At 39.4% G+C, this 42,358-nt stretch carries 36 protein-coding genes and 1 pseudogene (1 of these 37 only partly in view); 23 read left to right on the forward strand and 14 right to left on the reverse strand.

The window, feature by feature from the left end:
• The 3 genes in view from L1967_RS01320 to L1967_RS01330 are tightly spaced (at most 5 nt apart) and all read right to left on the reverse strand, a layout consistent with a single transcriptional unit that may run on beyond the window.
• Nucleotides 1-40: the beginning of a conjugal transfer protein TraD gene (locus tag L1967_RS01320; protein ID WP_249599905.1), read on the reverse strand. 593 nt of this gene lie to the left of the window's left edge; only the first 40 of its 633 coding nucleotides appear in the window; it begins with the start codon at nucleotides 38-40; its stop codon lies beyond the left edge, outside the window.
• 2 nt (nucleotides 41-42) lie between these two features.
• Nucleotides 43-465, reverse strand: a complete 423-nt coding sequence (locus tag L1967_RS01325) for a DUF3408 domain-containing protein (protein ID WP_249599906.1) — start codon at nucleotides 463-465, stop codon at nucleotides 43-45.
• Between the two features lie 5 nt (nucleotides 466-470).
• Nucleotides 471-1,238, reverse strand: a complete 768-nt coding sequence (locus tag L1967_RS01330; protein WP_249599907.1) for a ParA family protein — start codon at nucleotides 1,236-1,238, stop codon at nucleotides 471-473.
• Between the two features lie 230 nt (nucleotides 1,239-1,468).
• Between L1967_RS01330 and L1967_RS01335 the strand changes: the two genes are divergently transcribed.
• From L1967_RS01335 to L1967_RS01355, 5 genes are all read left to right on the forward strand, one after another.
• Nucleotides 1,469-1,720 carry a hypothetical protein gene (locus L1967_RS01335; protein WP_249599908.1) on the forward strand — a complete coding sequence of 84 codons (252 nt, stop codon included), beginning with the start codon at nucleotides 1,469-1,471 and terminating at the stop codon, nucleotides 1,718-1,720.
• A 272-nt stretch (nucleotides 1,721-1,992) separates the two neighbouring features.
• On the forward strand, nucleotides 1,993-2,436 hold the full coding sequence (mobA, locus tag L1967_RS01340) for a conjugal transfer protein MobA (protein ID WP_249599909.1): 444 nt from the start codon (nucleotides 1,993-1,995) through the stop codon (nucleotides 2,434-2,436).
• Nucleotides 2,433-3,737 carry a conjugal transfer protein MobB gene (mobB, locus tag L1967_RS01345; protein ID WP_249599910.1) on the forward strand — a complete coding sequence of 435 codons (1,305 nt, stop codon included), beginning with the start codon at nucleotides 2,433-2,435 and terminating at the stop codon, nucleotides 3,735-3,737. The genes mobA and mobB overlap by 4 nt, the downstream gene beginning before the upstream one ends.
• Before the next feature lie 219 nt (nucleotides 3,738-3,956).
• On the forward strand, nucleotides 3,957-4,586 hold the full coding sequence (locus L1967_RS01350; protein WP_249599911.1) for a cation efflux transmembrane domain-containing protein: 630 nt from the start codon (nucleotides 3,957-3,959) through the stop codon (nucleotides 4,584-4,586).
• A gap of 104 nt (nucleotides 4,587-4,690) precedes the next feature.
• Nucleotides 4,691-5,218 carry a sigma-70 family RNA polymerase sigma factor gene (locus L1967_RS01355; protein WP_249599912.1) on the forward strand — a complete coding sequence of 176 codons (528 nt, stop codon included), beginning with the start codon at nucleotides 4,691-4,693 and terminating at the stop codon, nucleotides 5,216-5,218.
• Between the two features lie 54 nt (nucleotides 5,219-5,272).
• Here the strand turns inward: L1967_RS01355 and L1967_RS22355 are convergent, their stop codons facing one another.
• Both L1967_RS22355 and L1967_RS22360 read right to left on the reverse strand, forming a co-directional pair.
• Entirely contained in the window at nucleotides 5,273-6,229 is a 957-nt protein-coding gene (locus L1967_RS22355) for a TonB-dependent receptor plug domain-containing protein (protein ID WP_338063500.1), read from the reverse strand.
• Nucleotides 6,230-6,338: 109 nt separating this feature from the next.
• Entirely contained in the window at nucleotides 6,339-7,424 is a 1,086-nt protein-coding gene (locus tag L1967_RS22360; protein ID WP_338063501.1) for a TonB-dependent receptor, read from the reverse strand.
• Between the two features lie 347 nt (nucleotides 7,425-7,771).
• Here L1967_RS22360 and mobC point away from each other — a divergent pair, with 347 nt between their 5' ends.
• From mobC to L1967_RS01415, 11 genes are all read left to right on the forward strand, one after another.
• Nucleotides 7,772-9,781 carry a conjugal transfer protein MobC gene (gene mobC / locus L1967_RS01365; protein ID WP_249599913.1) on the forward strand — a complete coding sequence of 670 codons (2,010 nt, stop codon included), beginning with the start codon at nucleotides 7,772-7,774 and terminating at the stop codon, nucleotides 9,779-9,781.
• 241 nt (nucleotides 9,782-10,022) lie between these two features.
• Nucleotides 10,023-10,595 carry a Crp/Fnr family transcriptional regulator gene (locus tag L1967_RS01370; RefSeq protein ID WP_249599914.1) on the forward strand — a complete coding sequence of 191 codons (573 nt, stop codon included), beginning with the start codon at nucleotides 10,023-10,025 and terminating at the stop codon, nucleotides 10,593-10,595.
• 71 nt (nucleotides 10,596-10,666) lie between these two features.
• Nucleotides 10,667-11,392 carry a siderophore-interacting protein gene (locus L1967_RS01375; RefSeq protein WP_249599915.1) on the forward strand — a complete coding sequence of 242 codons (726 nt, stop codon included), beginning with the start codon at nucleotides 10,667-10,669 and terminating at the stop codon, nucleotides 11,390-11,392.
• Nucleotides 11,393-11,667: 275 nt separating this feature from the next.
• Nucleotides 11,668-12,549 (forward strand): helix-turn-helix domain-containing protein, encoded by an 882-nt coding sequence (locus tag L1967_RS01380; protein WP_249599916.1) that lies wholly within the window; start codon nucleotides 11,668-11,670, stop codon nucleotides 12,547-12,549.
• 8 nt (nucleotides 12,550-12,557) lie between these two features.
• A complete protein-coding gene (locus tag L1967_RS01385) occupies nucleotides 12,558-13,196 on the forward strand; it encodes a DUF2652 domain-containing protein (RefSeq protein WP_249599917.1) in 639 nt (212 codons plus the stop codon).
• Between the two features lie 115 nt (nucleotides 13,197-13,311).
• Nucleotides 13,312-14,634, forward strand: a complete 1,323-nt coding sequence (locus L1967_RS01390; RefSeq protein ID WP_249599918.1) for a TolC family protein — start codon at nucleotides 13,312-13,314, stop codon at nucleotides 14,632-14,634.
• A gap of 22 nt (nucleotides 14,635-14,656) precedes the next feature.
• A complete protein-coding gene (locus L1967_RS01395) occupies nucleotides 14,657-15,700 on the forward strand; it encodes an HlyD family secretion protein (RefSeq protein WP_249599919.1) in 1,044 nt (347 codons plus the stop codon).
• 1 nt (nucleotide 15,701) lies between these two features.
• Nucleotides 15,702-17,297 carry an MFS transporter gene (locus tag L1967_RS01400; protein WP_249599920.1) on the forward strand — a complete coding sequence of 532 codons (1,596 nt, stop codon included), beginning with the start codon at nucleotides 15,702-15,704 and terminating at the stop codon, nucleotides 17,295-17,297.
• Nucleotides 17,294-17,893, forward strand: a complete 600-nt coding sequence (locus tag L1967_RS01405) for a TetR/AcrR family transcriptional regulator (RefSeq protein ID WP_249599921.1) — start codon at nucleotides 17,294-17,296, stop codon at nucleotides 17,891-17,893. The genes L1967_RS01400 and L1967_RS01405 overlap by 4 nt, the downstream gene beginning before the upstream one ends.
• 116 nt (nucleotides 17,894-18,009) lie before the next feature.
• On the forward strand, nucleotides 18,010-18,603 hold the full coding sequence (locus tag L1967_RS01410; RefSeq protein WP_249599922.1) for a TetR/AcrR family transcriptional regulator: 594 nt from the start codon (nucleotides 18,010-18,012) through the stop codon (nucleotides 18,601-18,603).
• A gap of 689 nt (nucleotides 18,604-19,292) precedes the next feature.
• Nucleotides 19,293-20,120, forward strand: a complete 828-nt coding sequence (locus L1967_RS01415; RefSeq protein ID WP_249599923.1) for an RteC domain-containing protein — start codon at nucleotides 19,293-19,295, stop codon at nucleotides 20,118-20,120.
• A 145-nt stretch (nucleotides 20,121-20,265) separates the two neighbouring features.
• On the opposite strand, the gene L1967_RS01420 is transcribed toward L1967_RS01415, so the two are convergent.
• Both L1967_RS01420 and L1967_RS01425 read right to left on the reverse strand, forming a co-directional pair.
• Nucleotides 20,266-25,689: an N-6 DNA methylase gene (locus L1967_RS01420; protein ID WP_249599924.1), complete on the reverse strand. Its 5,424-nt coding sequence runs from the start codon at nucleotides 25,687-25,689 to the stop codon at nucleotides 20,266-20,268.
• A complete protein-coding gene (locus L1967_RS01425) occupies nucleotides 25,676-26,113 on the reverse strand; it encodes a DUF1896 domain-containing protein (RefSeq protein ID WP_249599925.1) in 438 nt (145 codons plus the stop codon). Before L1967_RS01425 ends, L1967_RS01420 begins: the two co-directional genes overlap by 14 nt.
• 240 nt (nucleotides 26,114-26,353) lie before the next feature.
• Between L1967_RS01425 and L1967_RS01430 the strand changes: the two genes are divergently transcribed.
• The 5 genes from L1967_RS01430 to L1967_RS22370 all read left to right on the forward strand — a co-directional run bounded on the left by L1967_RS01430 (nucleotide 26,354) and on the right by L1967_RS22370 (nucleotide 29,983).
• Nucleotides 26,354-26,923, forward strand: a complete 570-nt coding sequence (locus tag L1967_RS01430; RefSeq protein ID WP_249599926.1) for a Crp/Fnr family transcriptional regulator — start codon at nucleotides 26,354-26,356, stop codon at nucleotides 26,921-26,923.
• A gap of 80 nt (nucleotides 26,924-27,003) precedes the next feature.
• A complete protein-coding gene (locus L1967_RS01435) occupies nucleotides 27,004-27,978 on the forward strand; it encodes an aldo/keto reductase (protein ID WP_249599927.1) in 975 nt (324 codons plus the stop codon).
• A 250-nt stretch (nucleotides 27,979-28,228) separates the two neighbouring features.
• Nucleotides 28,229-29,062 carry an SDR family NAD(P)-dependent oxidoreductase gene (locus L1967_RS01440; protein WP_249599928.1) on the forward strand — a complete coding sequence of 278 codons (834 nt, stop codon included), beginning with the start codon at nucleotides 28,229-28,231 and terminating at the stop codon, nucleotides 29,060-29,062.
• Nucleotides 29,004-29,531: a hypothetical protein gene (locus L1967_RS22365; protein ID WP_338063502.1), complete on the forward strand. Its 528-nt coding sequence runs from the start codon at nucleotides 29,004-29,006 to the stop codon at nucleotides 29,529-29,531. The genes L1967_RS01440 and L1967_RS22365 overlap by 59 nt, the downstream gene beginning before the upstream one ends.
• Nucleotides 29,532-29,623: 92 nt before the next feature.
• Complete coding sequence (locus L1967_RS22370; RefSeq protein ID WP_338063503.1) at nucleotides 29,624-29,983, forward strand: helix-turn-helix domain-containing protein; 360 nt, start codon at nucleotides 29,624-29,626, stop codon at nucleotides 29,981-29,983.
• A gap of 44 nt (nucleotides 29,984-30,027) precedes the next feature.
• Here L1967_RS22370 and L1967_RS01450 read toward each other — a convergent pair whose 3' ends face one another.
• The 6 genes from L1967_RS01450 to L1967_RS01475 all read right to left on the reverse strand — a co-directional run bounded on the left by L1967_RS01450 (nucleotide 30,028) and on the right by L1967_RS01475 (nucleotide 36,317).
• Nucleotides 30,028-30,909, reverse strand: a complete 882-nt coding sequence (locus L1967_RS01450; protein WP_249599929.1) for an ORF6N domain-containing protein — start codon at nucleotides 30,907-30,909, stop codon at nucleotides 30,028-30,030.
• On the reverse strand, nucleotides 30,909-32,993 hold the full coding sequence (locus tag L1967_RS01455; RefSeq protein WP_249599930.1) for a type IA DNA topoisomerase: 2,085 nt from the start codon (nucleotides 32,991-32,993) through the stop codon (nucleotides 30,909-30,911). Before L1967_RS01455 ends, L1967_RS01450 begins: the two co-directional genes overlap by 1 nt.
• 6 nt (nucleotides 32,994-32,999) lie before the next feature.
• Nucleotides 33,000-34,448: a DUF3945 domain-containing protein gene (locus L1967_RS01460; protein WP_249599931.1), complete on the reverse strand. Its 1,449-nt coding sequence runs from the start codon at nucleotides 34,446-34,448 to the stop codon at nucleotides 33,000-33,002.
• A gap of 87 nt (nucleotides 34,449-34,535) precedes the next feature.
• Entirely contained in the window at nucleotides 34,536-34,844 is a 309-nt protein-coding gene (locus tag L1967_RS01465; RefSeq protein ID WP_249599932.1) for a helix-turn-helix domain-containing protein, read from the reverse strand.
• 11 nt (nucleotides 34,845-34,855) lie between these two features.
• Nucleotides 34,856-35,209: a helix-turn-helix domain-containing protein gene (locus tag L1967_RS01470; RefSeq protein ID WP_249599933.1), complete on the reverse strand. Its 354-nt coding sequence runs from the start codon at nucleotides 35,207-35,209 to the stop codon at nucleotides 34,856-34,858.
• 262 nt (nucleotides 35,210-35,471) lie between these two features.
• The gene (locus L1967_RS01475) at nucleotides 35,472-36,317 is read right to left on the reverse strand and encodes an RteC domain-containing protein (protein WP_249599934.1); all 846 of its coding nucleotides are present in this window, start codon (nucleotides 36,315-36,317) and stop codon (nucleotides 35,472-35,474) included.
• Nucleotides 36,318-36,877: 560 nt separating this feature from the next.
• Here L1967_RS01475 and L1967_RS01480 point away from each other — a divergent pair.
• Both L1967_RS01480 and L1967_RS01485 read left to right on the forward strand, forming a co-directional pair.
• Entirely contained in the window at nucleotides 36,878-40,009 is a 3,132-nt protein-coding gene (locus L1967_RS01480; RefSeq protein ID WP_249599935.1) for a SusC/RagA family TonB-linked outer membrane protein, read from the forward strand.
• Nucleotides 39,999-41,654 (forward strand): RagB/SusD family nutrient uptake outer membrane protein, encoded by a 1,656-nt coding sequence (locus tag L1967_RS01485; protein ID WP_476756502.1) that lies wholly within the window; start codon nucleotides 39,999-40,001, stop codon nucleotides 41,652-41,654. The genes L1967_RS01480 and L1967_RS01485 overlap by 11 nt, the downstream gene beginning before the upstream one ends.
• A gap of 166 nt (nucleotides 41,655-41,820) precedes the next feature.
• On the opposite strand, the pseudogene L1967_RS01490 reads toward L1967_RS01485, so the two are convergent.
• A pseudogene (locus tag L1967_RS01490) lies at nucleotides 41,821-42,248 on the reverse strand (ribonuclease HII); the annotation flags it as partial.
• Nucleotides 42,249-42,358 lie beyond the last annotated feature (110 nt).

Raw genomic sequence — 42,358 nt, forward strand, 5'->3', positions numbered from 1 at the left:
CAATGACGATGATAAGGCATATTACAATCAATGTTTCCATAGCTAGAAAAGGGGTTTAAAATTCTCATTGAAATCATCGGTAATGGCTTTTTCAAACTGCTCAAAATGGTGTTCGAGAATATTGTCAAGATAGGCGTACAGCGGTATCTTATCCTTACCTATAACCCGTACGATTCGGGAAAGCCGTTCGTGGTATTCCTGCCGGATGTAGATACTTTTGTCGCCCCGGCGTGTCATGGAATGGCTGTAGAGAAAACGCTCGCCATAGCTCACATCGGATGTCCTCTTTTGCCGGTTTCTTCCTTTTGTCAAAGGCTTTTCAGTTACTGGTTTTTCCGCAGGCTCTTCTGTCGGCTTTTTAGGAACTTCCTTCTGCTCCGGTTTCTTTGTTTCGCCTGCCATGATTGACATCAGATATGCCTCGTCTATCGGGGCATTTTTCTTATTCTTATTCTCATTCTCCATACCGGTTATAGTTTGACGGTTTTTAAAAATTCGTTCATAAATATATCCAGGCCGCAGGTACTCATCAACCTTACGTCAGGAGGCAATAATGTGGAGCGAAAGACTGTTTTTCTCGTAATTTCGCTTTCCTTGCGAAACCGCTTGCTGTCCGAGATACGGGCCTCCATTACTTGCAGCCCGACCTCTTTGATAATATCACCATAGGTTTTGTATAAATGGGATTTTTCCCGGCCATCTACCTGGTTCCAGAACAATCGAATGGTCTCTATGGAAGTCTGCCCCTGTTTCATCAATACATTGGTCAGGACATCGGTAAAGCTCAATGTGCTTTCCATAACTACACGGTCTGCCGTAATGGGCGAAAAGATATGTTGCATTCCGGCCAGGGTATTCAGCAAACCCGAGGTGTTTACTGTTCCCGGCAGGTCAAAAAAGACCACGTCCAAAGGAACGGTAGAAGATTGCAAAAATGCTACTGCTTCCTTTAACGCATTGTCCGCCCTGCTTTGTAATACCGGATACGCTTTCTTGTTAATGGTCGTGAACTGACGATGGGCCAATTTCTTTAAAGCCTCATTCTGCATGATGGCTTTCATATCCCTGTCCCTCATCTGCGAAAGGCTGTGCTGCGGGTAATCGCAGTCGAAGACGGCTACATTATACCCCATGCGGTAATGCATGATACTGGCCACAAGGGTCGTAAAAGTGCTTTTGCCCACGCCTCCTTTTTGGCTGGAAAAAGCGATGAAGCGGGTTTTGTTTTTTGTTTCCATTTCAAATCTGTTTTTAAGGTTTTACTTCTTTTGATTTCCTGCCAGCCTTCAAGCTGGCGATTTCTATAGACGGTCTGCTGTCCTTCACGGTGCAACGCAATCACTCCTGCAGGCATGCCTAATAGCCTTTTGGCAGACCTGCTACCTTTCCGACCATCGGGCAGGCACTCTTCCAATCAGCCGTGCCATCATTCCTGCCGTCTGTCCGGCGTTCCGGTTTTCACGCAAACATGGTCGATGGCCTGCCGTTTATCCTGCCGGAGAACAAAACAGCCGGATGGCTTTCACGCTGCCGGGCATTCCAGCTTTCCTGCAATCCTGCGTTCCTGCCTTCAGGATTGAAAGAGGGTGTGAACGTATGCATACAGGCTTGCCTGATTGCCGATACAAAGGAGCAGGTTATTTTATTGCACTGTTTTAATGTGGTAATCAATGGCACTCCGTGGCAGTCTTTGGCCATGTGCAACACTGCATTGCTTTGAAAAAGCTGTCCTTACTTTGTAATGGCTTGAATGCAAAAGGTTAATGGAGATATTATTTTGGATAGCACACAACAAACGGAATGGCTTGAAGCCGTTTTTTCTGCTTTATCCAATCCGTCCCGCAGGGCGGATTTTCTGTTCACCCGAACAGAGCAAGTTGTGTTTTGAGGCACTCGAAACGTATTCCGTGCCCCAAAACAACTTGCCCTTGCAGGGAGCCGGAAAACACCCTCCGAAGTCGGGGTTTTGTTGAATATTAAAATGGATTTGTGATGAAGGAACAACAGAAAAAGAAACAGCACAAAGGTGGACGGAAGCCCATCGCAAACCCGAGCATCCACCGTTATGTTTTTCGTCTTACGGACGAGGAAAATGCCAAATTCCTTTCGCTTTTTAATGCATCGGGAGCGGATAACAAAGCACAGTTTATTACTTCCATACTCTTTCAGAGGCCGATCAAAAGTGTGAAAGTGGACATGGCCGCAATGGATTACTATACCAGATTGACCACTTTCTTTGGTCAGTTCAGGGCAGTTGGGGTCAATTATAACCAGGTAGTGAAGATACTCTACCGTAATTTTTCGGAAAAGAAAGCCGCTGCCTACCTCTTTAAACTGGAAAAACAAACAGCAGTATTGGCCAACTTGTGTCGTAAAATCATGGAGTTGACACAGGAGTTTGAAGCCAAACACCTCAGCAGAAAGGATGAAAAATGATAGCAAAAATTGGTCACGGGGCTAATATGACAGGTGCACTTTCCTACAACCAGCTTAAAGTGGATAAGGAAAACGGACAGGTGCTGGCTACCCAAAGGATTATGGAAACACCGGATGGCAGTTATTCGGTGGCACAGTTGCATCGTTCTTTTGAGCCTTACCTTATGGCCAATAAAAGAACGGAGAAGCCGGTATTGCACATATCGCTGAACCCAGATCCTGCGGATAAGGTCAGTGATGCACAGTTTATAAAAATGGCTCAGGAGTATATGGAACGTATGGGCTATGGTGAACAACCCTATATCGTTTTTAAGCACACTGATATTGAACGAACCCATATCCATATTGTATCGACCTGCGTTGACCGTTATGGGAAAAAGATCTCCGACAGCTATGAGAAGTTTCGATCTATGGATGCTTGCCGGGCATTGGAACAAGAATATAAGCTAGTACCTGCAACGGAAAAGCAACATACAGGAAACGGGCAGGTATTCCGTCCGGTGGATTACAGAACCGTAGATATCAAGAGCCAAATGGCCTCGGTGGTACGGCACCTGCCTAAGTACTACCAATACCCAAGCCTGGGAGCATACAATGCGTTGCTTTCACTTTTCAACATCACGGCTGAGGAAGTCAAAGGGGAATTGCACGGACAACCGAAAAACGGACTTGTATATTTTGCCCTGAACGAACAAGTTGAAAAAGCGAGCAATCCTTTTAAGGCATCACGTTTCGGCAAATATGCTGGACTGGACGAACTCCAAAAACATTTTGCAGCCGCTAAGGAGCAAATGAAAGCCAATCCTGCAAGAGCAGTCCTTAAAAACACCATTGAAGCAGCGATGCATATAGCCACCGACGAAACTGATTTTAAAAAACAACTGATGGAACAGGGCATCAATACCGTGGTACGGCGCAACGATGCGGGGCGTATTTATGGTATGACCTTTATAGACCATGAAAGCCGTACCGTTTGGAACGGCTCACAACTGGGTAAAAATCTTTCTGCCAACGTCTTTAATGATTGGTGGAAGAAACGAGCGGTCGGGCAACGTCAGGAAGCTGAAAAAACAATGGCACAAAATACATTACCGACTGAAAGTAACAGCAACTTTGTAGAGCAAGAAAAAACCCATAGACTTTTTGACTTCTTGAATGAAGCACAGCCGATAGATGATTTCGGATGGATAGACGGATTGGGCGGGCTCTTGCCGGAAGCTCAGGGCGAGGATTACGAGGAATTGGATTTTGCTAATAGGATGAAGAAAAAGAAGAAACACAAACCTGGTCGCCAAAATTAATATCCTTTTAGCGCGGCTTTTGGATACTCTTCGGTACCTACGCGGCTAATTGTCTGAAAATCGGTAAGGTCAAAAGCCTAAGAAGTCATCTTGTCTGATTATTGCCAAACCAAGTCTTTTAAAATCACATTTTTTTGTATCCTTTTAATGGTGTTCCAGTCTATTTTATGAACTCAAAATCATACAGTAATAATTCTAAAAAAGAATAAAGAAATACATATGATGGATAACAAAAATCTATACAAAATAGCTTTTGGCCTGGCAGTATTTACGATAGTTTACAATATTGCGGAAGGTCTAATTTCGACATATCTCGGATTTGAAGATGAAAGCCTGGTACTTTTTGGCTTCGGATCCGATAGTTTTATAGAGGTTATTTCAGGATTTGGAATAGCCCATATGATTGTAAGAATTCAGAATTATCCCCATAGTAAACGAGATGATTTCGAACGAACAGCATTAAGAATCACAGGAAGTGCGTTTTATATTTTGGTTTTTGGGCTTGTTATTACCAGTATTTACAATATTTGGACAGGACACAAACCATTGACCACCTTCTGGGGAGTAGTTATTTCAATAATTTCAATCCTAATAATGTGGATCTTGGTGGTTTGGAAAAGAAGCGTTGGAAAACAACTTAATTCTGTACCGATTTTGGCCGATGCGAATTGTACCTTGGTCTGTGTATATATGTCCATAATCCTTCTTGTAAGCAGCGGTATTTATGAGTTGTTCGGAATTCCATACATCGACAGTATCGGAACTCTTGGTCTTTCCTATTTTGCTTTTAAAGAAGGTCAGGAATGTTTTGAAAAAGCAAAAAGTGACAAAAATTGCTGTTGTGACTGAATAAAATTCAACATCAATGATTGGGAGCAATCACATTACACGCGATTGTAGCAAACCACAATGAAGCCATTTCTGATTATCTATCCTTTTTTTACTTTTGTAAAATGGAAAAAGAGCAACTATGGGACATATTCAGGGATGAGGTTTACTTCTTTATTTTAAAAAAAGTAAAGGACAGCCAGGCCGCAAAAGATATACTGCAAAATGTGTTCTTAAAAGTTCATTCTTATTATAATACCCTACGGGATAAACAAAAATTAAGGTCGTGGGTTTTTCAGATTACTCGAAATGAAATTGCCGATTACTACAAAGACGAAAGCCGGTATGTGGAAATACAACATAAAGAAAAACAAGCTTTAGTTGATGTATATGAAGATGTTTGTTGCCTGAATTTTTTTATGAATAATTTACCTTCACCCTATAAAGAGGCAATAGAATTGGTGTATGTAGAAGGAATGAAACAGCACGAAGCTGCGGAAGATCTCGGAATAAGCCTTGCCAATATGAAAGCCAGGGTACGGCGTGGAAAAACAATGTTGGCAGTAAAATTAAAAAGGTGCTGCCGGTACGAGATAGATGAAAACGGAAAACTGGTAGGGGAGGCCAATTGTGCAAGATGTAACAGTATGTAAAATAATTTCAAACCAAAGCTCCTATATAAAAATAGAGGCTTTATGGAGTGATGATTATAGCATCAATTTAAACCCACCATTAATGACAAAACCATCCACAGGGACATAAATATCACGAAATTGTGGGTTATCAATACTTCCGGTATAAATAGTATCGAACCGTGTCTGACGGGTGTCCAGCATATTCTCCAGGTTAAGGAACAACGAAAAGTGTTCGCCCAGTTTTTTTTCAGACATAATTCCCGCAATCCAATAGGCTTTTCCGGTGGCACCATCATTTAATTTTTGCGGGCTGTAATAATAAGCTTCCAGGCCTACCCAAAAATTTTCGTGCTTTTCATACATCAATACATTGTTCAACCGGTGCCTGGCTACCAAGGGGTATCGTGACGAACCATCTCCGTAATGCTGTTTTACATCGGCATACGTATAGCCTATAAAAAGTTTAAAATCCCCATATCCCCATTTCATATTAGCCTCTAATCCCTGAGTGTCTATATATCCGTTGGGTTGTATAAAACGGTAGTTACCGTTATCATTTTGGGATAATAGCAACGGGTCATTGATCCGGGTGTAAAACAATAGGGCATTGGTGGATAGGCTTAACGCTCCCGATATGGGCCAACGGTAATTGATGTCGAAGTTGATCCCCGTAGATCGTTCTGCCTTGCTCTCGGAAACATTTAGAGGAAGTACGTTACGAAATTGTAGCCGCTCTGTATCTTCTGTAAACACGGTTGGGGTTTTATAGCCTAACCCTCCACCGGTGCGGAAAGTAAGTAAATCCGTGGGTTCGTATAATAAAGAAAACCTGGGGAGGATATACGTACCGTAATCGGTCTGATAATCGCCACGAAGACCGGTTTCCAAGGTCCATTTTTCCGCAATATTCCAGGTGTTTTGTATAAAAGCTCCAATAGTGGCATTGGAAAAACTTAAATCCTGATCGGGATCACCTTGGGATTGGTTAAAATTCTCTGTCCAAAGATTAAGTCCTCCAATCCATTCCATTTTTTCATTGGAGGTGGAAATATTGGCTTCTGAAAAAGAAGACACCTGTTTACCACCAAAGGTATAATCGGGAATACCAATACTCCGGTCAAAAAGGCTTACACTGTTTTTAAGCTAATTTATGCGTAGCAATCAACTGCGTGGAAAACCGGTCGGTATTGTTCTTTTCAAAATATCCTGTGTTGCTCTTTTCTTCTACATAGTCCATATTCCCGCCAAGGCGATTTTCCGTAACATAATTAAAACCGACCTGTACTTCTGTTTTATCCAGGTAAAGAAATAGCTTGGGGTTTAAGGTGAAACGTTCAAAATCGGGGATGGCGGTCAGGCCTATATCTGCCGGATCGTAGGCAGTTCCCTTATTGTACGAAGCAAAAACCGTGGTACCTACCTTTCCGTATTTCTCGGCATAAAAACCGCTAACATCCAATCCTAGGGCAGATGTCCCGTTCACCATAAAGTTAAGTTGACGGTTATCTTCCGGGGTTCTTGAAATCAGGTTGACCAATCCTGCGATGGCCCCGCCTCCGTAAAGCGTGGATGAAGAACCTTTAATAACTTCCACCTGTTTGAGGTCTAAAGGGGCAATCTGCATCAAACTCAATCCTCCCGAATATCCCGAATATAAAGGTAAACCGTCCCGTAAAAGTTGGGTGTATTTACCATCTAGCCCCTGTATTCTTATACTCGAATTATAACTGGTGGCAGAAGTTTGCTGTGTCTGTATTCCGGTACTTTCGTTAAGTAGCATCCGTATGTCGCCAGGTTTCATATTCCCTTTTTCGGCCAGTTCTTCCCCTGCAATAAATTCGACACGGGTAGGAATGTCCTCAATAGTTCGGGTACTTCGTGTAGAAGTAATTACCACTTCATCCATTTCTTCACTGGATGGGGTCAGGTAAATGATCAAAGGCTGTTGTTGTTCGGTCAATGGAAACGCTTTTTGTAATTTCAGGGTTTGGTAACCTATATACTGGATGTTTATGGTATATTTTCCGTCGGGAATCTCGGAAAGGGATACAAAACCATTCCTATCGGTAGCCGCCCCTTTTTCCAATTGAGGAATATATACGGAAACACCAAATAGCGGTTCCCTGGTGTTTGAGTCTTTAATGGTGGCTCTAAAAGTATGTTGTGCGAATGTAAGCCCATATATGCATAAGCATAGTATTCCGGTTATGTAAAATTTTACCATAATAAATGATCCAGTTTTTAAATTTTACCAAGTAGACTGGAATATCATTGAAAGGATACAAAAAACAACTGATCGATGAAGTTAGACAAATAATATAGTTGGTACATGGATTGTACTTATTTGTAATTGTTTTGTTTATTATGCCCAAAAGCAATAAAAAGGTATTGTTAAATTTGGAAAAATTCCTTCCTGTAACCTCATTTGTTATCCAGATCCATCCCAAACTATTTGATATTTAGAATAGCTAGCCAGTCAAATACTGCCACTAAAAGCCATCTGGCTCCGCTATTGGTAAGCCACTATAGATAGCCGCTAAATTCACCAGCATCACATCAATTTATTGAGATATGCAGGGAGAAGACGATCTAAGGGGATTGGCCAAAATAATGGCTTTTATGCGTGCCGTAAGTATTCTTTTGGTACTGATGCACTTCTATTGGTTTTGTTACGGGTTCTTCGCCGAACGTGGTTGGACACTGGAGACTATAGGCAAGATACTTACCAGTTTTAACCGTACGGCAGGGCTATTCTCAAACACACTTTACACTAAAATTTTTGCACTTGTATTACTGGCGTTAAGTTGTTTGGGTACAAAAGGTGTAAAGAATGAAAAGATAACTTGGCCTAAGATTTACACCGCCCTGGTCATTGGGTTTTTGCTGTTCTTTCTGAATACTCCATTGTTAAAATTATCGACTAGGATTGGGATTACGACATTGCTTTACATCCTGACGACCTCGTTAGGTTATATTGCTTTAATGGTTGCCGGAGTGTGGATGAGCCGACTGCTCCATAACAATTTGATGGATGATGTTTTCAATAACGAGAATGAAAGTTTCCAACAGGAAACCCGACTGATGCAAAATGAATATTCCGTTAATCTCCCCACCAGGTTTTATTACAAGAACAAATGGAACAATGGCTGGATTAATGTGGTCAATCCTTTTAGGGCTTCAATCGTTTTGGGAACGCCGGGTTCCGGTAAATCATACGCTATCATCAACAATTATATCAAACAGCATATTGAGAAAGGGTTCAGCATGTACATCTATGATTTCAAGTTTGATGACCTTTCTACCATTGCCTACAACCACCTGCTAAAGCACACCCATAAGTACAAAGTAAAGCCCAAATTTTATATCATCAATTTTGATGATCCGAGACGAAGCCACAGATGCAACCCGCTTAATCCCGACTTTATGACGGATATATCGGATGCCTACGAAGCTGCCTATACCATTATGTTGAACCTCAACCGTAGCTGGATACAGAAGCAGGGCGACTTCTTTGTAGAAAGCCCTATTATACTGCTGGCCGCTATTATATGGTATCTTAAAATCTACGAAAACGGCAGGTATTGCACCTTTCCCCATGCCATTGAATTGCTGAATAAAAAATATGCAGATGTATTCACTATCCTTACTTCATACCCCGAACTGGAAAACTATTTATCTCCTTTTATGGATGCGTGGCAAGGCGGAGCGCAAGACCAGTTACAGGGGCAGATCGCATCGGCCAAGATTCCTTTATCAAGAATGATTAGCCCGCAATTGTATTGGGTCATGACCGGGGATGATTTTTCGCTGGACATCAACAACCCGGCAGCGCCTAAGATATTATGCGTTGGTAACAATCCCGACCGTCAGAATATTTATTCGGCTGCATTAGGGTTATATAATTCAAGGATTGTCAAACTCATCAACAAAAAAGGGCAGTTAAAAAGCTCTGTTATCATTGATGAGTTGCCTACGATCTACTTCCGGGGACTGGATAACCTTATCGCTACTGCGAGAAGTAACAAAGTAGCAGTTTGTTTGGGATTTCAGGATTTTTCACAATTGACAAGGGATTACGGGGATAAAGAGAGCAAGGTCATCCAAAATACAGTGGGCAATATTTTTTCCGGTCAGGTGGTTGGTGAGACGGCAAAAAGCCTTTCGGAACGGTTTGGTAAGGTGTTACAGAAAAGACAGAGCATGACCATTAACCGCAATGATAAATCCACCTCCATTTCCACACAAATGGACAGCCTGATCCCCGCTTCCAAAATCTCAACGCTTACCCAGGGGATGTTTGTGGGTGCGGTATCTGACAATTTTGACGAACGAATCGAGCAAAAAATATTTCATGCGGAGATTGTGGTAGATAATGATAAGGTTTCTGCTGAAACCAAAGCATACAAGAAAATACCGCAGATATTATCCTTTACCAATAAAAGCGGTGAAGACAATATGAAGCAGGAAATTGAAGCCAATTACAAGCGGGTAAAGCTGAACATTGTGAGGATTATCGAAAGTGAAATAGAGCGCATCAAAAACGACCCTGACTTACAGCATTTGGTGCAACAAGAAAAATAGTATTTATATGCGTTTTGTCCACTAAATTAAGGCAAAATAGGATATATTATATGAAAATAAAAGTAAATTTACATATCTATATTAATGTAAGTTATGAGACTTACCATACCTGTTTGGCAATTGAAAGGTAATATATCAAGCGTTCCTGGTTTCACCCTATCAATTTCGTAAAGGTTTTAAATCGCAAAGTTCTATAAAAAGATAATAAAGGGTTATACGACCGTAGATGTACGTGAAAAGAATGATAGATAAACTTAAAACTGTATTGAAAATATTCGCTGATTTTGACGAGGATGAACTTGACAAAATAGTAGTCTACTTTAAACAAAAAGCTTTCAAAAAAAACACCATCTTGTTGAAAGAGGGTATTATTTGCAATAAATTTTATTTCATTTATAAAGGCTGTGTAAGAATATTTTTCATAGATAAAAACGGATATGAAAAAACGAGGTATATAATGCTTGACAACCATATGAACTTGGGAACTGCTTTAACAAGCTTTATTTCACAAAATCCATCCATTGAATATATAGAAACCCTTGAAGATACGGAAATATTAGCCATCGATCATTCTGATTTTTATCATCTGAATAATGAAATGCTTAATTGGAGATTGTTTTACCAGCGAATTTTGGAAATGGCTTATTCTTTTCAAAGCAGTAGGATTGAACATTTGGTAACACTTACCGCCAAACAACGATACAACAATGTACTGAAAGAAAGTCCTTTCTTAATCCAACGTCTTTCAAACAGGATATTGGCTTCATATCTTGATATTCGTGAGGAAACATTGAGCCGACTGAAATCCAAATAAGACGATTTTGACCTATGTCAAAGGAAAATGCGATTTATTAAAGCATCTTTGCATAAATATATTTTATAACTATGGGGATAGTTGAAAACTTGCTGAAAACCATACTTCAAGAGGCAACAATTGAGAATAAAACAAAACTTTCCGATTCGGTATACCACATCCGGATAAAGAGCGAAAGTATAAAAAATGCTGATTTTACTCCAGGGTACTTTTTACGCTTGGGCATTGGTATTGATAAAAAGGAGCTTTCCTTAAAAGACAAAGTAAGGAGTTACAGTGTTTGGAATATTAACAAAAATACCGGATGTATTGACCTTGCGGTAGCGACACACAGCAAAGGAATCGGGGCTGAATGGGCAGAACATTGTAAAGTGGGTGACCAGATATATTTTAAGTGGAAAAAAGGTAATTTCATTGTTGATGACAACGCAGACAGCTATCTGATGATTGGCGACCTGTCGGCATTATCTCACCTCTATATTATAAACCGAGATCTTCCAAAGGATAAAAAAGTTGAAAGTATTTTATACAGCGAAAAATTAAACGAGTTGTTTGAAGACATTAACGGGACAAAACCCTTTGATTTTTATGAAATGCCTCAAAACCCTTACGAAGAAATTATTAATAGGGTTAAACAAATTGTTCCGAAAATGACAGGAAGTAAAATGGTGTATATAGGCGGGGACAGTAGAATATGTGTGGCATTAAACCAGTATTTCAGGAAGGAGCTGAATTGGGTAACCAAAAATGTAAAGACAAAACCTTTCTGGAACCCGGACAAAAAAGGACTTGAATAACAGGAATCTTTCATAAGCCAAATGGTTTTATAAGTAGGACAACACATTCCTGTTTCAGTTTATATTTTAACATTTTAGAGAACGTAGTTTTTATTGCTGTCCACAATAAAAACTACGTTCTTTTTTATTTAGATATTGATATAAGTTCTCTAATCAATTTTTCTTGCCATAAAAATATGTGAATAGTCCATTAAATAAGGTTATTTTTTGTATTTATTTATTAATTTATTAGTGAATTTTGCACTAATAAATTAATAAATAAAAGGCCTTAAGAAATGAAAAATATCATTCCCAGAAGCCAATTAAAAGAAGAGGAAGTTCCCGGCATCCGTGTAGATAGAATAAATGATGCATATATAAAAGCCGTCATTGATAAGATAAGTGAAGCGCATCGTAGCGACCATTATATATGTATCCTTTTAAAAACGGGAAAAGCGGAGTTACTTGTCGATTTTAAAAAAGTAAAACTCCGTACCAATGAATTGCTGTTTTTGTACCCCGATCAGGTTAAAAGTGTTATCTCTTTTATAGATAGTGATGGGTGGATATTGTTCTTTCACAGATCTTTAATAGACCACCAGTCAAATCTGGCATTTGAGGAATCCCTGTACCAAGGTTCCATCAGTACATTGACAACTACACAGGAAAAATGGTTTTTTAATGCTTTTGAATTGCTCTATGCCACTATTAAATCAAAGGAAATGTTGTCATTTCGGCGACTTGCAGTGGAGTCATTGTTAAATGCCTGTATTTACATGGTTTCTTCCATATACAACTCCAATATGCAACTGGATATGAAAAAATATTCGGTCAGGAGGATGGATATCACCAGGACGTTTCAAAAATTATTGTTGCTTAAATATAAAACGGTAAAAGCACCAGCGGAATATGCAGAGATGATGAACATTTCCCTGGGATATTTAAACGATACAGTAAAAATGGTAACTGGGCAGAATGTATCTAATTGCATTCAACAAATCACTATTAAGGAAGCACAAAGGCTTTTGTACCATTCTACATTAAGCGTTAAGGAAATTGCTGAAAAAGTAGGATACGATGACCCTCAATATTTTAGTAGGATTTTTTCAAAGATTACCCGCGATTCTCCTGGAAGCTTTCGAAAAAAGGCACATAAATTAATTTATTTACCCACTTAAGAAAAAGGATGATGATAAAAGCCGAAAAAGAAAATGTAAATAAAGCCTTGATTTTCATCCCTGATATTGGTGGGTTTACAGGATTTAACCATCATACGGATATAATAATTGGCAAGGAAATATTGACAGAACTGCTTCAATCCATCATTGACAGTAATTTTCTGAACCTGAAAATTTCGGAAATAGAAGGAGATGCCATTCTTTTTTACAAATATGGCAAGGCACCCAATATTATAACCATCTTAAACCAATATGAAAATATGCTTATCAATTTTAAAACCAGGTTACATGAAATTAATTTGCGGTATAAGAGCCACTTAGACCTGGCTTTAAAGCTCATTGTTGATTACGGAGATGTTATTGAATACAACATAAACGGGTTTAGAAAAATATATGGAGAAGTAATTACTGAGGCTCATCTCTTGCTGAAAAATTCAATTAAATGTAAAAATTATGCCCTTTTTACCGAAAAGGTATTATGTGTTTCAAAGTTTATTGGTAACGAACAGATCTTACCTAAATGGATAACACGGAAAGAAGCTTATATCAAAAGAAAGGATATGAACGACCTCCATATCCTGTACTACGAATTTGACATTGACCATTATAACATCGGTAGGTTAAGAGATATGAGTGATTATACTTAAAATACTGTAATACAACATTTTATATTAAAAATAGAGGATTCCACCTCGATGTGGACAGGTATTCTATGCCTGTATTCCCAAATAGAATATATAACAATAAAATTATTATAGATAGATGAAATTAATAAAAATAATGTTCCTTTTCTTCTGTGTCATAAGCTTTCGGGCTTTTGGGCAGGTGGCAAACAAAGATACCCTTTCTTTGTCTTTTTTAGATGCCATTGAAATCGGGGCGAAAGAAAATACCTCTGTAAATGCACTGAAGATAGAGGAATCAGCAACCCAAAATGAACTTAGCGATGCTAAAAATTCGGTATTTCCCAAACTTTCCGCATCAGCAGGCTATCAAAGATTTAGTAAAGTAACCGTTTATGACGGGATTTTGGGAGAATCTTTTGAGATTACCAAACCACCTAATGCCAACGCCGGCAATCTGGGGGTGGAACTTTTCTTTAATTTATATTCTGGGAAAAAGCAGCAAAATGCCATTAAGGCCACATCCTTAAAAAACGATCTGGCTTCCATCAATACAACAGAGCATATTGCCGATATCAAACTGCAAGTTGCCCAACAATATCTAGATATGGTAAGGCTTTACCATCTTAAAAAAATAACTGAAGAGCAGATTGTCAGGACTCAAAAACGATTTAACAATATAAACTCCCTTTATAAAAACGGAAAGGTTACTCGAAGCGATCTTCTCCGAGCTGAATTGATGCTTTCGCAAGTGGAACTAAGCGACGATGAGGCAAAAAACGATTATCTGATTAGCAACAGAAAACTTAATGTACTGTTGAATATGCCAGAATCCAAAGTTGTTGTTCCATCGGATACCACTGCTCTTGAAAAAGTGGATTCAACAGCAATCAAAAATATCTTGGAAGGAAACAGCACTCCTTATGCTATACGAAAGAGTGAAAAACTGGTCAACATAACTGATATTCAGTCAAAAATTATAAAAGCAGGCAATCTGCCTTCTGTAGGTCTGATTGGCGGTTATGGTCTCAATTATCCCAATAACATTGTTTTTCCTCCTATGGATCAAACCCTTCGTTTTGGTTTTATAGGAGCAAAAGTCTCCTACGATATATCATCCTTATACCATAACCGTAATAAAATTAAAGCGGCCGACCACAGAATCGAAGAAAGAAAACTAGAGCAAAAATATCTGAAAGAGAACCTTGATGAGCAAAAACAAAGTCTCTATATCAAATATATGGAAGCTTTAAACCGGATAAATGTCACCAAAAAATCTATCGCACAGGCAGCAGCCAATTACGATATCATCAATAAAAAATATTTTAACCAACTGGCATTGTTGACAGACCTTTTGGATGCCGATAACCTTTACCAGCAGTCAAAATACGATTACATACAAGCACAAATTTATGTCCGGACTATTTATTACAGGATACTCTATATAACCGGTCAATTATAATTCATTCTAATAAAGCAGATATATGAAAGCAAATAAAAACTATTGGAATATCATCATAAAGACCACGGCTATACTCGTTGTGGTGGTAGCTGTCATTTACGGTATTAAATACTTTATTTTTGCGTCCCAGTACGAAGATACCAATGATGCCCATGTAGAATCTTATATCAATCCCGTTTCAGCAAGGGCCGGTGGATATATAAAAGAAGTTCTTTTTGAAGAACATCAATTTGTTAAAAAAGGCGATACCCTTGTCATTTTGGACAACAGGGAATACCTGGCAAAAAAAGAAATTGCAGAGGCCGCCCTGGAAGCAGCCAAAGCAAATCTGGTTGTCTTAAATGCAGGAATCCGCTCTGCCAGAACGGGAACTTTGGTTAATAAAAATCAGATAGCCACGGCCGAAGCCAACCTTTGGAAACAGAAGCAGGACATTGAAAGGTATGAAAGACTCCTACAAGACGAAGCTGTTACCCGTTCCGATTATGAGCGCATAAAAACGCAATATGATGTTGCGGAAAATAGCTATAAAGCTTCGAATAACAGCCTTAAAACCAGCATGGAAAAAATCAGTGAACTTGAATCCAAAAGGGAATTGTTGGAAGCTGATATTCATCGTTCAAAAGCCAATTTAAGTTTGGCCGAAATCAACCTTTCCTACACCGTGATTACCTCACCTTATACTGGATATACAGGCCGGAAAAATATTCTTGAAGGGCAACAGGTACAACCCGGACAACCTTTGGTGAGCATAGTAAATGAAAAAAGCAAATGGGTAATTGCCAATTTTAAAGAAACCCAGGTGGCAGGAATGCACATGGGCCAGGCTGTAGAGGTTGAACTCGATGCTTTTCCCGATAAAGTATTTAAAGGAGAAATTGCTGCAATCGCCGCTGCTACGGGCTCCGAATTTTCCCTGTTACCTTCTGATAATTCCACGGGAAATTTTGTCAAGATTATTAAACGAGTGCCGGTTAAAATTGTTTTTACCGAGAAGGATATATCACAGGTTAAATCGGGAATGAATGCTACTGTATCGGTAGATATGAGTACCCAAAATAAATGATATGATGGTGGAACCTAATTACATCAATCCCCGGATTTCAAAGTATACCTCTCTTATTTTTATATCATTGTTGTTTGTGTTGCTTACAGCAATGGCTCAGTTTGCTTCCTTTGCACTGATCCAACACGATGTTATCTCTTTTTTTGGTGCTCAGCCCGAAGATATTTCATTGGCGCTGCAAATGACCTATGTTGGAATTTTGGCCACCCTACCTTTACAGTTCAGGACACTAAAGAGGTTCGACACCCGAAATTATCTCCTGGTAGCATTAACAATGGGAATACTGTTAAATTTAGGTTGTTTGTATACAGAAAGCCTTATCCTATTTACTATTCTGCGGTTTTTTGTAGGGGCAACAACCGCTATTATAGCCGGTAGCATGTTGATGGTCATTTTTTCCATATTGCCGGAAAAGAAAAGTATGGTAGTAGGAGTATTTGCGTTTTTCGGTTCAATATTGAGTATCGGGGTTATTGTAGGTACGGCTGCCGCCTGGGTAGTTGAACGGATGGATTGGAACGGATTATACTACATTCTTATTTCCCTACAGGTAATTTCCATCATGATATGCTTTCTGGTGTTCAAAGAAAATACACTCCCCAGAAAAATACCTCTATATCAATTAGATTATATAGGTTATATCCTCTTTGTATGTTTCGGTGTCCTGTTTGCATATACTTTAATATATGGACCTAAATACTATTGGTTTGAAGATAGTACCATACGAACAACTGCAATAGGAGCACTCGTATTTTTAAGCTTATTTTTATACCATCAGAAAAGATTGAAACGCCCATCCGTAGATCTTAGAGCTTTGAACTATAAGCGGTTCTGGTTTGGGCTTTTATTATTGATTTTTTTCTATGGTATTAAAGATACTATCAACTTATTATACGGTTACGCCGCCGGAATTTTGGGATGGAGTTCCGAGGATATTGTTTCACTGGGTCTATTTAATGTTCTTGGAGTAGCTTTAGCTACTTTTTTGGCACTCAAAGTAATTCTAACCAAAAAACAGAATCTTCCCAAGCTCTTATTGGCAGGTTTTTTCATATTGCTGTATTACCACTTATGGATATATTGGAACCTGACTCCAGATTTGTCATATACCGATTTGGTATTTCCAATATTTATTCAAGGATTTGCTTCTGGTCTGCTCTTTGCACCGATCATTATGCTTTGTATGTCCTCGTTACCATCCTATACAGGAATGACAGGAATTATTATATGTGCTTATGGCCGGTTTACAGCTTCACTGAATTCCATAGCGGGGTTTTATACATTACAAGAACATTATAACCAGAAATACAAAATTGGGTTTATAGAAAGTATAACACCTTTTAACCTCGAATTACATCAAAGAAGCCAGGAGTACGAAAACCTACTTGTATCCAAAGGATATAATCCTGAATCAGCCTCCGCTATAACAAGCAAACTGGTAGGGAAAACGATAGGCATTCAAAGCCAACTTTTAACCGATCGTACCATTTTTATACTTGCGGTATATCTCACTGTATTGGCAATCTTATCATTAATTGTATTTGGGCTTGTTAACCGATATAAAAGTAAAAGGCAAGTCCCTAAAATAGTTTCGTGACAAAGATTCATAGACATATCAAGGAAGAGCAGATTCTTAATGCTGCGGAAGCTATATTTCTGGAATATGGATATGATAAGGCATCCACTCGCTTAATCACAAAAAAGGCGGATGTAAACATCGCATTGCTCCATTATTATTTTAGGGACAAGCAGAGCCTTTTTAATATGATGGTCATCAAACGTATTAATTTTTTGAGAAACCAAATTCACCATCCAGTCGATAATAAAGACCCTACAGAAAATTTACTAAATACTATAGAGCATCATCTTGACCTTATTTTTGACAACCAACTTTTTTATAGGCTGATGGTAACCGAATTGATGAGAAGGAACAGGAAAGAAATTGTGGGGTTGATCGAATCATTTTTTAAAAAAATAGAAATTCAAATTTCTGAAATTATTAAGCACGGAATGGAGATTAACATTTTTAGAAAAGTGAATAAGGAAGTAATTGTTAAGAATATTATAGGCTTGTTTCTTGAAGTTATTATAATAGAAAATGAAACTCATTCTTTTCAAATAGAACGTAAAGAAGAACTAATGGTATACTATAAAAATTTTTGCAAGGGGTTTTTAATCAAACCTGATTTTTGATTTTCATGAAATTTATAAATCGTCTTGAATATTCCATAACCATAAATTCATAGAATGTTAGAATTATACCTTAAGAACAGCATGAAAATGGTCCTTAAAAAGGATCAAAAAGCTTTATGACTATTTTAAAAAAAGACATTATCGCAGAAGAAGCCTTAAATCTTTTTTTAAGACTGGGTACACAAGTAGTATCTATGGATGATATTGCCAATAGGTGTGGAATGTCCAAACGTACCTTGTATAAAGAGTTTGATAGCAAAACGGATTTACTGCATTATACCTATAGAAAAGAGCTTGACAGATTCAATAAAGGCATTTCATGTATTCAAAACAACTCAGAGAGTGCCTTGGAAGAACTATTGAATTTTTCAATACTCCTTGGGAATGTTTTTTCCACAATATCACCAATCGTAGTCAATGATTTAAGAAAGTACTACAATAATATCTATTTGGACATTTTGGACTTCAAATCAAAAGTCATTTCTCCTTTTCTGAGAAAAAACATAAATAATGGTATTAAAGAAAATCTATATCGAAATAGTTTACCAATAGAGGAATTCGAAGATTCATTTACCACAATTTTAGGGTTTATTTTAAAAAATAGCTATACCAATAATACTACATCAAAATATAACCGATTATTGGAGTTTGCTTTCTATTTGTTTATAAGTGGATTACAATCATCCGCTGATTTTAAAAAACAAACTTGACTAATCTACAATAGATTGAGAAATGGAATTGTGTAATATAATTTTCAAATTAAAATAATTAACTCTGATGGTCGGACTTGATTCATTCAACATGACAATATAATTAATTAGGACATGCATAAAATTTTGTGGAAAAAAGAATACAAGAAATACTATCAACTTATAAAAACGAAATATCCGAAATAGCCAATTTAAACCTTAACGTTCTTTCGAATATTGAAAAGGGTATCCATATTTCACGTAGACACCTTCAAGAATTAAGAATAGTATTACGTAGTGAAACATTCGAAAATAAAACGGACGAGATAAACAAGACAGCATATAAAAAAATAATGAAAGTGTTCGATACCTATGCCAAAGGAGTAGTAAATATTTAATAAGAAAGCAAAGCCGAAAATATGAAATCTATGTAGGCTCTTCAACGGGAAGTTTACTACTCCATCATTTGGCTATTGGTAAAACCGATAAGTGATACGACATCTATACCAATGCTAACCCAAGTAATATTTTTAGTTTGAATCGAGTGAACTTACAGAAAATTCACTGGTATTCATTAAAAAAATAATAACCTAATGGGTGGAGACTGGAATGTAAATATGCCGAATACAGAGAACATCAACAAAGGGAAAACACAATAATAGATTGGCTTCTTGCAGTAAGCAACAGAATATAAACTTCAAATAAGTTGAATGGAAAAGTTTTACAATGAAACGCTACATAAACTGGAAGCTGTAATCAATGAATTGGAGATAGAAGTCGATTGCCCATTGCCACGAATTGAGGCTGTCATAGAATTGATCGTTAATTGTCTATCCGATGTAAAAGAGTATGTCCTGAAAAGAGGGTTTAAAAATGTGAATGAGGAAATCCACTTTTTTAAGTGTCAGAAACCCGCTATTGTCTCAAAACTCATTTACTACAACGCCATTTATAAAATCGAGACAAAGAAGCCCAATGAAACGAAAGCCCTGAAAAGATACCTTAATATTGAACTGAAAAAACTCAAAAGGTTCTTTGATAATAATCTTGAATTTTATAGATATTACCGCACCAAAAATTCCTTTCTTGACGAAAAACTGTTTGTACGAGGGAAACACGATATTAAGCTAAGTCTTGATACCTATTATTTTGAAGCAGACCATTCTTTTTCTACTTCACACGATTATAAAGTGGCTAAAATTATTGCCAATGACCTGATACAAGTTTATCTCGAGGACCAGTTATACAACACAAGACAGGCAGACAAACCTTTAGACCTACAAAAATTAAAATGGACAGGCAGCAAAGCCGCCATAACAGAGCTGATTTATGCGTTACATTATCAGGGTGTTTTTGACAATGGGAGCAACGATATAAGGATTATAGCCAAATATTTTGAAAGCACCTTTAATATTGATCTGGGGAACTTCTATCAAACGTATTTGGAACTCAGAACCCGGAAAATGAACCGGACCAAATTCCTTGATGCGCTCCGGGATGGTCTCATCAAAAAAATGGATGAGCAAGATGAAAAATAGATTTGGGCGTCCCCACCGCTTGCATCTTGTCCATACCCAATCCCCATCACAAAAATGCAATCGGGTCGGGCTATCTGCTATATCTTTTGCTTCGTAAGACTCCACAAAAGGATGCCACTCCTATCCCTTACGCACATAATAAGGGTTAAAGCACTCCACGGGGTGAATGAATATTTTTTGTATGGGTCATCACCTCTGAATTATTGGAAACCGTTTCCTGTTTTTCTTCCGGTTCTTTTTGTTCCGTACTGTTCTCTGGATTTATAGATAACTGTATCTTCCGCTCGATGGCAGCCAGTTCGTTTTTAAGTTCGCCCAATCGATTTTCCTTTGCCCAAGTACCACCCACTACCTCTTTAAGTATCGGTATATCCTTTTGGAACTCGGCCATATTTTCCTGCTCTTTTTTAATATACGTTGGCAGTTTTTCCAATGCCCTTAAAAAGTTCAATGAGGCTGTTTCCGGGTCTTTTGCCATGATACCATTATTGAAGGTATATTTAATGTTTCCCTCGCCCTGTACAAAAAAACGGTTTACCCGGATATCCACTCCCTCTTTTTCGGATACTTCGGTTTTTACCAGGAGCTGAAACCCATACAAACTCCCGATTTCTTCATAATCGCCTCTTGTGCGGGCTTTATCCGCAAGCTGGCTAAGCTTTGCACCGATTTGTTTTACATCCGCATTGGGCGGTAAACTGTCCAACTGTACGAGGTTTGCAATTGTACCGTCCGAACGTTTTTGTATGCGTTGCTTTAGATTACCCCAATCGAGACTCATCCGGTCAAAACGGGATCGGGCTTTGTCCAATTCTGCCGTAAAATTCTCCAATTTGTATTTGGCACTGAACTTGGAGCGATTAAAAGCCCGTTTCTCGCTTTCCAAACCGGCAATCTGTTTTTCTACTTTGGCTTTATCCAACAGGTCGGTATTCCCGGACAGGATAGCCACATATTCCGAAAAGTTCATTCCCGATTTTTCGTCCATACTGCCCTCGTCAATGGTGCGTTTGCCAAGATTGTTGGATTTTAACTGGTCAATGAAAAGCTGCTTGTTGAACAGCAGGTTGAACTTATAGCTATCCAATGATTTTTCAACGGCATAGATGATGACATCCACTTTGTTCTCGGCAAAATGCTTGGCAATGTCATTGCCCTTGCGGATGGCCCTGCCGTCACGCTGGGCAAGGTCGCTCGGTCGCCACGGGGTATCCAGATGATGCACGGCAACGGCTCTTTTCTGTGCATTTACACCCGTACCGAGCATACTGGTTGAACCGAACAGCACACGGATTTTGCCTTCGTTCATTCCTTTGATAAGTTCCTTACGTTGCTTGTCCGTTTTGGCTTCCTGAATAAACCGGACTTCGTGTGCCGGAATGCCTTGGTCTTCCACCAGTTTACGTTTGATTTCGGAGTACACGTTCCATTCGCTTGTTTTGAAGGTTCCCAAATCCGAAAAAACAAACTGCGTTCCTTTCTGTGCATTATATTGGTTGTAATACCTGGCAATAGTATAGGCACAATGCGAAGCTTTGTTATCGGGGTGGTCTTCGTACCTACCACTCACCATTCGCATATCCAGGGACATCTTGCGGGCGTAATCCGTAGCAATGAGCATCTTGGCTTTTTCTTCCTTTTGCGACAGCGGTGCCCTGCCCAATAAAGTGGCATTGCCAGTTTTGGCAAATTGCATCAGGTTTTCGATAAACTTCTCCTGGTCTGGCGTAGGCGGTATATTATAAAATATTTCGTTTTTATCGGGGCGATCAATACCAATATCCTTTGCCGTTCTATAGTCGGTGATTTCCGAATAGAATTGGGCCAATTCCGGTACTTTGATAAAGTATCGGAAGCGCTCTTTTGCCACAATGTTATTGGCCACCGAAAATTCATAATCGGTCGTTTTCCTTGCATAGATTGCCGCCCAAGCATCAAAACAGTTGATGCCCTGTTTTTCCAATGCCCGTGGGCGTAGGTACTTAAATAACAGGTACAATTCCGTTAATGAATTGCTGATCGTGGTTCCCGAAAGAAAGGTTGCCCCCATATCCGCATCCGTGCGTTCCTGAATGGTATGGATAGCAAACAATAAGTTCAATGCTTTTTGGCTGCCTGCCATATTACCCAGCCCGGCAACACGGTCGTGTCGGGTATTGAACATCAGGTTTTTGAACTGATGGCTTTCGTCAATAAATAAATGGTCAATGCCCATCATTTTGAAATCCACCACATCATCCTTGCGGTTGTCAATATCATGTTGCAAGGTTTTCAGCTTGACTTCAAGATTTTCCCTGCGTTTGATGGCTCCCCGAAGCATTCCCCTCGTTACCTCATTTCCTTGCGCCCGCATTGCATCGAGGTTTCGCTCTACATTATCCAATTCGATTTCGAGAATTTCCTTTTGAATCTCGGGCGATTGCGGTATCATACCGAACTGGTCATGGGTCAGGATGACACAATCCCAATCGTTATTCTTAATATCACCAAAAATCCTTTGCCGTTTTTGTGGCGTAAAATCATTTTTGTCCGGAAACAATATTTTAGCGTGCGGATAGGCCGTCCGGTACGTTTCAGCAATTTCATGGACATTGCTTTTCAACCCGATAATCATCGGTTTGTGTGCCAGGTCCAAACGTTTCATCTCCTGTGCTGCCGTACACATCACCAACGTTTTTCCCGCACCGACTTCGTGATCGCAGATAGCACCGTTGTTGAGTTTTATCATCCAGACAGTGTCCTTTTGGCTGTCGTAGAGGTCTTCAATGCCCAAACCTTTTCTGTCCAGGCCCGGAAACTCCTGATGGCTTCCGTCATAGTTCGGGCGGACAAAGCAGTTGAACGTATCGTTGTACTGGTCGGTCAGCCGGGTTTTAAACTCGTCATTTTGGGCATGGAGATAATCGGTAAATGCCGTTCGGATTTCGTCTATTTTGGTATTTGCCATCTGAATGGCTTCCATATCGCGTACCTTGACTTCCTTGTCATCAACCGTTATTTTTTTGGTTATATCCGGTGTAGTATTGACAAGGGCGTGTTTGAGCAGGGCAATCCCGTCAAACGCCCGGCTTTCCGCTTTGACGGCATATTTATCCCAGATCTGCACGTTCTTTTGGTCGCATTTGATGGAAAAATCATCGGCACTGTCCGAATAATGGATGCGCACTTCCGTATCGAACAGGTGCGAAGCAAAACGGGCATAAACGCCCGTGGGTATCCAGCGTTCGCCGAGGTTGAAGTCCAGTTCCTCAAACCCGATACGCCGTGGTCGGGCATCTTCCAATACCGTTAAACTTTCTTTGGCTTCCGTATCGTCGGGATAGCTTTCGAGGTAGGTTTTGACCTCCTGGGCTTTCTCAACCACATTGCCCGCTATCCAACGTTCGGCTATTTCGTATTCCTTTTGCAGTGGATTGTAGAAGATACGCCCGTTTAATCCTTTTTTCAGCGCATCATCGGTCATGTTGCTGACTTGGGACATATAACCCAAATCCACATTTCCATACTTGTTGAGTGAAGCCGCTAACGCTTCTTCGGGATTGTCTGTCGTTAAGGTTGTGGTAGAAAAACTGACCGGACGGCTGAATATATCCGCTTTGTGTATCACACCACCCACCACACGTTCCAAATAAGGGATTTCCTTGCCGGCACTGTCGGTTTTAATCAGCTTAATGTTATCGGCACTGTTGAGGTTTCCGTATCTTTTCACAAAGGCATCATACAAGCTGTTGAGCTTCTCCCGTTCCTTTTTGTGTTCGGTCTGTTTTTCAGCTTCCTTTTGATAGAGGTCATTGTAAATGTCACGTACTTCAATATAAGCTTCGGCCCTTGCCCGCTGTGCGGGAGACAATTTAAGCGGGTGAAAAACAGCAGTTCCATTTGAAGTATCTACCTCTTGCAAATGCCCCGCCCAACCCTTATCCACGACAAGGCAGTCGTTACGGTGGAACGGTTGCAGGTTGCCATTATAAGAGGCAGGATCGGGAATGGTGCCGGGTACGTTCGGTTTTTCGGTTTGGGTATTTCCATTTATTCCTGAAAACAGGTCGCCGATAGCTTCCTGTTTTTTTCTGTTGGACAGAGAAGTTCTATGGACAGTACCGTTTGAAAATGAAGGTGTATGAGACGGTTTCAGGGTATCGCTAAATAAGTCGATTTGGTGATTTATTGGTGCTCGTTTTCGTTTAGCTGTCTGTCTTGGGGCTGGTTTGATTTTTTTTGGCGGAGTAACAGCCGCCCCGGATTCGTCCGTATTTTCAAACAGGTCGAAAATGCTTAGCTGTTTTTGTTCCTGTGGGCTATTTTGTACAATGGTTCGAGTGGTAAAACCAGATTGTTCCTGTTGAACGCTTTCCGACGCGACTACAGGAACGGAACCTGTTGGCTGTATTGGAGTTTGCATAACAGGCTTATCGTTCCGTTCGCCGTTGTACAGTCCCAAATCCAGGTGCTTTCCAAAATCATCGGAAAGCATTTGTTTCAACGTTTTGGCAATGTCCTGGACACCGCCTTTATGCGTATAGATTAAAGCAGGTTGACCGTAGGGATCAGTGTCTAATTTTTGGTCGGTATGTACAATTCTGGCACTGTCTTGAAAAATAGCGTTGTTTGGCGTGTCAAACTCCGTTCTGTTGCTTTGGCAAAACAGCTCTTCCGCTTCGGTCAGGTTTTGTTTTGCCGTATCCTTTTGCAGGATTATCAAATCACTGCCGACCTCTGTACCTGCATAATCCGTAAACAGGTTATTGGGTAAACGGATAGCCGAAACCAAATGATTATCCTGCATCAATGCCCTGCGGATAGGTTCGTTCTTTGGGCTGTTTAAAACGCCCTGAGAGGTAATAAAAGCCAGTAAACCGCCTTCACGGAGCATATTGGTTCCTTTGAGGAAAAAGTAATTGTGAATGCCCCGGGTTGTCTGTACTTTTACAGGGTCTTTGCTCCGAGAGTAAGAAAGATCGAACACAGAAGTATCGCCGAAAGGGATATTGCTTGCGATAACATCAAACGTGTTCTGTTCCTTTTCGGGGATTTCCTCAAAACCGCTAACCCGGATATGGCTTGCGGGATATAGCTGTTTTAAGATCTTGCCCGTGAGCAGATCCTTTTCATAAGCGGTGACATTTTGCCCGTTTTCGGAAAAGGACTGTATAAAGGAGCCGATCCCTGCGGACGGTTCGAGGAATTTGCCAATTTTCAGACCACCATCACGCAAGGCCAGCGAAATGGCATCAACAACCTGTGGCGGCGTATAGAAAGCCGTAAGTACGGAGCTTCGCATACTGTCCACAAAGCGTTTGTATTGCTTTTCGTCTGCGGAATTTTCTTTGAGTAACCGGTGGAGTTCCTGCGTAATCGGAAACAGATCGTGTTCGGTCTTTCGCCAATGGTTGATGTCTATTTCGTTGGCTATGGGGTTCAGAACGAATTTAAGCCCGCCAAATCCACTGTATTGCTTCATTAACAAGCTTTCGCCTACGGTGGCTTGCCGTTTCTCCTTTTCCAATGTAAAAGCAATCCGTAAGGCATCTATGTTCAGTTGGAGATGTTGGCGTTTACTGAAGCCCATTTTCGGCTATCCAAATGGCGATGGTTCCCGTTATTTCGGTATAGAGGACATCAAACTCATTATCGTACGCAAAATCATCGGTCAGTTCATAGTTGGAGAAAACGGGCTCACAGACAGGGAGCATTTTCAGGGCAAACGGTCGCAGTTCCTCGTCTGCCATAATCGTGTCGAACTCATTGCAGACTACTTGGAATACCGTGTCGAATTTGGAGAAGTGCAGCCCCTCAAAGAGGATATAACTGGCTATTTCATCGCATTGGTCAATTGGGTTTCCCGATAGAAATGCCCCTTCGTAAGCATTGGCGGCCCACCGGGAACGCTGTTCGATAAATTGTTGGTCGTATGCTTTTTCGGGAAAGCTGGTGCTGAGTAATTCCTGTAACCTTAATGTAAAATAGGAAAGGTCTTTTTGTCGTGTTTCCATACTATAATTTTGTTTGAAGTCAAAATTATAGTGGGATATAAGTGTCTTTAAAGAAGTAGTAGGGCTTGGCTTTGAGAGGTAGGATTTGGCATACTCCTACATACACCAATCCAACCTACATTGGTATATTATGCATTATTGCTAAATATTTAAATGAGTTACAAGCAATGTAAAACCTACCGAGCCGACTTTTTGCCAAATGACAAATGCCCAACAAACAACAATTTCTAACTTTGCCAAATGGAAAAATTCATTGATTACATTTTACAATTTGGCAATTTGAACAAACAGCAAATTGATCTTATTAAAAGCAAAGCAACAGAAATAGAACTTCACAAAGACGACTATTATTGGGAAGCAGGGAAGGCAGTTAAACAAATTGGTTTTTTGACGGACGGTGTTCTTCGTGTTTATTATTTCAACAACAAAGGCGAAGAAATTACACGTTACTTTATTGACGAAAAGCATTTGATTTTGTCGGGAAACAACGTTGATGAATTTTATACACCTTCCGAGTATTTACAGGCACTCACGGATTGCAAAATGGTTGTTTTTCCAAAACAAGATTGGAAAGAGATTTCCGAAATTATTATTGGTTGGGACAACATTATTCAAAAAATAATTGCCAAACATCACACCGAAAAACTTAGAAAAAGAAGCGATTTAATTTCGCAAGATGCAACTGAACGCTACCTTGGTTTTCTTGAAAAATTTCCGACACTTGCTAACCGTATTCCATTGTCATACATCGCTTCTTATTTAGGTATGACCGCATCATCTTTGAGCAGAATAAGAAAAAATATCCGCTAAAATCACTTTTTGCCATTTGGCAAGTGGGTTCACTTTTTATTGAACAACCTTTGCGGTGTCAAATTTTAAAATCAATAAAAATGAACACAAGAAAATTAGGAAACAGCGGATTAGAAGTGTCTGCATTGGGTTTCGGTGCAATGGGTTTGAGTTTTCCAACCGCACCAACAAAAGAAGAAAACATAAAATTGCTACGTTCGGCTTTTGAAAACGGCATTACGTTTTTTGACACAGCACAAGCCTATGGCGAAAATGAATTGTTGGTTGGCGAAGCATTGCACCCATTACGCAAAGAAGTTGTAATTGCAACGAAGTTCGGTTTAAAAAACGGAGATGTCAGACAGGGTTTAGACAGTCGTCCCGAAAACATAATAGCTGTTGCGGAAGCATCGTTGAAACGACTAAGAACTGATGTGATTGATTTGTTTTACCAACACAGACCCGACCCGAATATTCCGATTGAAGACGTTGCAGGAACGGTAAAAGATTTAATTCAACAAGGCAAAGTAAAACATTTCGGACTTTCAGAAGCGAACGCAGAAACTATTCGCAAGGCTCACGCTGTTTTGCCTGTAACGGCTTTGCAAAGCGAGTATTCAATGTTTTATCGTGAACCTGAAACAGACATCATTCCAACATTGGAAGAATTGGGAATTGGCTTCGTTCCGTTTAGTCCGTTAGGCAAAGGCTTTTTGACAGGAACGATAAATGCTGATGTTGAATTAGACGAAAGTGATACAAGAAACAGGTTTCCACGTTTCAGCAAAGAAAACAGACAAGCCAATCAACCTTTGGTTGATTTAGTTGTTTCCATTGCAAAAGACAAAAACGTTACACCTGCACAAATTGCGTTAAGTTGGTTGTTGGCTCAAAAACCTTTTATCGTTCCAATTCCAGGGACTTCAAAATTACACCGCTTACAAGAAAACATTGGTGCAATAAACATTGAATTGACAACTGACGAATTAAACAAAATCAATTCGGCTTTGGCGACAATTAAAATCGTTGGAGAACGCTATCCGACACAAATTCGTAACACAGCAGAAAGAAAATAAGTAACGAATAAAAAAATCTGCCTGTAACAATGCTATACGCGATGTGGGTTTAAGTGCCAAACGAAAGTTTAGCGCTTCTATTCCGCCAAAGCTACGCTTTGACGTCTTGTAATATAAAAATTAAAGCACAAAACCGTTAGATGTAATGGTACGACCGACATCCCGAACTTGAACACAACAATCCTCGATTGGAACACAAGTAAAAAAAAACTCTTACAGAACTTTGCATCATAATTAAAAATAGAAAATTATGAGCAAGCAAAAAGTATGGCTTATTACAGGAGCATCCAAAGGGATGGGCCTTGAAATTACAAAAGCAGTTTTAAATAACGGAGGCAAAGTAATTGCCACTTCCAGAAATACGGAAACGCTTTTAGAAAAAATTGTGGATTATAAGGATCATTTACTTCCTGTAAAGTTGGACATCACCAAAGAAAAAGAGGTTGAAAATGCCATTTCTAAAGGCATAGAGAAATTTGGCCAAATAGATGTGGTGGTCAATAATGCAGGATATAACCTATTGGGAAATATCGAAGAACTAAGTGATACCGAGTTTAGGAAAACAATGAGTGTAAATGTTTTTGCAATGGCCAGTATCATCAGAAAAGTCTTGCCCCATTTACGCAAGCAAAAATCAGGTCATATCATTAACACTTCTTCGATGATGGGATATATGGGTTATGCCGGGAATGGAAGCTATAATGCTTCAAAATTTGCTGTTATCGGGTTATCTGAAGCTCTTGCTCAGGAAGTTGCGCCTTTTGGCATAAAAGTGACAATCCTTGCACCAGGAACATTTCGTACAAATTTTATGAGTGAGGACACGCTCAATGTTGCGAAAAATAAAATTGATGCCTATAATTTAGATAAACAGGTTGAACTGTTTACGGGATTTGATGGCAAACAATTAGGTGATCCTGAAAAATTGGCAGAAGTAGTACTCAAAATTACTGAAATGTCAAATCCACCATTACATCTTCCATTAGGTTCGGATAGCTACAACGCTATCGTAGAGGTACGCAAAAATGAGAAAGAAGAAATGGAAAAATGGAAAGCCTTATCTTTATCTACTGATTTTAACTAATTATAGCGTGGAAAAAGCTACTCCTTATAAAATTCAGTCAATATCAGAGCTTCACCGATTATTCGGCTTACCAAAGCCCGAACACCCGTTGGTAAGTGTGATTGACTTTGAACTTCTGAAATTTGGAAATAACGAAATTTGGAAAAGCTTTTATTACGATTTTTATTGTGTTGCCTTTAAAAGAGGATCTTCAGGTAAGTTCAAATACGGGCAAGGGCATTATGATTTTGATGAGGGGGTTATGAGTTTCACCAAACCGGGACAAGTATTTTCGGTGACAGAAACCAATGACAATCCTGTTACAGGTTTTATGTTGATATTCAAAGCTGATTTAATCCGCCCTTACCCGTTAGGTAAATACATCAACAACTATGGCTTTTTTGGCTACTCCGTGGCAGAAGCTTTGCATCTTTCAGACAAGGAGGATGTATCATATCCTCTTTGTTGGCGCAAATGCAAAATGAATTAAATAACAATATTGACCATTATAGTCAAGATGTAATTGTGTCGCACTTAGATTTGTTACTCAATTACTCGAACCGCTTTTACAATCGACAATTTTTGACCCGCAAAGCTGTAAATAACGACTTGTTGGTTCAATTGGAAGAAGTCCTGAACAACTATTTTACTACTGAAACAACACTAAATAAAGGTTTGCCATCAGTTCAGGATATAGCCCATAAAGTAAATCTTTCCCCCAGTTATTTAAGCGACCTGCTACGAAATACAACGGGGCAAAATGCACAACAATATATTCAGAATCATTTGATAGAAAGGGCAAAAGAATTATTATCCACCACAAATTTATCAGTTAGTGAAATAGCTTACCAATTGGGGTTTGAATATTCTCAATCGTTCAGTAAGTTATTTAAAAAGAATACTAAGCAAACACCTTTGGAATATCGACAGTCCTTTAATTAAATACCACTAACATGCTATCTGACAGTTTAGTTAAGTGGGAAAAATTAGAATCTACGCAAAATCTGAAGCATCCGGCCCACTTCAATATCCATTTTTGAAAAGGCAAACCACTTTTTGCCCAAATCTTTCAATGATGCCCCAATATGGTAAAGTTCCGTGCCGTCAATAATGAGGAAACGGTCATGGGCATTGGTAAAAACTTGAGTGTCAATCGATGGATATTGGCTGTTGTAGCGTTGCAAGTCCAGCCGTAGCTGATTGCTGATATTCTTGGTATAGATAGTCGCCGTTACACTATCATTCCGTTTTCCTAATAAAGTAAGTACCGTATCGTCCACATAATTGTCAATGAGGATAATTGACCTTTTTGCACTTCGGACAATATCGGAAACAAAGGTATAGGCATCGAAAACCTGCCCGTCATAGAAAATACCTTTATCACTGTGGAGTTTGCCACTATCCAGTACCTTAAAGATTTCTTCAAACTTGCCATCTGCCTCTATCTGTTTGAGTTCGATTTTATCCAAACGGTGAAAAAGGGAAGCATTGCTCATCAGCATCCTGCGCATTTCCACAAAGGCATCCATGATCTCAATGCTGATTTTCACGGCAACATCGGACCGAAGTACGGCGGACAACATAGCGATACCTTGTTCCGCGAAAACGTAAGGCAGATAGCGTCTTCCGCCTCGCCCCACGTTTGAGGTGCCAAATTGGAACCTCAAAAATTCGGCTTCCTCATCGGTCAGTTGAAAACAGAATGATTCCGGGAACCTTTCCATGTTCCTTTTTACTGCCCGGTTGAGGTTTTTTGTTTCCACTTGGTATAGGGAAGCCAGGTCGCTGTCCAGCATCACTTGTTTGCCTCGTATGGTATAAATCAGGTTCTTTATTTCCGTTGGGCTTACGATGGGCTTATTTTCCATTACTTTCTATGATTTTTATGTTTCCCAAATTCAAAGGCGGTTTCGCCATTATCTTTCATTGTGATGTAGGCATCGAACTTTTTGCCCGATTTGCTTTTCATGCCCTTGATAAGGTTGGTTCTCCCTTTGCTCACAAGATTTTCTATTTCGGAAAGGCTTAACTGCACCCCGCAGACATTGCGGAACTGTAGCCAGTTGCAGGCATCATCGGGGCATTTGACTACCTTGTCCCAAATTAAAAGTTGACGGTTCCTGCATTTGGGGCAGGTCAGTTCGGGACGCTTTTCTTTTGCAATGGTCATGCTTAAAAGTTCCTGCGTTATGGAGGTGCTATAGGCTTCCATATCCTTATGGAAAGCTGTTGCATCCATTTCGTTGTTCTCTATTTTCTGCAATGCCATTTCCCATTCGGCGGTCATGGATACATCGGCAATTCTTTTGTCCTTTATAATCCCATAGACCCGCAGTCCCTTATCGGTGGGAATAAGGGATTTTCTTTCCCGTTTGATATAATCCCTTTTAAAAAGCGTTTCGATGATGGTCGCTCTTGTAGCCGGTGTACCAATACCGATGCCTTGCAGGGCTTTCCGTTCGTCTTTGTCCGCTATTTCCCTTCCGGCTTTCTCCATTGCGGATAATAGGCCGGCCTCGGTATAAAGCACAGGCGGTTTGGTTTTCTTTTCCAAAATGGCAGCCTCTTTTATTTTGAGTTTATCACCTACCTGTAATTCGGGCAGTTCCTGTACCGGTTCATTGTCTTCCCCGGTAAAATTGCCCCTGATGGCACGCCAGCCCGGCTTCGATATCTTGCATCCTTTCAATGCAAAATCGTAGTGAAGGACCTGTAATACGATGTCGGTTATTTCTTTGGAACAGGCTTGTGATAAGGCTTCCAATAACCGAAAGGCTATCATATTGTAAACCGCATCCTCCTTTGCAGACAATGCGGAAGGGCTTTTTTCGGTAATGAGCAGACCGTGATGGTCCGTTACCTTTATATCGTTCACAATGCGCTTGTTGAAACGTCCCCATTTTACTTGCCCGACCGCTTCTTTGCAGGATGCCCTTACCTCCAGTGTTCTTACCAGTACAGGGATTTCAGGCCATAGATCTTCAGGGATGTATTTGCTCCCGGTGCGGGGATAGGTAATGAATTTCTTTTCGTACAGGCTTTGTGCAACGACCAATGTTTCTTCTGCGGAAAGCCCCAGTTTTTTGTTGGCTTCTTTTTGTAAGCCCGTCAGGTCAAACAGCAAGGGTGGTTGCTCCGAAACCGTTTTATTTTCCACTGCCGTAACGGTGGCAGTCCCGGTACGTTGGATCGATTTTAGAGTATCGACTGCGGGTTTATGGTCGTCCCATTTGGTTTTGGAAAGGCTCTTGAAGTCCACAAATTCCTTACGATGCCCCAATTGGATCTGGAAGTATTTTTTACTGGTAAAGTCTTTGTTTTCCAAATACCGCTTACAGATCAGGGCAAGCGTCGGCGTTTGTACACGCCCGAGCGAATACACCCCACGCCCTGCGGCAATACTCAATGCCTGCGAAGCATTGATGCCTACTAGCCAGTCAGCCTGGCTCCGTCCTTGTCCGGAACGGTACAATCCGTCGAAATCGCTTCCGGGTTTCAGGTTGTCAAATCCCTGCTTGATCGCCTTTTCGGTCAGTGAACTTATCCATAAACGCTCAAAGGGCTTCCGGCACTTTAGGTACTCATAAATATACCTGAAGATAAGTTCGCCCTCGCGTCCTGCATCGGTGGCCACGATAATGCTATCCGAGCGGGTGATGACCTGCTCAATGATCTTCAACTGTTTTACCGCCCTGCTATCGGGAATATAACTTTTCTCCTTTTTTACCTTTCTTACCGTGAGCAAAAAAGGGTCCGGCAAGATGGGCAGGGCTTCCTTTTGGAAACCCATCAATCCATAATCCTCTGGCATTGCCAATCCCACCAAATGACCCAATGCCCATGTAACCTGATAACCGTTCCCTGTCAGGTAGCCATCCCGTTTTTCGGTAGCCCCCAACAGACTGGCTATTTCCCTTGCCACGCTTGGTTTTTCTGCAATGATCGCTTTCATAATCCATTACATTTTTCTGCCTTTGGATTTGACCGGAGTTTTGGCGGTGTTTTGTTGCGCTTGCTGCTTTTGGTTTTTCGGCGTTTGTTGCCCGGTCTTCAAAGGTTCCTTGATTTTTTTCGTCGCCTCGTTGGTCTTACCTTCGGAATTGACGGCTGTTTGGGTTTTGTTGGCCTCAACAGGCTGTATTTTGTCTTTCAGCTTGTTCGGGTTGCTGAATGAAAATCCTGTTTTGCCCGTATCCTTATCAAAAGTGATATAGCCTTGGTATTTCTGTCCTTTCCTGTCAATCAGTCCATTGACATAAACGGTTTGCCCTTCTTTGAATTTCTCGTATTGCTGGTCGGTCAGTTCCTTGCCCCTGAATGTTCGGGGCACTTCCTGTGGTTGTCCCTGCTGTTGGGTTTGCGATTGGTTATTGGTACGGCTCCTGTCAAAAAGAAATTCTACAAAACGCTTATCGGCATTGTACTGGACATTGGCATTGAAAGGTTCTCCCTTTTTGGAAATCATACCTTCCAATGAAAGCGGTTTTCCATCCAATAATGTCTGCTTTTGTTCTTCATTGAGCTTTACACCTTTGATCTCATCGGGGATTTTCATCCATTCCTGCCGTAAGGCGATGACCTCGTTGGTCAACCTGTCAATGCTGATGATGGACGGGATTTTCTCATTCGTCTTTGGGTTGGTCAAATCCACTACACGCCCCATATTCCCGGTGTTGAGCAAATTCTCCCTGTCCTCTTTGGTAAATTCGTGACCGAAGAAAGGAAAATTGAGGTTCGGATCTTTTCGGATACCATGAATGGCAACGACTGCATCACCATTCTCACCGGGCTGAAGCGATAACCTGGCATCCATACGGGTAACAGCAGTACCCAGGTTAAGGCTTATTGGCATCAGTATATTAGTCTTGTAGCCTTTTAACAGGGTATCGAGTACACCTGCTTTTTCGAGCCTTTCCTTGTTCAGCCCCAAATTGTTCATTGTCTCCCAATCAATCTGTTCCGGTTTGAAGCGGTATTCACTTGTTTCCGGTGTTGTTTGTGTTGTTTCCATATCTTTTTTGTTTTCCTGTTGTTGTTCCTTTGGTTCTTTTACCTCGTGTCTGGCCATAAGCGTTTCACCCTCTTTGGAGGGTGTATCCATCTGTTTCTGCATCTCCTTGGCGGTATCCACCGCTTCTGATGCAGGGACTTTAAAGAATGAGAAGTGAGTGGGATCTTTGAGCTGTCGCCAAAAATTGGAGAAGAAGTTGTAGAATATATCCCCGCTCTTGTCCACCCGCATGAACTGGCCCTGGTTCTTTTTGTTGGCATCCACGGTTTCCAGTTCGCCGTTTTTACCGATGCCCTTGACGGCTTGGATTTTCTTTTTCTCCTTATCCATTACCAGCAGAATATCCGATAGCTGTTCGGGATATTCCTGCGGATTTTTGATAGTTTCTTCACTCATGATATTCATTTTTTAATGCTGTTATTTTCCGAAAGTAGATGAAGTGGGTACGTTATGGCAGTAGCTGTCCCTCAGTGGCACAGTTTGTCATTTATTGTCCTTCGTTCGTTGCAGGGGGGTACTGAAACTTTCCCTGATGAACTGGTGTACATCCGATAATTTATAGTACAGTTTTCCGCTGATGGTGTAATAGGGCAGTTTGCCGGACGAGCGGTATCGCTGCAAGGATCGGTGGCTAATTTTGAGCATTTGGAGTAGATCCTGGTTGTCCAATAGTTCTTCGCCGTCAATACTGTTGCGTTGTTTTTGTATATCCGTGATGTGTTCTTTCAGAATATCGAAACGCTCCATGATGCGCTCCATCCACTTGGTAAATTCCATTCTGTCTATGTTCATGGCGGTACGTTTTATTGTTTTCCAGACTTTATTTCTCTTCCTTTTTCGACATAGCTTTTCCCTTTTGCCATAAGCTCTTTGATATATTCCTCACTGGTCTTTACAGCGTTGGCATTGAGCATGTCCTTTATAGCCCCTATAGTGTAGTAGTATTGCCCATATATCTTGGAATAGGCGATTTCGCCTTTGGTGCGCATACGCCACAGCGTTTTTTCACTGATATGCAGGTACTGGCAGACTTCGTGGTTATTGAGCCACAGGCTGTCATAGCTGGTGTCTTCAAGTTTCAGGAGGTACTCACTGATGGATTTGATCCGCTCATTGAGCTGTTTCCATGCTTCCTCTTCAATGGTTATGATTTTCATTGTACAGTTCCTTAATGTCCACTGTACAAAATTGGGGTGTTTGTCCGGGGCTGTCTTCCGATAGGTGTCTATCAAAAAGGCATTTTTTTTGAATTTTTTGCAGTTGGGTCAACGTGCTGTTTTTTAATGGTTTTTCCTATTTCTGTGCCGATGGCCGAACACCAAAAAAACAAATCTGTCCATATACACCTATAGGCAAATAAGTAAAAAAGGACAGCATCACCGGTGCTGTCCTTTAATTAAGGGGAGAAGATAAAATTCGTTAATGGTCTTCCTTGTCCATGTATTCCTCCAAACTGTATCTCAGTTGGTCCAAGAACAAGGTACGTGAGCCGGCCCGGGTCTTCATACGGTGGAAGCTGTTATGGATGTCATTGAGCGAAACACGGAAGAGGATTTGGAATACCAGGCTGATTTTCCGGATTCCTATCTTTCCGTGCGAAATGGCATCGGAAGCATGGAGGGCATAAATCAGTTCAATAAGGGCATTCTTTGTCTGTGTCCAGAAAATATCTTTGGTTTCGGCATTCTGCAACAGGATGTCGGGGTTCTGTTCAGGGTTTAATTTGGTTGTTAGATAATTGTAGATGAGTTCGTTGGCTACGATTTTGGCCACCTTGTAATCGAAGTATGTAGAAAATTTGGGGTCTATTTCAAATACATAACTGTTCAGCCCATCATGGTAGTTTATGTTTCCCCGCATAAAATAGCTTTCGTCCCGGTCGGTTCTGCCGGAACGGTAGTACCTGTAAAAAGTCGAGCTGCAAACATGCTCCTTATATTCCTGTGTCAGTCCCCGGAGCTGTAAAGCATAATAATTTTGGTTCAAATTTCCATTATCCACGGGACAGGCCGTTTCAATCCGATATACTTTATTGTAGTAAATAAGTTTCCCGAGAATATTCGGCTTTACCTGTTTGAAGAAATGGATTTCTTCATCCTTGGTGGAAAAACCTTTTCCTACCACTTTCTCTTTCAGTGTGCACAACAACTCCTGAAGATATACCGTCATTTTAAATGCCTCATCTATGAAACTGGTTGTATTTGCGGACAATTTTCTTTCCTGCTCCTGGATTTCGGCAACTATGTTGTTCAAAGTATCTTTCATAGCCAAAGACTTTAATTCTACATGTACCTATCTATATGCAAATATTAGCTTTTATAATAAATTTCTTTCATGATATAATCCGAAGTCAGGAAAGATTTTTTTTATGGAAGCACGATAAAACAACTTCCGAAACCTCAAAAAAAGGTGGGGGGAACAAGGCATAAAAAAATGAATTTCATCAAGAAAATTCATTATCTTTATCCTTGATTTACAAGGAAATTGAGTGAAGATGAATGCAGTAAGCACCATTACTAAATCGTTACTGACAACGATAGCCTATCCCGTAAACCACTCATTATAAGTTCTCTTTAGCTTTTCTGAATTTTTTTACTAAAAAAACTAAAATTGAAAGAATTCACATTTTGACAAAATTCTAATCCATTTATCATAAATAATAAGTTAATAGTAAAATAATAGGTGTTATTTGGGTAAATTCTTGTTTTTGATTTCTATTGAAAAAATAATTAGTTCTGAAATTATTAGAGGTGTAAATTATAATGTTTTGTTAATATAAAATTAATTAACATTTTTGCTGCTAAGGCTAATCTAATTGTTATACAATGAAAAAAAAGTTACTTTTATTATTTACACTTTTTATGGTGTTGGCTGTGCAAATAATACATGCTCAGCAAAAAACAGTATCCGGTAAAATTTTAGATGAAAATGGTCTCCCTTTACCGGGTGTTAATGTTATTGAGGAAGGAACCTCAAATGGTACGCAAACAGATTTTAACGGTGATTATACTATTGCTGTAAAAACAGGTGCTACTTTAATTTTTAGTTATGTTGGTTTTATAACTCAAAAAACTGTAGTTGGAGAAAGAGATGTATACGATTTAACGCTCAAAACCGATTCCGCTGCATTGGATGAGGTGCTTGTAGTGGCATTTGGTACGGCGACAAAAGAATCTTTTACAGGATCGGCAAGCACAATTGAAGCTGAGCAGTTAGAACAAAGATCTCTAACTTCTCCTTTATCTGCTATTGAGGGTAATTCTACAGGTGTGCAAATTTTGTCTGCTTCCGGTCAACCGGGTTCTTCACCCAGTATTGTTATTAGGGGGGTAGGAACCTTGAATGGTGAAACAGACCCATTAATTATTGTAGATGGCGTTCAATTTGAAGGGGCATTAAATTCTCTTAATCAGAATGATATAAAGTCAATGACTGTTTTGAAAGATGCAGCTTCTACCTCTCTTTATGGGTCCAGAGCTGCTAACGGTGTAGTTTTGATTACTACTAAAAGCGGTAAAGGTAAGCAGGAGCTAAGAGTTAATATAGATTCGCAGGTAGGGGTGATCAATAGAGCAATACCACTTTATGACAATGTGAATCCACAGGAATATTATGAGCTTATGTGGCAAAGTTATAAGAATTCTTTGGATGTAGATAACCCTGCAGCTGAGGCCTCAGCAACTATTTTTAATCGCTTAGGGTATAATCCATTTAATGTGCCTAATGATCAAATTGTTCAGGAGAATGGACAAATAAATCCGAATGCTGAAGTTATATTTAAAGGTTTGGATTGGTATGGGGCTTTGGAGAGAACAGGTAAGAGACTTTTTAATTCAGCCGATGTTTCCGTAGGTGGTGAAAATCATAATGTCTTTTTTTCTATTTCTAACCTAAAGGAAGAAGGTTATGTGGTTACTAGTGATTTTGAAAGAACAACAGGAAGGTTGAAAGCCGATTTTACGCCTACAGATTGGTTAACGCTTGGAGGTAATATTAATATGTCACTTTCAAGTTCTAATGGTCCTTCTTCGAGAGGAAGTTCAATAGCAAACCCCTTCGGATTTGCAAAAAATATGGGGTCTATATATCCTGTTTATATAGTAGATCCACAAACTGGTGATTATATAAGGGATGCCGCTGGAAATTTACAATATGATAGAGGAGAGGGATATCCTGACTATGGAATTCAATCTAGACCAACAAATGTAGGTAGGCACGCAATTGAAGAGGTTTTACTCAATAATGATAAAAAAGAGATCAATAATTATGGGATTCGTTTAAATGCCGGTTTTCAAATCATTGAAGGGTTGAAAGTGAACTTATTGTATGGTCAAGATATAAATGATTACATCAACAAGAGATATGAGAATAATTTGGTTGGTGATGGACAACCTGCTGGTAGATATAGGGAAACAAGGTATAGGAGAAATGTAGAAAATTTCAATCAAATTTTGAACTATAATAAATCTATAGGGAATCATAATTTTGACTTGACGTTAGGGCATGAAAGTTTTGAAAGAACATATTCTGAAGTATTTGGTTTTAAAAATACTCAGACTGCTGAAGGAATCTATGAGTTTGATAATTTCTCTACGATTGCTTCATTAGATGGATATACTTCAGATAAGACGTTAGAAGGATATTTTTCAAGACTAAATTATAATTTTAGAGAAAAATATTATTTAAGTGCATCGGTTCGAAGAGATGGTTCTTCTGTATTTAACAAAAATGTAAGATGGGGAAATTTCTATTCTATCGGCGGTGCATGGAGAATTGATCAAGAAAATTTCATGTCTGCTGTGAGTTTTGTTAATAATTTAAAGCTAAGAGCGTCCTATGGAGAAGTAGGGAATGATGATCTAAATGATTATTATATTTCACAACCAAGGTATTCTTTGTTGCCTAACGCGGGTAACCCAGGAATTTTTTGGTCTGACTTAGGGAATAGTGCTTTGACTTGGGAAACTGTAGAAAGTTGGGATGTAGCATTAGAGTTTGACCTATTTGATTATAGATTAAGCGGTTCTTTTGAATATTATAAGAGAAATTCATCAGATCTATTGTACAATGTTCCTTTGCCAATATCAATGGGGTTAAATGAAGGTCCTGCTAACATTGGAGATATGTATAACGAAGGATTTGAATTAGGTTTGGAAGGTATTCTTATTGATGGGGACAATTTTAGGTGGAATTTAGGGCTAGATTTCTCTACATATAAAAATGAAATTACCTCACTGCCAAATCCATTTGTTGATGATTCTAAGCGATGGATAGAAGGTAGGTCAAGATATGATTTTTATTTATATGACTATGCTGGTGTAGATCCAGATAATGGGGATGCATTGTATTTTGCTTATCAGGAAGATCCTGAAACTGGCGAAAATGTGGCAGTTTTAAATGAAGATGGAGAACATGTTAAGCTAACAGATCCTAACGATGCAAACAGAACTTATGTTGGAGCCACCGCTATCCCGGATTTGATAGGTTCTATAAGAAATCAGTTTAACTACAAAGGTTTTGGATTAAATTTCTTATTTACATATCAAATAGGCGGAGAAATTCTAGATTATGGATATGCTAATATGATGCACGAAGGTGCTTATGGGGAGTCAATGCATCCAGATGCTTTGAATGCTTGGAAGAAACCTGGTGACCAAACAAATGTTCCTAGGTTAGAAAATGGTAATACAGATTTAGCACCTTCTTTATCTTCAAGATGGCTTACAGATGCTTCCTTTTTCTCATTAAAGAATGTGAATTTATCTTATAATTTTAATAATGATTTAATAGATAGTATTGGTGTTTCGAACTTACGTTTATATGTATCAGCAGAAAATTTGTTTCTGTTGTCAGAAAGAAAAGGTTTAAATCCTCAATATAATCTTTCAGGTACACCAAGTGGAAATGATTATAATCCGAGTAGAGTGATTTCAGTTGGAGTAAACATTGCGTTTTAAAAAAACTATAAAAGATATTATAATGAAAATATTTAATAAATTTCGTTTTTCTTTAAGCTTGATATTAGTCATATTGATTAATTTTAGTTGTTCAGAAGACTTCTTAGATAATGTGCCAACAGATGCGATTTCTGCTGAAGATGCTTTATCTAGTCCGGAAAATATGATGCTAGTGCTAAACGGGCTTCATAGGCAAATGTATTCACAAGCTCAATTACCGGGCTCTTCATCTAGTAGAAGTGGTGAAAGTCATTTTATTCCGTCTTTGGATGCTATGGGGGGGAATATCATACATTCATCTCCTGGAAATGGGTGGATGACTTCAGATTTACAGTGGCTTACTCATACAAATCCAACGTATACTACCGTGTATAATTTTTGGTACCAGCGATATCATTTTATAGCAAGCTCTAATTCAATAATTAATACAGTTTTAGGCGGAGATTTTACAGAGGGACCAGAACTAAATAATATTTTAGGTCAGGCTTACGCGTACAGAGCGTGGTCTTATCTTAGATTAGTTACAACCTATGCTAAAGGTTATATTATTGGTAATCCTTCTACAGATCCTGGGGTACCTCTAGTTTTTGCAACCGCATCACCTTATGATAGTGCTCCAAGAGCTACTGTAGAAGAAGTTTATAATCAAATGGAACAGGATATTAACGAAGCTATCGGTTATCTTGAAAATGCTAGTAGCCCAGCTAATAAATCTCATATTTCTTTAAATGCCGCCTATGGTATTAAGGCAAGAATAGCTTTGTCTAAGGGGGATTGGCAAACAGTGGTAGAAGCTGCCGCTTTAGCTAGAGAAGGTTTTCCTTTGTTGAATAAATCACAATGGTTATCTGGTTTTAATACTTATGATTTATCTGAAGTTATTTGGGGCGGGAGAGTTATAGATAGTGAGACAAATTATTATCAATCTTATTTCTACTATATATCTCCAACTTTTAATGGAAGTCAAAATAGGAGTAATCCAAAGATTATTAGTAGTGAGCTATATAATATGATTCCCGAAACGGATTATAGAAGCGAAGCATGGCTTCCATTAGCTCCAAATACAAACCCTTCTGCATCAAATGGAAAAGGGGGGAGTTATGAGTCTGACCCAAATTATGATTCAGAAGATGAATTTTGGGATGCTTGGTCCGCTATAATTAATAAATATGGTATGACAACCGGGCACAATACCCATCCTTATATGACCGTTAAGTTTTTGCAGAAAAATCCGGGTACTATTGATCCTGATGATGTAATATATATGAGATCTTCAGAAATGTACCTTATGGAGATTGAGGCACTTGCTATGATGAATCAAATTAGTGAAGCTCAGGAGTTGTTACAAGAATTCGGTGAATCAAGAGATTCAGCTTTTGAGGCATCTCAATTTGCAACACAGGATGAATTAATGGAGCAAGTAAAATTCCAGAGAAGAGTTGAGTTGTGGGGAGAAGGTTTTAGTTTTCATGATCATATTAGATGGGATGATCCTTTAGATCAAAGTAATTCCGGTGCGGCCAAAGTGTTGTATCAAGATGGATTTTTCCAAGAACGACCATCTCAAAATGATGATTGGATTTGGAAAATACCGCAGGCGGAAATTGATGCTAATCCTTACATCAGTATTTCTGACCAGAATTAGTAATAAAATCATTTTATTTTAGTAACGCGAATTTTTAAACAAAAAACCAGTGAAGTCGAACTTCACTGGTTTTTTGTTTAAAAATTAAGTACTTAAAACATACAAAACCTCAGAGGATAATCAGTCTGTATTTCAATTAAGAAATTTCATTAATGACTAAATATTTCTATAATATAAGTTCAAGTTGTTCCGAAAGAAATCTAAAGCTTTTTCGGTGGTATTTTGTTATTCCATATTTCCTGATGGCTTCACGATGTTCTTTAGTAGGATAACCTTTGTTTTTCTTCCAGTTATACAGCGGAAATTCTTCATATACTCATCTCGATAGGTTTTTGCTAAACTCGAAGCAGCCGCTATACTCATATATTTATCATCTCCTTTAATAATGCATTCATAAGGAATATTTCTGAAAGGTTTAAATCGATTGGCCTCTACAATAATATGCTCTGGGTAGGGTTTTAGTTTTTCTATGGATTGATGCATGGCCAGAATGGAGGCATTTAGTATGTTTATTTTATCGATAGTTTCCATAAATATGTGAGTAACTCGATAAGAAGCGCAATTATTCTCAATAATTTCTCTTAGAAATGATTTAAACTTTTTTTAAAAATAAAAAAGGGTTGCAGATATTTGTGTTGCGAAACATACAATTATCAAAACCAACCCTTTATGTACTCTGTACTTGACAAAGATACAATAGAATT

The organism is Zunongwangia pacifica (genome assembly GCF_023499215.1).
GTDB lineage: Bacteria > Bacteroidota > Bacteroidia > Flavobacteriales > Flavobacteriaceae > Zunongwangia > Zunongwangia pacifica.

What these genes read in the sequence shown, in the direction of transcription:
- L1967_RS01325 (WP_249599906.1), bottom strand. Translation starts at nt 465, where the DNA reads ATGGAGAATGAGAATAAGAATAAGAAAAATGCCCCGATAGACGAGGCA.
- L1967_RS01330 (WP_249599907.1), bottom strand. Translation starts at nt 1,238, where the DNA reads ATGGAAACAAAAAACAAAACCCGCTTCATCGCTTTTTCCAGCCAAAAA.
- L1967_RS01335 (WP_249599908.1), top strand. Translation starts at nt 1,469, where the DNA reads ATGGTCGATGGCCTGCCGTTTATCCTGCCGGAGAACAAAACAGCCGGA.
- mobA (WP_249599909.1), top strand. Translation starts at nt 1,993, where the DNA reads ATGAAGGAACAACAGAAAAAGAAACAGCACAAAGGTGGACGGAAGCCC.
- mobB (WP_249599910.1), top strand. Translation starts at nt 2,433, where the DNA reads ATGATAGCAAAAATTGGTCACGGGGCTAATATGACAGGTGCACTTTCC.
- L1967_RS01350 (WP_249599911.1), top strand. Translation starts at nt 3,957, where the DNA reads ATGATGGATAACAAAAATCTATACAAAATAGCTTTTGGCCTGGCAGTA.
- L1967_RS01355 (WP_249599912.1), top strand. Translation starts at nt 4,691, where the DNA reads ATGGAAAAAGAGCAACTATGGGACATATTCAGGGATGAGGTTTACTTC.
- L1967_RS22355 (WP_338063500.1), bottom strand. Translation starts at nt 6,229, where the DNA reads ATGGAATGGATTGGAGGACTTAATCTTTGGACAGAGAATTTTAACCAA.
- L1967_RS22360 (WP_338063501.1), bottom strand. Translation starts at nt 7,424, where the DNA reads ATGGTAAAATTTTACATAACCGGAATACTATGCTTATGCATATATGGG.
- mobC (WP_249599913.1), top strand. Translation starts at nt 7,772, where the DNA reads ATGCAGGGAGAAGACGATCTAAGGGGATTGGCCAAAATAATGGCTTTT.
- L1967_RS01370 (WP_249599914.1), top strand. Translation starts at nt 10,023, where the DNA reads ATGATAGATAAACTTAAAACTGTATTGAAAATATTCGCTGATTTTGAC.
- L1967_RS01375 (WP_249599915.1), top strand. Translation starts at nt 10,667, where the DNA reads ATGGGGATAGTTGAAAACTTGCTGAAAACCATACTTCAAGAGGCAACA.
- L1967_RS01380 (WP_249599916.1), top strand. Translation starts at nt 11,668, where the DNA reads ATGAAAAATATCATTCCCAGAAGCCAATTAAAAGAAGAGGAAGTTCCC.
- L1967_RS01385 (WP_249599917.1), top strand. Translation starts at nt 12,558, where the DNA reads ATGATGATAAAAGCCGAAAAAGAAAATGTAAATAAAGCCTTGATTTTC.
- L1967_RS01390 (WP_249599918.1), top strand. Translation starts at nt 13,312, where the DNA reads ATGAAATTAATAAAAATAATGTTCCTTTTCTTCTGTGTCATAAGCTTT.
- L1967_RS01395 (WP_249599919.1), top strand. Translation starts at nt 14,657, where the DNA reads ATGAAAGCAAATAAAAACTATTGGAATATCATCATAAAGACCACGGCT.
- L1967_RS01400 (WP_249599920.1), top strand. Translation starts at nt 15,702, where the DNA reads ATGATGGTGGAACCTAATTACATCAATCCCCGGATTTCAAAGTATACC.
- L1967_RS01410 (WP_249599922.1), top strand. Translation starts at nt 18,010, where the DNA reads ATGACTATTTTAAAAAAAGACATTATCGCAGAAGAAGCCTTAAATCTT.
- L1967_RS01415 (WP_249599923.1), top strand. Translation starts at nt 19,293, where the DNA reads ATGGAAAAGTTTTACAATGAAACGCTACATAAACTGGAAGCTGTAATC.
- L1967_RS01420 (WP_249599924.1), bottom strand. Translation starts at nt 25,689, where the DNA reads ATGGGCTTCAGTAAACGCCAACATCTCCAACTGAACATAGATGCCTTA.
- L1967_RS01425 (WP_249599925.1), bottom strand. Translation starts at nt 26,113, where the DNA reads ATGGAAACACGACAAAAAGACCTTTCCTATTTTACATTAAGGTTACAG.
- L1967_RS01430 (WP_249599926.1), top strand. Translation starts at nt 26,354, where the DNA reads ATGGAAAAATTCATTGATTACATTTTACAATTTGGCAATTTGAACAAA.
- L1967_RS01435 (WP_249599927.1), top strand. Translation starts at nt 27,004, where the DNA reads ATGAACACAAGAAAATTAGGAAACAGCGGATTAGAAGTGTCTGCATTG.
- L1967_RS01440 (WP_249599928.1), top strand. Translation starts at nt 28,229, where the DNA reads ATGAGCAAGCAAAAAGTATGGCTTATTACAGGAGCATCCAAAGGGATG.
- L1967_RS22365 (WP_338063502.1), top strand. Translation starts at nt 29,004, where the DNA reads ATGAGAAAGAAGAAATGGAAAAATGGAAAGCCTTATCTTTATCTACTG.
- L1967_RS01450 (WP_249599929.1), bottom strand. Translation starts at nt 30,909, where the DNA reads ATGGAAAATAAGCCCATCGTAAGCCCAACGGAAATAAAGAACCTGATT.
- L1967_RS01455 (WP_249599930.1), bottom strand. Translation starts at nt 32,993, where the DNA reads ATGAAAGCGATCATTGCAGAAAAACCAAGCGTGGCAAGGGAAATAGCC.
- L1967_RS01460 (WP_249599931.1), bottom strand. Translation starts at nt 34,448, where the DNA reads ATGAGTGAAGAAACTATCAAAAATCCGCAGGAATATCCCGAACAGCTA.
- L1967_RS01465 (WP_249599932.1), bottom strand. Translation starts at nt 34,844, where the DNA reads ATGAACATAGACAGAATGGAATTTACCAAGTGGATGGAGCGCATCATG.
- L1967_RS01470 (WP_249599933.1), bottom strand. Translation starts at nt 35,209, where the DNA reads ATGAAAATCATAACCATTGAAGAGGAAGCATGGAAACAGCTCAATGAG.
- L1967_RS01475 (WP_249599934.1), bottom strand. Translation starts at nt 36,317, where the DNA reads ATGAAAGATACTTTGAACAACATAGTTGCCGAAATCCAGGAGCAGGAA.
- L1967_RS01480 (WP_249599935.1), top strand. Translation starts at nt 36,878, where the DNA reads ATGAAAAAAAAGTTACTTTTATTATTTACACTTTTTATGGTGTTGGCT.